General features: G+C 70.4%; 47 protein-coding genes and 3 pseudogenes. 23 read left to right on the top strand and 27 right to left on the bottom strand.

Going from position 1 to position 51877, the window contains the following annotated elements:
* Positions 1-197 precede the first annotated feature (197 nt).
* Complete coding sequence (locus tag HNQ79_RS29705) at positions 198-836, bottom strand: DUF2254 family protein (RefSeq protein WP_185036081.1); 639 nt, start codon at positions 834-836, stop codon at positions 198-200.
* 115 nt (positions 837-951) lie between these two features.
* Here HNQ79_RS29705 and HNQ79_RS29700 point away from each other — a divergent pair, with 115 nt between their 5' ends.
* Both HNQ79_RS29700 and HNQ79_RS29695 read left to right on the top strand, forming a co-directional pair.
* Complete coding sequence (locus HNQ79_RS29700; RefSeq protein WP_185036080.1) at positions 952-1176, top strand: hypothetical protein; 225 nt, start codon at positions 952-954, stop codon at positions 1174-1176.
* Between the two features lie 114 nt (positions 1177-1290).
* Positions 1291-1533 (top strand): hypothetical protein, encoded by a 243-nt coding sequence (locus HNQ79_RS29695; RefSeq protein WP_185036079.1) that lies wholly within the window; start codon positions 1291-1293, stop codon positions 1531-1533.
* Between the two features lie 801 nt (positions 1534-2334).
* Here the strand turns inward: HNQ79_RS29695 and HNQ79_RS34625 are convergent.
* Entirely contained in the window at positions 2335-5238 is a 2904-nt protein-coding gene (locus HNQ79_RS34625; RefSeq protein WP_185036078.1) for an nSTAND1 domain-containing NTPase, read from the bottom strand.
* A 288-nt stretch (positions 5239-5526) separates the two neighbouring features.
* On the opposite strand from HNQ79_RS34625, the gene HNQ79_RS29685 reads away from it, so the two are divergent.
* The 3 genes from HNQ79_RS29685 to HNQ79_RS29675 all read left to right on the top strand — a co-directional run bounded on the left by HNQ79_RS29685 (position 5527) and on the right by HNQ79_RS29675 (position 7511).
* A complete protein-coding gene (locus tag HNQ79_RS29685) occupies positions 5527-6417 on the top strand; it encodes a hypothetical protein (protein ID WP_185036077.1) in 891 nt (296 codons plus the stop codon).
* Positions 6418-6514: 97 nt separating this feature from the next.
* Positions 6515-6982 carry a hypothetical protein gene (locus tag HNQ79_RS29680; protein ID WP_185036076.1) on the top strand — a complete coding sequence of 156 codons (468 nt, stop codon included), beginning with the start codon at positions 6515-6517 and terminating at the stop codon, positions 6980-6982.
* A gap of 133 nt (positions 6983-7115) precedes the next feature.
* On the top strand, positions 7116-7511 hold the full coding sequence (locus HNQ79_RS29675; protein ID WP_185036075.1) for a hypothetical protein: 396 nt from the start codon (positions 7116-7118) through the stop codon (positions 7509-7511).
* Between the two features lie 4 nt (positions 7512-7515).
* On the opposite strand, the pseudogene HNQ79_RS34865 reads toward HNQ79_RS29675, so the two are convergent.
* Positions 7516-7605 (bottom strand): annotated as a pseudogene (locus HNQ79_RS34865) (IS5/IS1182 family transposase); the annotation flags it as partial.
* 439 nt (positions 7606-8044) lie between these two features.
* On the opposite strand from HNQ79_RS34865, the gene HNQ79_RS29670 reads away from it, so the two are divergent.
* Entirely contained in the window at positions 8045-8530 is a 486-nt protein-coding gene (locus HNQ79_RS29670) for a hypothetical protein (RefSeq protein ID WP_185036074.1), read from the top strand.
* Between the two features lie 355 nt (positions 8531-8885).
* Here the strand turns inward: HNQ79_RS29670 and HNQ79_RS29665 are convergent, their stop codons facing one another.
* Positions 8886-9281: a PIN domain-containing protein gene (locus tag HNQ79_RS29665; protein WP_311772317.1), complete on the bottom strand. Its 396-nt coding sequence runs from the start codon at positions 9279-9281 to the stop codon at positions 8886-8888.
* Positions 9278-9529 carry a hypothetical protein gene (locus HNQ79_RS29660; protein WP_185036073.1) on the bottom strand — a complete coding sequence of 84 codons (252 nt, stop codon included), beginning with the start codon at positions 9527-9529 and terminating at the stop codon, positions 9278-9280. Before HNQ79_RS29660 ends, HNQ79_RS29665 begins: the two co-directional genes overlap by 4 nt.
* 953 nt (positions 9530-10482) lie before the next feature.
* Between HNQ79_RS29660 and HNQ79_RS29655 the strand changes: the two genes are divergently transcribed.
* From HNQ79_RS29655 to HNQ79_RS29625, 7 genes are all read left to right on the top strand, one after another.
* Positions 10483-11532 (top strand): terpene synthase family protein, encoded by a 1050-nt coding sequence (locus HNQ79_RS29655; RefSeq protein ID WP_185036072.1) that lies wholly within the window; start codon positions 10483-10485, stop codon positions 11530-11532.
* A gap of 8 nt (positions 11533-11540) precedes the next feature.
* The gene (locus HNQ79_RS29650) at positions 11541-12947 is read left to right on the top strand and encodes a cytochrome P450 (RefSeq protein ID WP_185036071.1); all 1407 of its coding nucleotides are present in this window, start codon (positions 11541-11543) and stop codon (positions 12945-12947) included.
* A 426-nt stretch (positions 12948-13373) separates the two neighbouring features.
* Positions 13374-13658 carry a hypothetical protein gene (locus tag HNQ79_RS29645; protein ID WP_185036070.1) on the top strand — a complete coding sequence of 95 codons (285 nt, stop codon included), beginning with the start codon at positions 13374-13376 and terminating at the stop codon, positions 13656-13658.
* Positions 13659-14547: 889 nt separating this feature from the next.
* Positions 14548-15918 carry a nitrate/nitrite transporter gene (locus HNQ79_RS29640; protein WP_185036069.1) on the top strand — a complete coding sequence of 457 codons (1371 nt, stop codon included), beginning with the start codon at positions 14548-14550 and terminating at the stop codon, positions 15916-15918.
* On the top strand, positions 15911-18028 hold the full coding sequence (locus HNQ79_RS29635; protein ID WP_185036068.1) for a molybdopterin oxidoreductase family protein: 2118 nt from the start codon (positions 15911-15913) through the stop codon (positions 18026-18028). Before HNQ79_RS29640 ends, HNQ79_RS29635 begins: the two co-directional genes overlap by 8 nt.
* Positions 18025-19311 carry an FAD-dependent oxidoreductase gene (locus tag HNQ79_RS29630; RefSeq protein WP_185036067.1) on the top strand — a complete coding sequence of 429 codons (1287 nt, stop codon included), beginning with the start codon at positions 18025-18027 and terminating at the stop codon, positions 19309-19311. The genes HNQ79_RS29635 and HNQ79_RS29630 overlap by 4 nt, the downstream gene beginning before the upstream one ends.
* Positions 19308-20510, top strand: a complete 1203-nt coding sequence (locus tag HNQ79_RS29625) for an NAD(P)/FAD-dependent oxidoreductase (RefSeq protein ID WP_185036066.1) — start codon at positions 19308-19310, stop codon at positions 20508-20510. Before HNQ79_RS29630 ends, HNQ79_RS29625 begins: the two co-directional genes overlap by 4 nt.
* A 390-nt stretch (positions 20511-20900) precedes the next feature.
* On the opposite strand, the gene HNQ79_RS29620 is transcribed toward HNQ79_RS29625, so the two are convergent.
* The 3 genes from HNQ79_RS29620 to HNQ79_RS29610 all read right to left on the bottom strand — a co-directional run bounded on the left by HNQ79_RS29620 (position 20901) and on the right by HNQ79_RS29610 (position 22285).
* Entirely contained in the window at positions 20901-21236 is a 336-nt protein-coding gene (locus tag HNQ79_RS29620; RefSeq protein WP_185036065.1) for a maleylpyruvate isomerase family mycothiol-dependent enzyme, read from the bottom strand.
* A gap of 33 nt (positions 21237-21269) precedes the next feature.
* On the bottom strand, positions 21270-21524 hold the full coding sequence (locus tag HNQ79_RS29615) for a hypothetical protein (protein ID WP_185036064.1): 255 nt from the start codon (positions 21522-21524) through the stop codon (positions 21270-21272).
* A 65-nt stretch (positions 21525-21589) separates the two neighbouring features.
* On the bottom strand, positions 21590-22285 hold the full coding sequence (locus tag HNQ79_RS29610; protein ID WP_221508292.1) for a hypothetical protein: 696 nt from the start codon (positions 22283-22285) through the stop codon (positions 21590-21592).
* Between the two features lie 135 nt (positions 22286-22420).
* Here HNQ79_RS29610 and HNQ79_RS29605 point away from each other — a divergent pair.
* A pseudogene (locus HNQ79_RS29605) lies at positions 22421-22696 on the top strand (mycothiol transferase); the annotation flags it as partial.
* A gap of 234 nt (positions 22697-22930) precedes the next feature.
* Here HNQ79_RS29605 and HNQ79_RS29600 read toward each other — a convergent pair.
* From HNQ79_RS29600 to HNQ79_RS29590, 3 genes are read right to left on the bottom strand one after another with little or no spacing between them, the layout of a single operon-like run.
* A complete protein-coding gene (locus tag HNQ79_RS29600) occupies positions 22931-23386 on the bottom strand; it encodes a DUF4913 domain-containing protein (protein WP_185036063.1) in 456 nt (151 codons plus the stop codon).
* Between the two features lie 4 nt (positions 23387-23390).
* The gene (locus HNQ79_RS29595; protein ID WP_185036062.1) at positions 23391-27380 is read right to left on the bottom strand and encodes a S1 family peptidase; all 3990 of its coding nucleotides are present in this window, start codon (positions 27378-27380) and stop codon (positions 23391-23393) included.
* 15 nt (positions 27381-27395) lie between these two features.
* Positions 27396-27704, bottom strand: a complete 309-nt coding sequence (locus HNQ79_RS29590) for a trypco2 family protein (protein ID WP_185036061.1) — start codon at positions 27702-27704, stop codon at positions 27396-27398.
* Between the two features lie 472 nt (positions 27705-28176).
* Here HNQ79_RS29590 and HNQ79_RS34185 point away from each other — a divergent pair.
* Positions 28177-28401: pseudogene (locus tag HNQ79_RS34185) on the top strand (transposase family protein); the annotation flags it as partial.
* A gap of 75 nt (positions 28402-28476) precedes the next feature.
* Here the strand turns inward: HNQ79_RS34185 and HNQ79_RS29585 are convergent.
* A complete protein-coding gene (locus HNQ79_RS29585; protein ID WP_185036060.1) occupies positions 28477-28977 on the bottom strand; it encodes a MarR family winged helix-turn-helix transcriptional regulator in 501 nt (166 codons plus the stop codon).
* A 39-nt stretch (positions 28978-29016) separates the two neighbouring features.
* On the opposite strand from HNQ79_RS29585, the gene HNQ79_RS29580 reads away from it, so the two are divergent.
* Positions 29017-29643, top strand: a complete 627-nt coding sequence (locus HNQ79_RS29580) for a mycothiol-dependent nitroreductase Rv2466c family protein (RefSeq protein WP_185036059.1) — start codon at positions 29017-29019, stop codon at positions 29641-29643.
* Complete coding sequence (locus tag HNQ79_RS29575; RefSeq protein WP_311772316.1) at positions 29621-30877, top strand: MFS transporter; 1257 nt, start codon at positions 29621-29623, stop codon at positions 30875-30877. Before HNQ79_RS29580 ends, HNQ79_RS29575 begins: the two co-directional genes overlap by 23 nt.
* A 207-nt stretch (positions 30878-31084) precedes the next feature.
* On the opposite strand, the gene HNQ79_RS29570 is transcribed toward HNQ79_RS29575, so the two are convergent.
* A complete protein-coding gene (locus tag HNQ79_RS29570; protein WP_185036057.1) occupies positions 31085-31279 on the bottom strand; it encodes a hypothetical protein in 195 nt (64 codons plus the stop codon).
* A gap of 278 nt (positions 31280-31557) precedes the next feature.
* Here HNQ79_RS29570 and HNQ79_RS29565 point away from each other — a divergent pair, with 278 nt between their 5' ends.
* Positions 31558-32079 carry a hypothetical protein gene (locus tag HNQ79_RS29565; RefSeq protein ID WP_185036056.1) on the top strand — a complete coding sequence of 174 codons (522 nt, stop codon included), beginning with the start codon at positions 31558-31560 and terminating at the stop codon, positions 32077-32079.
* Between the two features lie 283 nt (positions 32080-32362).
* On the opposite strand, the gene HNQ79_RS29560 is transcribed toward HNQ79_RS29565, so the two are convergent.
* From HNQ79_RS29560 to HNQ79_RS29525, 8 genes are all read right to left on the bottom strand, one after another.
* Positions 32363-33337: a pseudouridine-5'-phosphate glycosidase gene (locus HNQ79_RS29560; protein ID WP_185036055.1), complete on the bottom strand. Its 975-nt coding sequence runs from the start codon at positions 33335-33337 to the stop codon at positions 32363-32365.
* Positions 33338-33348: 11 nt separating this feature from the next.
* The gene (locus tag HNQ79_RS29555) at positions 33349-33582 is read right to left on the bottom strand and encodes a tautomerase family protein (protein WP_185036054.1); all 234 of its coding nucleotides are present in this window, start codon (positions 33580-33582) and stop codon (positions 33349-33351) included.
* A 58-nt stretch (positions 33583-33640) separates the two neighbouring features.
* A complete protein-coding gene (locus HNQ79_RS29550) occupies positions 33641-37570 on the bottom strand; it encodes a non-ribosomal peptide synthetase family protein (RefSeq protein ID WP_376700003.1) in 3930 nt (1309 codons plus the stop codon).
* Positions 37567-38214, bottom strand: a complete 648-nt coding sequence (upp, locus tag HNQ79_RS29545; RefSeq protein ID WP_311772319.1) for a uracil phosphoribosyltransferase — start codon at positions 38212-38214, stop codon at positions 37567-37569. The genes HNQ79_RS29550 and upp overlap by 4 nt, the downstream gene beginning before the upstream one ends.
* A gap of 101 nt (positions 38215-38315) precedes the next feature.
* Positions 38316-39506: a questin oxidase family protein gene (locus HNQ79_RS29540; RefSeq protein WP_185036052.1), complete on the bottom strand. Its 1191-nt coding sequence runs from the start codon at positions 39504-39506 to the stop codon at positions 38316-38318.
* Positions 39488-39955, bottom strand: a complete 468-nt coding sequence (locus HNQ79_RS29535; protein ID WP_185036051.1) for a DMT family transporter — start codon at positions 39953-39955, stop codon at positions 39488-39490. The genes HNQ79_RS29540 and HNQ79_RS29535 overlap by 19 nt, the downstream gene beginning before the upstream one ends.
* 3 nt (positions 39956-39958) lie before the next feature.
* Positions 39959-40429: a DMT family transporter gene (locus tag HNQ79_RS29530; RefSeq protein WP_185036050.1), complete on the bottom strand. Its 471-nt coding sequence runs from the start codon at positions 40427-40429 to the stop codon at positions 39959-39961.
* On the bottom strand, positions 40426-41211 hold the full coding sequence (locus tag HNQ79_RS29525) for an HAD family hydrolase (protein WP_185036049.1): 786 nt from the start codon (positions 41209-41211) through the stop codon (positions 40426-40428). The genes HNQ79_RS29530 and HNQ79_RS29525 overlap by 4 nt, the downstream gene beginning before the upstream one ends.
* A 664-nt stretch (positions 41212-41875) precedes the next feature.
* On the opposite strand from HNQ79_RS29525, the gene HNQ79_RS34180 reads away from it, so the two are divergent.
* Positions 41876-42058: a hypothetical protein gene (locus tag HNQ79_RS34180; RefSeq protein ID WP_260421859.1), complete on the top strand. Its 183-nt coding sequence runs from the start codon at positions 41876-41878 to the stop codon at positions 42056-42058.
* 183 nt (positions 42059-42241) lie between these two features.
* Here HNQ79_RS34180 and HNQ79_RS29515 read toward each other — a convergent pair whose 3' ends face one another.
* From HNQ79_RS29515 to HNQ79_RS29505, 4 genes are all read right to left on the bottom strand, one after another.
* Positions 42242-42448: a heavy-metal-associated domain-containing protein gene (locus tag HNQ79_RS29515; RefSeq protein WP_311772318.1), complete on the bottom strand. Its 207-nt coding sequence runs from the start codon at positions 42446-42448 to the stop codon at positions 42242-42244.
* Between the two features lie 1122 nt (positions 42449-43570).
* The gene (locus tag HNQ79_RS34175; protein WP_260421858.1) at positions 43571-43717 is read right to left on the bottom strand and encodes a hypothetical protein; all 147 of its coding nucleotides are present in this window, start codon (positions 43715-43717) and stop codon (positions 43571-43573) included.
* A 344-nt stretch (positions 43718-44061) separates the two neighbouring features.
* Positions 44062-44361 carry a DUF6207 family protein gene (locus HNQ79_RS33315; RefSeq protein ID WP_221508291.1) on the bottom strand — a complete coding sequence of 100 codons (300 nt, stop codon included), beginning with the start codon at positions 44359-44361 and terminating at the stop codon, positions 44062-44064.
* Between the two features lie 12 nt (positions 44362-44373).
* Positions 44374-44751 (bottom strand): hypothetical protein, encoded by a 378-nt coding sequence (locus HNQ79_RS29505; protein WP_185036047.1) that lies wholly within the window; start codon positions 44749-44751, stop codon positions 44374-44376.
* A gap of 182 nt (positions 44752-44933) precedes the next feature.
* Between HNQ79_RS29505 and HNQ79_RS29500 the strand changes: the two genes are divergently transcribed.
* From HNQ79_RS29500 to HNQ79_RS29490, 3 genes are all read left to right on the top strand, one after another.
* Positions 44934-46181 carry a carboxylate-amine ligase gene (locus HNQ79_RS29500; RefSeq protein WP_185036046.1) on the top strand — a complete coding sequence of 416 codons (1248 nt, stop codon included), beginning with the start codon at positions 44934-44936 and terminating at the stop codon, positions 46179-46181.
* Between the two features lie 8 nt (positions 46182-46189).
* Positions 46190-46771, top strand: a complete 582-nt coding sequence (locus tag HNQ79_RS29495) for a pyruvoyl-dependent arginine decarboxylase (RefSeq protein ID WP_185036045.1) — start codon at positions 46190-46192, stop codon at positions 46769-46771.
* Positions 46772-46883: 112 nt separating this feature from the next.
* Positions 46884-48179, top strand: coding sequence for a metal-dependent hydrolase family protein (locus HNQ79_RS29490; protein WP_185036044.1), 1296 nt, complete (start codon positions 46884-46886; stop codon positions 48177-48179).
* Between the two features lie 373 nt (positions 48180-48552).
* On the opposite strand, the gene HNQ79_RS29485 is transcribed toward HNQ79_RS29490, so the two are convergent.
* Together HNQ79_RS29485 and HNQ79_RS29480 are read right to left on the bottom strand one after the other, a co-directional pair.
* On the bottom strand, positions 48553-48702 hold the full coding sequence (locus HNQ79_RS29485; RefSeq protein WP_185036043.1) for a hypothetical protein: 150 nt from the start codon (positions 48700-48702) through the stop codon (positions 48553-48555).
* 39 nt (positions 48703-48741) lie between these two features.
* On the bottom strand, positions 48742-49722 hold the full coding sequence (locus tag HNQ79_RS29480) for a TIGR03557 family F420-dependent LLM class oxidoreductase (protein ID WP_185036042.1): 981 nt from the start codon (positions 49720-49722) through the stop codon (positions 48742-48744).
* A gap of 716 nt (positions 49723-50438) precedes the next feature.
* Here HNQ79_RS29480 and HNQ79_RS29475 point away from each other — a divergent pair.
* Positions 50439-51131: an MIP/aquaporin family protein gene (locus HNQ79_RS29475; protein ID WP_185036041.1), complete on the top strand. Its 693-nt coding sequence runs from the start codon at positions 50439-50441 to the stop codon at positions 51129-51131.
* The last annotated feature ends 746 nt before the right edge of the window (positions 51132-51877 follow it).

Below are 51877 nucleotides of genomic sequence, written 5' to 3'. Positions count from 1 at the left end.
CGACGGCAGTTTCAGCGTCCTCAGCCGGTCCCAGACCGACTCCGGCAGCGCACTGAAGGACGTGGGCAAGCCACTTCGAGCACAGCCGGACAGTTGATGCGTTGCAACGGAGAGGTCCGCGTGCAGACTGAGCAGGTCTGCCCACGAGAGTGCTCACAGGCCATTCCGGCAGGGGCGGGAACATCGGACTGCCCCAGTCATTGGCCGCCGGACCCTCTCGGACAGCGACGCTTCCAGCCTGCATCTCGGCTGAGCGGACCAACACCTCTGTGCACAAGCCCGCAAGTGCCGACCACGCCCGTGGTCCATACAGCTAGTGCACTCGTAGCAACTGCCGCGGGCCGCACCGAGGTACCCACATGAACTGGTTCGCCTCCGTGGTGGGGGTCATTCTTGTCTTGGTGGCGTTGCGCGACGTGTTTCACACGCTGTGGCATCCCAGCGGACGCGGCAGTCTGAGCGCGCTGGTGCTGCAGGGGCTGTGGCGCTTGTCCCGGCGCGTCAGCAGGCCGGGTCTCTCCGCTGTCGTCGGGCCGATAGCCATGGTCGCGGTGATCCTGGGATGGACATCGATGGTCGTGGCCGGCTGGACGCTCATCTACTGGGCACACATGCCCGAAGGTTTCTCCTTCAGCCGTGACCAGGGAGCCGGCGATCGCCTCCAGCACCGAGCGCACGGCGTCCGCGTTGCCGCCGAACAGGTATTCCCGCAGCCACGACGGCATGTGGTGCCGGAGTCGTTGGTCCAGCCGTGGGAGTCCCACGCCCGCACCGACCGCGAGCGCGACCCCCAGCGTCGGCAGAGGCCACAACTGCGCCCGGAGCGCGTCACGCATCAACGGAGGAAAGACGGGTCAGCAACCCCGGCCGGGGGGCGAGGCGCCACCGAGGCGAAGAGAACGGGCAAGCGTGTGGGCATCAGCACGAGCCCACGCTACCGAATGAGTTCAAGTGTGCTGGCTCTGGTACGGGGAGGCGGTGTTCACCTGGAACGTGCCGCGCTACGGCTCGCACGCCAGCGAGGACGACCATGTCCAGCACTACTCGAACCCGGCGCTGTGCGGGTTCAGCTGGGCGAAGGGTGACCGGCCGCGCTGGGTGGAAGGGCCGCCGGACTGTCCCGAGTGCCGACGCGAGGTCCAACTCGGTGCCGAGCGTTTGCGCGGCACCTCGTGACTACCGTGCGGAGACGCGTTGCCGCCCGGCTGGCAGCCAGCGAATACGGCTACCCGGCCCGCGAGTTCCCGGCACAAACGGGCCCTCCAGCGTGCGTGGACAAGGAGTAGCGCGATGCCCGTGGAGATCACCCCCGACGATGCGTACGACGACGCGAGCGACACCCTGCGGGTCGGGCGGCACGACCTGGAGCGGCTGCTGCTGGAGTTCCGTGAGCTGATGCGGCACCAGGAGCCGCGCAGCTGGCGCCACATGGAGGACTACGAGAGGACTACGACCAGTCCTTCGAGCGCCTGGCCGACGCCGTCGACGCCGCGACCAAGGCCCCGGAGGGGTGCCCGCTGGGAAGGGTCCTGACCTCCGGATGCGCTGCACGACCACCGAGGACGTGTACGAGTGGCCGGAAGGCGCCCCCTACGAGGGCGGGACGACGGTCACGTGGAATGTGCCGGGCTACGGCTCTCACGCCACCGGTCCCGCAGAGGATGCGTCCATGTCGCTGTGCGGCTTCAGGTGGGCGGAGGGAGAGGGCCGGCGCGTGAGCGGTATGCCGGACTGCTGTGAGTGCCGACGTGAGGTCCAGCTCGGATCCGAACGCTCCTGCGGCCGCTGGTAACAACCAGGCGGCAACGCGTTGGAGTCCTGGTGGCCACTGGTGGATACGGCCGTGACCACGGTCGGAGACGCCCTGGCCCCGGCAGTTGCGATGCCGGGGCCAGGGCGTTGTCACGGGGTGGCTACCCGAGCCAGACGATGTTCAGGATGCCGTGGCTGCCTCGAACAGCGGACCCTGCCGCCCCGCTTCCGCCTGGAAGTCGTCCGCGCGCACCTGCAGCAGACCGAGCGTCACGGGCTCTGCCGCAAGCAGCCCTATGTCCGGGAGTTGAAGCCCGCCCCTGGTGTTCACCGGTTCCAGCTGGAATGCAGCGGCTGGCACCATCCCAGCCGCTGGACGAAGAACGTCACGGTGCCGGAAGCCGCCGGGCTCGTGCGGTCCTTCGTCGACGCAGCTCTCACCACGTAGGGAGGCGGGCCAAAGACGCGCACTGCCGGCATCGTTCATGTCGAGGGAGCAACGTACTGAGCCCGGCATCGGCCGGGACCACCACTTCGTCCACGAATTCCTGCCCATCGTCGCCCCGTGAACGCGCGTCGGCGTCAGGGGCCGCCCGGTGTGCCGCACGGAGCCCGGAAGGAGACGTCGGGGAAGTAGCGCTCCCACTGCGCCCGGGTGAGCGGGGCAGGATCTCTGGCGCACCCCAGCTCGACGGCGTGCCGGGGGTCAGTCGGCCAGAGGCGGGCGGTGCGCCCGGCGCCGCCGGTGAGCAGGAATCGTCCGTCGGGGGACAGCGCCACCGAGTTGAGCGCCCCGCCGTCGCCCAGCACCCCCGCCGAAGCCGGATGCCGGGGGTCGGCGACGTTCCACAGGCGAGCGAAACCGTCGTAACCTCCTGACGCCAGCAGCCGTCCGTCCCTGCTCAGTGCCGCCGCGATGACGACTTCGCGGTGCCCGGTGAGGGTGGACAGCACGGTGGGACGGGCGGGTTGGGAGACGTCCCAGATCCGTACGGTGCGGTCGTCACTGCTGGACACCAGGGTGCGGTCGCCGGGACCGAACGTCACCGAGGTGACGAAGTTCCGGTGCCCGGAGAGGACGGACAGCCTGACCGGTTCGCGCGGCCGTGCGACGTTCCACAGTTGTACGGTGCGGTCGTCGCCACCGGTGGCCAGCACGCGGCCGTCACGGCTGAACGCCACCGCTTTGACGTTCAGCCGGTGGCCGGAGAGCACGGCCCGCAGGGCGGGCGGGCGCGCGGTGAGGTCCCAGAGCCGGACGGTGTGGTCGTAGCTCCCGGTGGCCAGGGTCCGGCCGTCCGGGCTGAAGGCGACGGCGAAGACCACGTCGGTATGACCGGTCAGCGTGGCCGTGGGCTTCGGGCGGCGGCGGTCGGTCACGTCCCAGAGCCGCACGGTGCGGTCGAAGTGGCCCGCCGCCAGGGTGCGCCCGCCCGGTGCGAACGCCACGGACGTCACCGGGCCGGCGGGCCGCGTCGCTCCCGCCCTGACCGGTGGGCCGGTTGCGGGCGTGTCCCACAGCTCTACGTTGGTGTCGCCCCCCGCGGCCAACCCGCGCCCGTCCGCGGTGAAGGCGACGGAGGAGACGAGTTTCCCGCGGCCGGGAAGCGGTGTGCTCACCGCACCGAGAAGCCCGTCCCGGGCCTCGGCCGTGGGGGAGAGCTGGTAGGCGGCCATCATCAGCCGGGTGTGCAGGGCCGGTTGGCCGTCCCGCAGGGCGTTCGCCTCGTTGGCCACGTTCCGGGAGAGGATCTCGTTGCGCTGCTGGGTGATCTCCCGGTGGGCACGCAGTGCGTAGGCCGCCGCGCCGGAGGCGGTCAGCGCGGCGACCGCCAGGAGGGCGACGAGCCGCCGCAGGCGCCGGGACCGGCGGACGAGGGCGCGCTGGCGCAGGTCCTCGGCCGCCCGGCTGGCGTCCAGGAACGCCCGCTCGCGCGCCGTCAGCTCACCGCGGTACGCCGGCTTCTCGGCGAACTCCGCGACCATGGCCAGCCGTGTGCCGCGGTACAGCACGTCCGGGTCACGGTCCAGGGACTCCCAGAGCCCGGCCGCTTCGGTGAGCCCGCGGTGGCGGCGAAGCCGTTCGCGGTCCTCCGCCAGCCACCGGTGCAGCCGTGGCCAGCAGCGGATCAACGCCTCGTGGCTCACGTCTACGTGGCGGTCTTCCAGAGTGAGCAGCCGGGCGCGCGCCGCCTGTTCCAGCACGGCCGCGACGTCGGCGTCGCGGTCGAGTTCCTCGTACGGCAGACGGCGTCTGGTGTCCTCGGTCCCCTCGCCCAGGCTGGTCAGCCGCAGGAAGAGCTGCCTGGCCGACCGCTGCTGGGCCGGGGTGAGCGAGGAGTAGAAGGTCTCCGCGGTCCGGGCCAGCGCACCCTCCATCGCGCCCGCGGCCCGGTACCCGGCCAAGGTGAGGGCGTTGCCACGGCGGCGGCGCCACGTCTCCAGCAGGGCGTGCGAGAGCAGCGGCAGCGCCCCGTCCTTGCCGTGGCACTCGGCGACCAGCGCCGCCACCAGCGCGCCTTCGACGCTGAGCCCCGCGCGGGCGGCGGGCTGGACGATCGCCTGGCGCAACTGCTCACCGGTCATGGGGCCGAGGGCGACCTGCGACGTGGCGAGCGGGGCGAGGAGTCGCGCGTAGCGCGTGCAGTGAGCGTAGAAGTCGGCGCGCACCCCCAGCACCACACGGCAACGGCTGTTCGGCGCCTCCGTCGCGGTGACCAGCGCGGAGACGAAGGCGGCCCGCTCCCCCTCGGTCCGGCACAGGGTGAAGACCTCTTCGAACTGGTCCACCACCAGGACCACCTCGGCGTCCGGCGGCCTCCCGGCGAGCGTCTGCCGGACGAGGCGGTGCAGATTCGCCGGATCGGCCGCGAGGTCCGCGTACACCTCCCCGGCGGTGGACCCCGCCTCCGCGGCGAGTGCGATCGCGCACTCCTCCAGCGGGTGCGGGCCGGGCGTTATCAGCAGCACGGCCGATGTCGCGCCGCCGGCCGCCAGCCTGGGCAGCAGCCCGGCCCGCAGCAGCGAGGACTTGCCCGACCCGGAAGCCCCGAACACCGCGAGGAACCGCTGCCCGGCCAACCGGCGCACCAGGTCGTCCGTGAGGTCCTCACGCCCGAAGAAACGTTCCCCGTCCTCCTTCTGGAACGCGGCGAGCCCCGGATACGGGGCGGCCGAGCCCCCCTCGGCGCCGCACGCTTCCGGCTCCACCGCGTCCGCCGCGAGCCGGAGGGCGGACTCGTGCCACCGCCGCTCCCACTCGCCGACGTCGCCGCCGCAGGCGCGTACGTAGGCGAGCGCCACCGGCAACGAGGGCAGCACCCGGCCCGCGGCGGCACTGGAGAGGGTGGTGACGGAGTAGTGGGTGCGCTGCGCGAGCACCCGGTAGGTGGGACTGCCTGCTTTCTCCCGCAACTGCCGCAGGGCCGCCGCGAACGCCAGTTCCGGGGTGTCCCCGCTGTCCAGGGGGCGCTCCTTGCGCGCCACCGCCCTCACCCCCCGCCCCATGCGTCCGTCGGTTCCCAGGGATGCTGCCCGGCCCGGTGCCGCTCTGACCGCTACCGAGCCGATTCGGCTGTTTCCCGCCGGTGTTCATGTGCCCGGTGCGTCCGGGCGCCGCCGTCGCTGACGGCTGTGACCAGCGGGATCGCGGATCGCTTCGCCGTGCTGTGTTCGGAGTTGTTTGTCCGGCCAAGGCGCCCCGACGCCGAACAACCGGACCGGGTTAGACATCTTCCCGGCAGGACGGCGAGGACGGCACGGGAGGAGTCGGGGATGCGAGCGACGGCACGGGACGCGGTACGGGTGGCGGGCGTGGCAGCGGCCGCGTCCCTGATGCTCGGATGCGCGGCACAGGCGAAGGACACGACGCCGCGTCCGCCGCAGGCGGTCGTCCGGCCGGTGGGCCCGCAGCAGACGCTGGAGGCCGCCGAGGACCTGCTGGAACGCGACTGCATGCGGCGCAGCGGCTTCGGCTTCTGGGTGGCCCCGCCCCTCACCCCCGGCGCCCGGCGCGAATTCCCCTACGTCGTCGACGACGTGGCGTGGGCGAAGGAGCACGGCTACGGCTCCGACCGGCGTGCGGCGGTCAGGCGGACCGCCGACGCAGACCCGAACACCCGCTACCTGCGGTCGCTGGAGCCCCGGCGCCGTGCCGCCCTGGTGGCGGCCCTGAACGGCCCCCGCCCGACCGGACTCGCCGTGGACCTGCCGAACGGCGCGCGCGTCAGCCACAGCGACCAGGGCTGTACGGCGGAGGCCGAACGACGCCTCTACGGCGACCTGCCCGCCTGGTTCCGGGCCACGCGGACCACCCGGTTCCTCACGGGAGAACGCGTCGCGGCCGTCCAGCAGGACGCGCGCTACCGGTCGGCCCGGGACCGCTGGGCGGCGTGCATGCGGGCCGACGGACTTCCGTACGCCGATCCGCAGGAGAGCCGCGCCGCGGCCGACCCGGAACGCGGCGCCGACCGGGCCCAGGAGGCCCGCGTCGCGGTGGCGGAGGCGACCTGCGCGCTGTCCACGGACTTCTCCCGGATCGCCGCCGACCTCGACAGGTCCTACGAGACGGCCTCGCGACGGCGGCACCCGGAGGTCTACGCCGACCTGGCCCGGCTCACCAGGGCGGCGCTTCCCCGGGCCCGCGCCGTGATCGCCCGAGGCTGACCACCCAGACTTCCGCGGCGACATCCCGCCGCGGGGACGGCCGGTCCACCGGTCATCCGCACACAAGCGGCACCCGCCGCCAGACAAGGAGAATCCCATGATCCGCAAGCACCTCACCGCCGCCGGAGCGGTCGTCGCAGGCCTGACGCTGGCCCTGCTCCCGGCGGTCGCCTCCGGCGCCCCCGTGGGCCCCGACGGCCAGGAGACCGCCTCCGCCAGCCGCAGCGCCGCCGCGGCCGACGGTCTGCTGCACGCCTGGACCGACGCCTACGGCGGCGGCACCCCCTGCTTCTGGAGCGGGAACGCCAACACCTGGGGCCCGTGCCGCAACAAGGCCTCCGACATCTGGAACAACGGCCACGCCACCACCCTCGACGCGGTCGACCTCTACTGGGGCCTCAACGCCACCGGCGCGCACGCCTGCATCAGCCGGGGCGACTCGTGGAACAACCTCCCGTCGGGGAAGTGGAAGTTCACCTACGGCGCGGGCCAGGGCGGCTTCGGTCAGTCGATCAACGACAACATCTCCTCGCACCGCTGGGTCGACTACTGCAGTCAGGGCTGACCCGCCCCGCCCCCGGGGGCCCGCCTACCCACCGGCGGGCCCCCGGGTCCGCGTCCAGCTGGACCCGCAGGCCCGCGAACGGCACGTCGACCTGGGGCACCGCGCCCTCGGCTGGGACACCACGACACTGCTGGTGCCCGTACCCCGGGATGTGGAGCTGATCACGCAGCTGATCACCGGGCACGCGCGGTGGGTTCGCGACGACGTCCGGCGCCACAGCGAGGACCCCGACCTGCGCTGCGAGGTCCTGGACCAGCTTGCAGCTCTCGCCGACGACGTCGACCGCCACCTGGCCGTCGACGCCCCGGACCGGGGCACCCTCGAACACACCCAGAGCAGGGCCCGACTCCTCCTCTCCCTGTACGAGGGACTCGACCTTGCGCAGCGCGAGTTGACCGCCCGCGCACCCGTAACTGGCGTACGAGCGAAGTCCCGCACCCCAGACTGCGGGATGCGGGACTCTGGCTGCGAGCGACTACTGGTTGTTGATGATGTCCCCGAGGTCGCAGCACCGTCGGCACGAACATGAAAGGGCGTTCGCGCACCACCTTCACCAGCTTCACGAACCGGTCCATCCGCAGCCCGGTGAAGGTCTCCACCCACAAAGCCTCAGCCCGCAACACCCAGCGCCCACAGGGGAGATGCCCGCACGGAGGGCTTCTGCAACAACTGCTAGACCGCGCGGGCTTGGCCTCCCTTGCCTTCGAGGTGCCAGCAATGATGCGTTCCGGGTGAAAGCGGACCACGTCGTTGCTGAAGACGTCCGGTGCCACGGGCGGCACTTCGACCGAGATCAGCTCGGCGCGGCCGGGGATCTCCACGCCGCACCCCCATCCGCGGGCGACGACGTCGGGTTCGTCCTGCGGGGTCGTGCCGTCGACGACGAACGCGACCTGCGGATGGGCCCCGGCATTGCGGTACTTCCGGCTCAACGCGTTGTCGGGGCCGCCGATGTCGACGGTCCCGGTTGAGATCAAGGCCCCTGGAGGCGGCGCTACTTGGCGTACGGCGGGGCCAGCTGCTCGCTGTCGTGTGCGAGTAGCGCAGCCGTAGAATTACGCCATGACTGCCGATCCCCCGCTCACCCGAGAGTCGTTTCGGCGCCTCCACCCGATCAACACGCCCCATCCGGTGACTCAGCTGCCGGATCGTGTCTGGACTGACAAGGACTGGGCCCGGATCCAGCGCGGATATCGAGCCCGGGACATGGATGAGAAGTGGAATGTCTTCGCCGAAGGCGATGTCCTTTGCATGCACCGGAGTTGGACCGGTCACGCCGTCTACGAGGCGTCCTTCGCCCCCGTGATTGGCGGTGGGAGGAGGATCGCCTCTGCTGTGGTGGAGGCTGATGCGGAGCGCTATCGCAGAACGGGCGACGAGTACGACTGCCTGATGATGGAACTGATCATCAGCGCGATCATCCTTGGTGAGCCCGCCGCCGACCTCCGGGCCGGTCTCGTGGAGCTGACTGCCCGGGCTTCGAGGACGGGCGATCTTCCCGCGGCCGTGGTGCAGCACAGTGTTCTGGGCTTGCGCTCGGGATCGTAGGCGGCATACCCAAATCCCCACATCCGCGTGAGGAACAGGTGGCCCAGATCGCCCCTTCACGGTATGGGGAGGGTGCTCCGTTGCTCATGCGGGGGGCGCGGCCGCCGAGGTGGGTGTGCACCTGCGCCGAGGCGTGCAGCCCGACGACATGCCGCACGGTCCCGGGCCTCGGGCTCACCCAGCACGAGCCTCTCGGCCGTGTGCTCCGTGCAGGCGGCCACGCAACGCGTACGTGATCATTCATCTCTGCCAGCCCATCAACGGCCTCAGTGGTGATCAAGACGCACGGCCCCTCATGACTTCTCACGCAACGCAGCGACCGCGGGGTCGGGGGCGGCTGCCGAGAGGAGGGGGCTCAGGGCGAGACGTCGAGGATGCGGACTCCCGCTCCGTCCCAGTCCTTGGGTGCGGTGGTGACGACACGGGCTCCCTCGGGGCGTTCCGGGGCGGGCCGGGCCACGTGCCGGGTGTGGGACCAGCCCAGGGTGCGTGTCTGGCCGGAGGCGGCCAGCACGGCCGCAAGGTCGAGGGGGTGGAAGACGATCTGGTCGAGCATGGCGACGTGGCCGGCTACCCCGTTACGGGCCCGGTCGGCGTCCGCAAGGGCGCTCAGGGCCACATGAACACGCCAGGTGTCCGTGGCGGCGGACTGGTGCAGGAGCCGCGAGACCAGGACACTCCCCGAGCCCAGGGCAAGCAGTGCGCTCTTGTCCAGGACCACGTCCACCGTGGTCGGGGCAGTAGCGCTCACGGGGCGTCGCCGAGCCGACGGGCGAGCTCAGCGTCTGCCGCACGGTCCTGCTCAGGCGTGGGGGCGTAGCCCGACATCTCCTGTAGGACTGCCAGGGTGCGGGCCGTGCGCTCGGCACGCTCCGCGTCGGTCGGGGTGTGTGCAGCGAAATCACTGACCAGCTGGGCAATGGTGGTGCCCTTCTCCGCAGCGAGAGCGGCGAGCCTGTCCCGGACCGTGTCTTCGACCTTGATCGTTGTGTGCGCCATGAGGCCAGAATACATTAGGTATACCGCTGGGGTGAGAGATTCCTGGGGCCGGCCTGCAGCTCCCTCGGAGGACCGACTTCTTACCTCCTCGTGTTGTTGGTGCGTCGCCAACCTTGCGAGCTCCGTCGGCGACCTTCTGGCAGAGCGAGCGCGCCCTCCGCGGACAACCCGGACCGCGCCATCTCGAAACGGGAGCAACGCCTGCGCGCCAGCCTTCGTCTTCCAGCCCTGGCCGTAGGTGTGCTCCAGGTAGGCCCGGTACACGGTGCGGTCGTGCTCCATGCGCATCACCTGCGGGTACGAGGCACTCCCCCACCGCCGCATCCGGCGCCGGACTGGAGACAGTACGGGCCGGTGTGAATCGCGCGCCGCAGGCCTCCAGTTTCGCCTACGCACCGGGATGACCGCGCTGAGGCCGACTGCCTTACGGCGCACGGCTCGGGGGCACGCCGTCGGACGCGAGGAATAGTGCTCCGTGGTGCCGGGGAGGAGGGGGCGGGATATGAGGCGATCGGAATGGCGGCCGAAATTTGAACGTGTCAGGTCGAAATTTCTGGAGAGGGGGTGGACACATTCCTGACAGACGACATGATGACGAGGGGGAACCCTTGGGTATTCGATCTCGCTGACGCACAAAACTTATTCCATTCCAGCACTTGGTCGAAGTTGCCCTTCCCTTCAACGTCACCAGCGCCCACGTCGTCGACGTATGCACCAAACCGACCGACCCGCCCCTGATCCATGGGCGTGGGACCAGACGGGATCACCTCCGACGCTCTGCGTCAGACGTCCCGTCGGACAAGGTCACTCCACGACCTGGAGCTTATGCACGTCGGCTCCGTTGGACAGCAGTCCGCCCCACCAGAGAAATGGGCAGTCCGCCCCTTGCGTAGGAAACCGGGCACCGAGTGCTACAACACATTGCCTCTGACGTGAATGCCTGGAGGATCGAAATGACGGGCAAGAAGCTGAGCTACGACTTCCCCGATTTCTTCATGCCGCTTCCTGAACACGGTCTCAACCCCGCGTGGGACGGTCAGGGAACGCGTATGTACGCCTGGGCGAAGCAGCACGGGCTCCTCGCCGACCCTGCCATCAGCCGTCAGATGGCCCGAACCGAACCCGACTTCGCTACCGCTGTCTGCCTTACGAAGGCCGACCCCGATCGCTTTGAGGCCCTGTGCAAGTACGTGATCTGGGTCTGGGCCGTCGACGACGGCCTCGACGAACGCATCACCACACACGACATCGTGTTCGTCGCTGATGCCGTGGCCGAGCTGGCCCGGGCCATCGAAGGCAGCGGCCAGCCGGCCAGCCCCGTCGCCCGCGCGGGCCGTGACATCAACACTCGGGTCTGCGCCGGCCGCTCCTCGGAGTGGGTCGAGGCTTTCAGCGCTGAAGTGGACATGTGGCTCGCCACTTTCGTACGTGAGGTCGCTACCGTACGGCTTGGGCATTCCATGACTCTGGAGGAGTACCTACCGCACCGGCGCGCCACCTCTGTCCTCGGCTGGTTCATGCACCTGAGCGAGTACGCCGTGGACGCAGACCTCCCTCATGAAGTCCGCATGCTCCCGGCCATGACCGAAGCCCGGCACCGCGGAGCCGAATGGATCGGCATCTACAACGACGTCTACTCCGTCGACCGGGAGGACGCCATCGGATACCCCTTCAACGCGGTCCTTCTCCTCCAGCGCCAGCGCGGCTGCTCTCGCCAGGAAGCGGTAGAAGCCACCAACGGCATTCTCACCGACCTGATGCAGCGCTACCTCGCCGCCGTCGAACGGGTACCGGCCGAGCTCAGCCGCATCACCACTGACGAACGGCTCCACCAAGTAGTCGCCCAAGTGGTCGAGGCCTACACCACCCAGGTACGCGGCAACTACGACTACCATCGCAACCGCCCCCGATACGTCGACTCCCCTGCTTACCTCCCCGACGAGCAGCACGACGGCACTCGCCCCGCGTACAGCACCGATGCGCGCTTTGCCATCGGCGGGTGACGACGCCCATGACCACCCCCACCACTGGACAGCCGCAAAGTCGCGACTGGGCAGTGCACACCGCCCCCGGGGGCCTGCCGCTACTGGGCCATGTCCTGCCTCTGCGCCGCGACCCGCTGCGCTTCCTCGCAGCCCTTCCCGCCCACGGAGACCTGGTTGAGATACGACTGGGGCGCCACCCCGCCTACCTGGCCTGTCACCCCAGGCTTGTTCAACAGGTCCTGGCCGACGCGCGCACCTTCGACAAGGGCGGCCCCTTCTTCGAGAAGGTAAGACCACTGCTCGGTAACGGACTCGGCACCTCCGGGTGGCACGACCACCGCAGACAGCGCCGTCTCATGCAGCCGGCTTTCCAGCGTGAGCGCATCGCCACATACGGCACAGAGATGATCCAGGGCATCACCGCCGCCACGCGCGCGTGGAAGCCCGGCCAGACCGTTGATGTCTCCGCCGCCATGCAGGCCGTCACCGCACGCGTCACCACACGCGCCCTGTTCTCCACTGCCATTACCGACCAGGACGTCACCGATATTCAGCACTGCCTCACGGTCCTCTTCTCCGGTGTCTACCGCCGAATGACCGCACCACTTGGCCTCTGGGAGAACATCCCAACGTCCGGCAACAGGCAGTTCCGTTCGGCCCACCGCCGGCTGGGAGAGCTCATCGACCAGATCATCCAGCATCACCCCCGGACCAGCCCCGGCCGCAACGACCTCCTCACCGCCCTCATCACGGCCTACCACCGCACCAGCAACGATGGCGAAGTCGACCGTCTGACGGTCAGGGAACTCCACGACCAGGTCATGACCCTCCTCGTGGCCGGAGCCGAACCCACCGGACACGCACTCAGCTGGGCGCTCCACCTCATCTCTCACCACCCCGAGGTGGAAGCACGCCTGCACACCGAAGCTGCCCAAGCCCTCGGCGACCGTCCCGCCCGCATCACCGACCTGCCTCGGCTCGAATACACCCGCCGCGTCTTCACCGAAGTGCTGCGTCTGTACCCACCGGGCTGGATGTTCACCAGAACCACTACAACCGAGGCTGAACTGGCTGGCCGCCGCCTGCAACCTGGGACCACAGTCCTCTACAGCCCCTACGCACTCCACCGTGACCCACGCCTCTTCCCCGCCCCGGAAGTCTTCGATCCGGACCGCTGGCTTCCCGACCGTGCCCGCGATGTCCCACGTGGCGCCTTCATCCCCTTCGGCGCCGGAAACCGCAAATGCATCGGCGAACATTTCGGCATCACACAAGCACTCCTCGCCCTGAGTACCCTGTGCTCCCGTTGGCAACTACGACCCCTGCCCGGCACCGAAGTCCGCCCAAAGCCCGAGACCACCCTCGGCACCGGCCCTCTCCTTATGGTCACCCGCCTCTGGCAGAGAAATGGCGACCAATCGGGTGCGGTGTGACGGAGCGTATCCACGCGCATACCCCTTCGATCGCCAACAGGTCCGGGATGAACTGCCGCTGCAAGGGACCAGGAACCTGCTCATCCGCCTGACCACCCGAGCCTCAGGAAACTGAAGACGAACAGCCGAGGCGGGTACGGGAGCGTGAGAGCCGCACCGGCCTCTGAACGCGAAGACGGGGCGCCCTCGGGCTTCGCTGCCCATCAATGAAAGGCGAGCCCTGCGCCATCGTGCCGATCCCCGCCGTGGCCTGGCTGACAGCAACTACGCGACTCTCCAGTCCCAGTTGCGGCAGCCTGTCTGACGCACCAAGGCACGCGGGACCTGGCGGCGCTGCGCGGGACGGTCCGCCGCCCGTGAAGGCGGCGGACCGTCGAGGCGGCACCCGCGGGAGTCAGCGCTGTAGCGGGCACTTCAGCTCACGGTGTGGACACGACGATCAAGATTGACTCGAAGACGCGTGACCAGCTCGCGGCCCTCGCGGAGGCCCGCGGCACCACCATGCGGGCCCTGATCGAGGACTTCGCGGCCTCCTCCCTCACCCCCCACCAGCTCAGGGACCGCGCCGAGCGCACCCGGGCCTTCCTGGAGTCCGAGTTCGGCCACCGCCTCAGCGACGAAGACAACAGCACCCTGCGTGCACGGATGAGCGAGGCGCACGCTGCCCACCGTGACAGCCTGCGCAGCGCCGGCGTCAGCGACGCCGCGTGAATCTCGAGCACTACGTCCTGGACGCCGACTACGCGGCCTCCCACGCGATCGCCGAACTCCACCGCCGGGGCGTCCCTTCGGAACCGGCGCCGCCGTGCACGGCGCACGCCCCACCCTCGCCCGGCCCGACGGCGCACTCGTCGCCACCGTGAACCCCCAGGCTTACCCCGGGCTCGGCGTGCCCGTACTCGACCTCAACCGCTGACACCCCCATCTGCGACCGTCTCGCTGGCGCGCGGCTGCATTCCTTTCCAGCCGTGATGCCCAAGGCGTCGTCGCATACCACGCGCTGTGTGGCGCGTCTGGGGAGCGGACGCGCGTCGCAACCCGGTTCATCGGCCGTAACGCGCGCTGAGCCATGCCGCCTGGGCTGCTCTATGAGGCCAGCCCAAGGTGAAGCCGGCCTGGTATGCGCGTTCGTAGTCGATCGGACTTTTCGAAGTCGCACACGCTCTGTGGCCGACGGACTTTGTAGAAGTCGGTGATTCGAGTGGCGATCCTGATGCGGGCCTCGGCACGGGTACGGAAGCGGTGGCGGTGGCGGTGGACGTATTCGACGGTGCGTATGCTGCTGAGCGCCGCGCTCACCACGTTGTTGCAACAAGGCCCAACTCGACCTACGGATCGGGGACCCCACAGCTTGAGGCAGGGATGGCGAACTCTCGTAGGGGTGTGCAACTTGCGCTCGGTGTGGAAGATTATGCCCGCCGCCACCGCAGATCACCGCGCGGACGCTCGGGGCCCCGACCCTGTGCCATCGGGGTACCCCGATGGCCGGGCGGCCGCTGGCCGTTGTCCTCGCCGAGCTGTGTGATTCTGCGGACTGAACCGGTGCCGTCGTCGACCTCGTCGACCGTGCCTTGACCACCAGACAAGGAGCGGACGACTGATGAGCCGCAAGGCTTGCATAACCGAATGGCATCCGGAAGACGAGGTCTTCTGGGAGCGGACCGGCCGCCGGGTCGCGCGCCGCAACCTGTGGCTCTCGGTGCTGTCCGAGCACATCGGCTTCTCTGTATGGAGCATGTGGTCGGTGCTCGTGCTGTTCATGTCCCCGGAGATCGGCTTCGACTTCACCAAGGCGGAGAAGTTCCTCCTGGTGGTCACGCCTACCCTGGTCGGTGCCGTCCTGCGACTTCCGTACAGTAGTGCCGTGGCTCGCTTCGGCGGCCGCAACTGGACGGTGTTCGCCTCCGGCGTGCTGCTCGTCCCCTGCACCCTGTCCGCGTACTTCGTGCAGCGGCCCGGCACCCCACTGTGGGTTTTCCTGCTGATCGGCGCGCTCGCCGGGGTCGGTGGCGGCAACTTCGCCTCCTCGATGACCAACATCACCCGCTTCTACCCGCAGCGGCACCAGGGCTGGGCGCTGGGCCTCAACGCAGGTGGCGGCAATCTGGGCGTGGCCTTCGTCCAGCTGCTGGGGCTCCTGGTCATCGCCACCGCGGGCAGCGCCCACCCCTCATACGTCGCCGCCGTGTATCTCCCGCTGATCGCCTGCGTCACAGTGCTGGCCGCGGTGAAGATGGACAACCTGGCTACCGTGGACAGAGCACGCGGCGCACTGCGCGAGGCAGCCGCCCACCCGGACACTTGGTGGATCTCCCTGCTGTACGTCGGTACTTTCGGCTCCTTCATCGGCTATGGCTTCGCCTTCGGGCTGGTGCTCCAGAACCAGTTCGACTCCACTGCGCTGGAGGCTGCCTCCGCGATCTTCGTCGGTCCACTGCTCGGCTCGCTGTCGCGGCCCCTGGGCGGCTGGCTCGCCGACCGCTACGGCGGTGCCCGCGTCACCCTGTGGAACTTCCTCGGGATGAGTGTCGGTACCGCCGTCCTCCTCACGGCTTCCCTCCAAGGCTCGTTCGCGCTGTTCGTCGCCGCCTTCACGTTGCTGTTCGTGCTCACCGGACTGGGCAACGGCTCCACGTACAAAATGATCCCGGCCGTGCACGCCGCCGAGGCCGAGCGGGCCGTCGCCGACGGCCACGACACCGGGGCCGCCTACGCCCGTGCCCGGCGGCGCTCCGGCGCGGTCATCGGCATCGCCGGTGCCATCGGGGCCCTCGGCGGGGTCGCCATCAACCTGGCCTTCCGTATCGCGTACGGCAGTTGGGGTTCCGGAACCGTGGCCTTCGCGGTGTTCCTCGGCTACTACGGGCTGTGCATGCTGCTCGTGTGGGCCGTCTACCTGCGGCCGCGGCCCGAGCCCGTCCTCGCCGAAGTACCCCGGTCGGCCCGGCAGCGGAGCATCGTCCGTGTCTGAGGCAGCACTGGGCGATACCGCCACGCACTGCCCGTACTGCGCCCTCCAGTGCGGGACTCTGCTGACCGCGACCGGGCCGGAAGCGGCCGATGTTGCAGCGGCCAGCGTCCCGGCAGCGGTCCCGGCAGCCGACTTCCCGGCCGTGGCCGTTCGCCCCGACCCCGATTTCCCCGTCAACCTGGGCGGGCTGTGCCAGAAAGGCTGGACCGCACCCGAGCTACTCGGCGTGGCGGACCGGCTGCGCGTCCCCCTCGTGCACGGCCGCCCGGCGAGCTGGGACGAGGCGCTGGACGTGGTCGCCGCCGGGCTGCGCCGCGTACAGGAGCGGCACGGCAAGGACGCCACCGCCGTCTTCGGCAGCGGCTCGCTGACCAACGAAAAGGCGTACCTGCTGGGCAAGTTCGCCCGGGTCGCCCTCGGCACCAGCCAGATCGACTACAACGGCCGCTTCTGCATGTCCTCGGCTGCCGCCGCCAGCAACGCGGCCTTCGGGATCGACCGCGGCCTGCCCTTCCCTGTCACCGACCTCGGCTCCGCCGACGTCGTGCTCATCGCGGGCGGCAACCCGGCCGAGACCATGCCACCGCTCATGCGGCACCTGGAACACCCCCGGCTGATCGTCATCGACCCGCGCCGCACCCGGACCGCCGCGCAGGCCGCCCTGCACCTCCAGCCCGCCCCCGGCACCGACCTCGCGCTCGCCTTGGGCCTGCTGCACGTCGTCGTCGCGGAGGGCCTCACCGACGCCGCGTACATCGGGCAGCGCACCCACGGTTTCGAAGCCGCCTGGAGCCGGGCCCTGTCCTGGTGGCCCGAGCACACCGAACGCGTCACCGGCGTGCCCGCCGTGCTGCTGCGAGAGGCAGCCCGGATGCTCGCCGGCGCGGACCGCGCGTACATCCTGACCGGCCGCGGTGCAGAGCAGCACAGCAAGGGGACGGACACCGTGGCCGCCTTCGTCAACCTCGCCCTCGCCCTGGGCCTGCCCGGCCGTGTGGGGAGCGGCTTCGGCTGCCTCACCGGGCAGGGCAACGGCCAGGGCGGCCGCGAACTCGGCCAGAAGGCCGACCAGCTGCCTGGCTACCGCAGCATTGCGGACCCCGCCGCGCGCGCCCACGTCGCCGCGGTCTGGGGCGTCGACCCGGCCTCGCTGCCCGGCCCGGGCCGCAGTGCCGTCGAACTGCTCGGCGCGCTCGGCCGCGACGTCCATGCCCTGCTCGTCTTCGGGTCGAACCCGGTGGTCTCGGCCCCCGACGCGGGCCGGGTTCGGGAACGGCTGTCCGCTCTGGAGCTGCTGGTCGTCTCGGACTTCGTACCGTCGGAGACGGCGGCTCTAGCGGACGTCGTGCTGCCGGTGGCCCAGTGGGCCGAGGAGGAGGGCACCATGACCAGCCTGGAGGGCAGAGTGCTGCGGCGGCGCCGCGCATTGACCCCGCCGCCGGGAGTCCGCACCGACCTGGAGGTGCTGTCCGCGCTGGCCGGCAGGCTCGGATTCGACGAGGCCGCCTTCCCCGCGTCGCCGCCAGCCGTCTTCGAGGAGCTGCGCGCCGCCACCCGCGGCGGCCGCGCCGACTACTCCGGGATCAGCTACGCGCGCCTGGAGACGGGCGAGGCACTGTACTGGCCCTGTCCCGAGGGCTCACCGGGCACCCCGCGGCTCTTCCTGGACCGCTTCGCCCACCCGGACGGCCGGGCTGTCTTCGCGCCGGTGGACCACCGCGACGCCGCCGAACTTCCCAGCGACCTCTACCCGTTGCTCGCAACGACCGGCCGGGTGCTGGCCCAGTACCAGTCCGGCGCACAGACCCGCCGGATACCTGCCCTGGTCAAGGCCTCCGGTGCCGAGTGCTTCGTCGAGGTCCACCCCGATACGGCGGAGCGTGCCGGGCTCGCGGACGGCGACCGCGCCTGGGTCCGCTCGGTCCGCGGCAACACGCAGGCCGTGGTCCGTTACGAGGGCTCCCTGCGCCCGGACACCGTGTTCCTCCCCTTCCACTTCGCGGCCGAAGGCAGCGCCAATCTGCTGACCAACCCGGCCCTGGACCCCGTCTCGCGGATGCCTGAATTCAAGGTGTGCGCGGTACGGCTGGAGGCGGTGGGTACCCGATGACGCGCACCGTGATCGTGGGCAACGGCCGTTCGGGACGGGCGTACGCCGCCCGGCTCGCGGAGCGGGGCGACAGCGGACCGCTGGACCTGCTGGGCGCCGAGCCCGGACCGGTCCTCCCCCGGGCCTTGTTGTCGTCCGTACTCTCCGGCGAACTCCCGCCACACCTGCTGCGGTCGCCGCCGCTACCACCCCCCGTGACCGAGTATGCCGGAGTCCCTGTGACCAGCGTGGACCGCCGTCGGCGCGTGGTGGTCCGGGCCGACGGGCGGGAGTTCCCGTACGACCGTTTGGTGCTGGCCACCGGCTCGGTGCCGAGCCTGCCGTCGATAGCGGGCCCGGCCGGGGCGCGGTCCGAAGGGGTCGCCGTTCTACGGTCGGCCGCCGACGTGGCGCGGATACCGCCCGGCACCGCCGTGGTGCTGGGCGGTGGCCCGCTCGCCGTCGAGGCCGCCTTCGCGCTGCGCCGGGCGGGCCGCACCGAGGTGGCGCTCGTCCACCGCGGGCCGTGGCTCCTCGACCGGCACCTGCCAGAGCGGGCGGGCCGGGCCCTGGCGGGCCGGCTGTCCGCCGCCGGTGTCGAAGTCCACCTGGAACAGCGGGCGGAGTCCTACCACCGGGCCAAACTCGCCCTCGCCGACGGACGGGTGCTGTCCGCCGACGCCCTCCTGCCGTGCACCGGCACCCTCCCGGAGAGCCGGCTGGCCCGCGAGGCCGGGCTCCCCGTGCGCACCGGCGTCCTCACTGACCCCGCGGGCCGCACCACCGACTCCGCCATCCACGCGATCGGCTCGTGTGTCGAGCCGCTGCGCCCCCGCCCAGGCGGTTCCCTGCTGCGGCTGCGGGCCGACGGCGAGGGACTGCTCTCCTTCGGCAGCCTGGCGGACGCCGAGGAGAGCGTGGTCCTCACCGACCCGGCCCGCCACCGTTACGCCGCACTCGCGTTGCGCGCAGGCCGGGTGGCCGGGGCCGCGATCATCGGCTTCCCGCACGCCGTGGCCGCCGTTACCGGGCTCCACGACAGCGGCGCCCCCGCACCCCGCGACCTGCTGCCCCTGCTGCTCGGCAGCCCGGCAGTGCTTCCGACCGTCGCAGACCCGCTGGACGCGGTGCTGTGCCATTGCAACAACGTTACCGGCCACCGGGTGGCCGCCGCCTGGCGTCAGGGCGCCCAAGACCTGCCTGCCCTTGTCCGCGCCACCCGCGCGACCACCGGCTGCGGCGGATGCGCGGACGAGGTGCGCGCCCTGTACGCCGTGCTCAAGGCCGAACGGAGCGATACATGACCCGGAACCTGGTCGTCGTGGGACACGGCATGGTCGGCCACCACCTGGTGGCCGAGGTTCGCGCCCGCGACAAGGACGGGGCCTGGCGGATCACCGCGCACGGAGAGGAAGGACGACCCGCGTACGACCGGGTCGCCCTGTCTTCGTATGCGCACGGCTGCGACCCGGCGGCCACCCTCACCCTGCCCCGAGAAGCCCTTGCGGGCGCGGACATCCATCTGGGCGCCACCGTCACGGCCGTCGACTGTGCCCGGCGGACGGTACGGTGCGCCGACGGACGGGAGTTCCCCTACGACGCCCTGGTCCTTGCCACCGGCTCCCGCCCCTTCATACCGCCCGTCCCCGGGCACGACCTGCCCGGCTGTCACGTCTACCGCACGATTGAGGACGTCGATGCCATCCGGGCCGCCGCCCGGCCCGGCCGCCCAGCCGTCGTCATCGGCGGGGGCCTGCTCGGCCTGGAGGCCGCCAGCGCCCTGCACGCGCTCGGCATGCGCACCGAGGTCGTCGAGCGGTCCCCGTGGCTGATGGCCCTCCATGTCGACGCGGGTGGCGGGGCCGTGCTGAGCCGCCGGATCGCCGCCCTCGGCATCGGCGTGCACTGCGACGCCGCCGTCGAGTCCGTGGACGCCGGCGCCGACGGTGCGGTCAGCGCCGTCACTCTGACGGGCCCCGGGCCACTCCCTGCGGACCTTGTGGTGTTCGCCGCCGGGGTCCGGCCCCGCGATGAACTGGCCTCCGCGGCCGGCCTGGCCCTGGCGGAAGGCGGCGGGATCCTCACCGACCGGCAGTGCCGCACCTCGGCCCCCGCCGTTTGGGCCGTCGGCGATTGCGCGGCCGTCGAGGGCCGCTGCCACGGCATGGTGGCCCCGGGTCGCAGGATGGCCGACGCGGTCGCCGCCCAGCTGACTGGCGATCCCGCCGCCGCGTTCCCGGGCGCCGATGGCGCCGCCCGGCTGAAGCTGCTGGGCGTGGAGGTGGCCGGCTTCGGCGACGTCCACGGTCGGACGCCGGGCGCGCTGGAGTTCGTACGCCATGACCACCGCACGGACGCGTACGCGAAGCTGACCCTGGCCGCGGATGCACGCACCGTGCTCGGCGCAGTCCTGTCCGGCGATACGCACGCCTACCCCGCCCTGCACGCCCTGCACGGCCGCCCGCTGACTGCCTCGGCGGACCGGCTGCTGCATGCCCCCTGAACCGAAGCCAGCGCCTGGTCACGGACAATGGCGCGCCCGTGCAGGACCGGGCTGAGGGCGGTGGCCGAGGCGCCGAGGAACCAGGCCAGGCGTCCGTGGGCGTGGGCCCTGGTGCTGCGAGGCATCCACAGCTGCCGGCATGGGTCTCGCACCGGGCATGATGAGCGGCATGGTCACTGAGGGGAACACGGGCTTCACGCTGCCGCGGGGTGCGACAGGCTTCTTCGTACCGAAGGACGGCCCCCTTCCGAAGACCGGCCTGCGGGCGCTCCGGGCCGCTTTGTACGCCGCTGCCCGAGGAATCGGAGGCCAAGTGGGCGAGATCGAGGGCCAGGAGTATCCCCTGTCCTTCCATACCGCGTCGGTCCGTCGATCGCACTGGTGAGAGCGTCATCCCGTGTCACGCCCATCACCCCTGGATTGCCGTCGCTCAAGAACGCCGAAACTGGTACGCAGCATGCCCGGTCGGCCGAACGCGGCCAGCGCAGCCTCGGAGGCGGTACGGAACGCCTCGATGTGATCCTCGCCCAGGTGGTCGGCGGTCGCATCGGTGCGGGGAGTTCCCTCGGCCAAGCCTGCCCACACAAGGTTCTTCCAGACCAGGTGGTTGAGCAGGGCACGCACATCCCAGTCGGCACACGGCGTCGCCCGGTCGAACTGGCCCGGGTCCACGGAAGAGACCAAGGTGTTCACGGTGCGCAGGACTTCGCGGCAGGCGTTCAGCACGCCTGCCGGTTCCCACACCTCGGCGCCGGTGTCCTACATTTCGCCGAGTTCCGCGGCGCGTGCTCCGGGCTCGGTATTGGTGCTCAGCGCGGTCATCAGCCACTCTCCGGCCGCTGCCATGCTGGGCCGGACCGGCCAGCCGTTGATGAGGCACAGCAGTTGCCAGTACCGCTCGACGTGTACGTCGGAGGCGATCTCAAGCTGTTCCCGCAGTGCGCTCCTGGCCTGCGCGCCGTCCGTATGCGGTGCACGGGGCAGCGAAGCCTGCGTGGGAATCCAGGCGGCCACGGTCTCGGCGACGATAGCGTCGGCTGCTGGTTGTCCCGCACGGGGTCCCCGTCGCCCGTACCTTCCTAGATCGTGCCGCTCCACGCCCGGCGGTTCTCCCGTCGGCGCACATGGCCGCGCCAGCCCGCGAGCAGCGTCATGCCCGTCCATGCGGCGACTCCCGTGACGAGGCCGCCGAGCCTGCCTTCGGGGTCGACGTCCGCGGCGTCCTCCAGCGGGACGGCGCCTTCCGGGTCGCGGAGGATGTCGATGCGGTCGCCCACCCGGTAACTGGGGTTGCTCCCCCGGTACTCGAGGGTCTCGTCGAGTTCACCGCCCCGCCCGACCAGTGTGAACCGGTGGTTCTTGCTCGCCGTTCCCGCCGCGCTGTCCGCGGTGATCGTGACGGTCTCCCGGACGCCACGTCGGTCGAGCGCCGCCTCGGGGGCGTACTGGACGGACCCGACGAGAACGAAGAGCGCGGGGACCACGGAGAGAACGGCGAGCCACCACGCCCTGTGGAGCAGCCGCAGCACGATCACGAAGACCAGGCAGCCGAGCACGCCCGCCGCGATCGGGATGAAGTCCATGCCCAGCGTGACGTAGGCGAGTCCGGTGTTGGCGGCGGCGATCCCCCAGGCAACCAGCAGCACCCAGAGCGTGGCGAGTACGGACGCCCCGGCACTCCTTCCCGTGCGCTGCCCACCTGCGGCAGACACTCCGGCCCCGGCCGCGTCCCCGACGCCGTCCGCCTCGGGCGCGTTCACCCTCTGATCGCTCATCCGCGCAGCATACGAGGCGGCCGGAACGCCGTGCACACGTAGCCCGGGGCTGTCAGTGGCGTGTGCCAAGGTGCCGTACATGACGACCGCACCCGACGGAGCCCGGTCCCACCCGCGCACGCCGACGAACACACCATGCTGACGGCCTGGCTGGACTTCCACCGATCCACTTTGGCGCTGAAGTGCGCGGGCCTCGACGACACGCAGGCGCGCAGGACGGCCGTAATGACCTCGTCCATGACGATGAACGGGCTGGTCCAGCACCGGGCGGAGATCGAGCGGAACTGGTTCAGCCGCGTGTTCGCCGGCGAAGACGTGGCGCTGCTGTTCGGGGACCACGGCAGGTTCGGATTCACCCTCGACCCGGACCGGACCCTCGAAGAGGCGCTGGCCACCTGGCGCACGGAGGTGGAACGCAGCCGTGAGCTGATCGCCGGCGCTCCGCTCGACGCCCGCGGCCGGCTGTCGGAGGAGAACGCACCCTCGTTGGCACGATTACCGTCGACGAGCCGGGAATGCCCTGGCAGCGTGGACGGTTCCCCCAGAACCTGCCTTCAGACAGTCCAGGCCCCGGTTCGACGAAAGCAACGAGAGCGCGCCTGGTTCCGTTGGGACGAGGCCCCAGCAACAAGTTGCAGCTCGAGCTCAGCCAAGGGCGAACGGGTCGTTGCTGCCCAACTGCCCTCTCTGGTCCGTGAACAGCCCTTCCGGTGGGATGTTGACCGGCAGCGGCTCCTGTCTTTCGTGGCCGTCGAGGCAGCGGCCGAACGGGCCTGTGACCGGGTCCATCAGGGCCCGCAGGTTCGGGTCCGCGTGATGGAGCCACCAGTTCGACATGCCCAGGGCAGGGTCGAAGCGCAAGTTTTCCCAGGCCCGCCAGATCGAGTCCAGCCGGGACAGCGCCTGGGCATGAGCGAACCAATCCGGACACCAGACCCGCCCGGAGCCGGGAGCGGGGCGGGGAATGAAGTAAATGAGGCGGTCGGTGACGAATTCATGGACGTTCGCGTAGAAGAGCTCTGCCGGGCGGGCGGCGTTCTCCTCGTCGCGCCGGATGTCGTCGAGCGACTCGTCCCGCTCCTCTGCACGTGGTTCCGTCATGGCGTCATGCTCCTCTGCGCACTTGTGCCTCGAACGCCTCGTCGTGGCGGCCGATGCGGTCCAGCACCCTGGCGAGCAGAGTGACGGCCGAATTCAGGCCGGCGTGGGCCCCGGCCTGATGCGGGTCCTGATCGGCCAGCTCCCGAAAGATGCGGGCGGCCCGCCGGGCCGGTTCCACCGCCCGGACGGCCCGGCTCCAATCGTGCCGGCCGCACAGGCTCACCGCGTGGGCCAACTGGTGGAGGAGCATGGCGTTCTGCGCCGGTGACCGGCCAGGACGATCGGTCAGCTCCCGGCACGGCTTCTCGGCCGCGCATACGGTGCGCCAGGCCGCCTCAGTGTGCCCGGCCATCGCCTGCGCCTCGGCCAGCCGCAGCAGGTCGTAGCAGAGGGGCTGCTCCTGGCCCTCGGGGTCCGCGACGAGCAGCTCGCGCCGAAGGCGTACCGCGTGTTCCGCGACCGGTACGCAGTCGCGGAAGCGGCTCGTTCTCAGCAACGCCCTTGTCAGTTCCGCGCAGGTGTCGGCGAGGCCCGCCTCGTACCGCGCATCCCGGGCAGCCAGCTCCACACGCAGCTCGTACGCCTCCCGCAGCGCGGGAACCGCCCGATCGGCCGTCACCGAGGACCTCGCGTAGCTGGTGCCGAGGTCATGCAGGCAGATGGCCAGCCACTCGCGCCCCTCTTCGCTGCCGCGGGACATTCGGCGGTGGTGCGGCAGGGCCTGGCGCAGCAGGATGCGCTCCGCGATGGGACGGCCGTGCTTCCAGTACAGGTAGGAACCGTCGTGGAGGCTGGTGGCATATCCCTCCGCGTAGAGGCTCGGGGCGTACTCGCTGAGGCGTCGCCGGATGGCAAGCGCCTGGCCGAGGGGAGCGGCCGCCTCGGTCGGGCGGCCGAGGGCGTCGTAGGCGCGCGCGAGATCCAGAGCGGTTCCCGACTGTGCGTTCAGGTTGCTCGCGTCGAGCGGCAGTGGGGCGTTCGCGTAGATCTCGAGGGCCTCTTCGAAGCCCTCGGCCGCCGCCGCGTCGTCGCCGGTGCGCTCGTGGAAGGTGGCGAGCACGCTGACCGAATGGGCCAGGCCGGGCACCGCGACGCCGTGCGGGTCGCGCGCCAGGGTCCTGCGGTGCTCGATGGCCTCCTGGATGCACTCCCGCGCCGCCGCGTCGTCCCCTTCCTGGGACAGTCCCAGGGCGAGGTTGTGCAGGGTCTGCGCCAGGGTGGAGCGGTGGACCGCGGGAAGTTCCCCGGCCAGCGGGCGCAGCAGTCCGATCGCTTCCCGTTCCAGCGCCATGGCCTCGCCACGGGGCCGCGAGGCGGTGCCGTAGTCGACGGCGAGGCCCATCAGAGCGCGCGCGAGATCGGCGGTGTACGCGTCGGGGTTCTCTTCCGCCAGCCGGCGAGAGGCCTGCACCGCCTCCTCGCCCAGCGCCAGTGCCTCCGGATGCCGCCGCAGGCGCCAGAGGTTCGTGCCCCGCTCCGTCAGTGCCCTGACGAGCAGCAGCGGGTCCAGTTCGGGGTGCCGGCGCCGGGACACCAGTGCGCGGGCGCGCCGGACCGCCTCCTCGGTGTGGTCGTCGGACCGGGCGGTCTGGTCGAAGGGCATCGCGCCCGGGTCGAGCTGCCAGACCGCCTGTGACTGGTTGATGAGTGCCCGCACGAGTCCGCGCTCGCGCTTCTCCCCCTCCTCACCGTCCTCCTGGGCAAGCGCGCGGAACAGGTTCAACGCCCGGTCGCCGGCGTCGTACGCCTCCATGAGACGCCCGGTCATGCGGCAGGCGTGCGACAGCACCAGCAGCGAGTCGGCCCACTCCGTGCGGTGCGTCAGCGACCCGCCGTCCGCCAGCCCCTCGCGGAGCGCTGCGGCCGCGGCGGCGGCCTCCCGGGCGCCCTGCCATTCGCCGACCGCCCGGTGCCGCTCGGCCAGGTTGTGCAGCGCCCAGGCACGGTCGCGTCGTGCCTGGGGGGTGTCTCCAGTGGCGTGACACAGACGGCTCAGTTCGCGGGCGACATCGAGTGCGTGGTCGCGCAGCACGTGCGACTGCTCCGGCAGTGCGTCCGAGTGTGCCCGCAGCACGGTGGCGGTCAGCGGCGCATAGGCGGGGACGGACCGCAGCGCCTCTCGCAGCAGCTCCATGACGGTGTGTGCCGTGGCCGCACGGCCCTGGTTGGTGTGGGCCACCGCGGACCGGGCCAGCACGGTGAGGGTCTGCACCCGCTGGTGGTCCGGGGCCCGGCCGAACAGTCTCCGGAGCAGCCCCCTGTCGGCGACGATCTGCTGCGAGGCGTGGTACTCCGCCAGCCGGTCCGGTTCCAGCCGGCCCCAATGACGGCCCTCGGGCGGCGGATACAGGTCGCGCAGCCAGGCGGTGATGTCCGTGAGATGTCCCGGCGGTTCGCCGGGCAGCAGCCGTTCGATGGTCGCCCGGGCCTCGTGCTCGTCGTGTGCGGGACACAGCACGGCCGCCGCCACCGCCGGTTCGAGGAGTTTCGTCCCCCGGGGTCCCATGCCCCACCCGTCGGCGGTTTCCTGCCAGTACGTCCTCTCGTGGTCCAGGAGTTCGTCCTCGAGGGTTCTGCCGTCCCGCTGGGTCGGCCGGACATGGCGCAGCAGCGCGGCCAGCGCCTCCATCTGCACCATCAGTGCTGTCTGCACGCCGGGGCCTGCCACGGGACGGGCGGCCACGACGGCGTCGGCGAGAGCGGGCCAGTCGACGTCCGGGCCGCCGACCACCGCCGCCAGGTGGCGGGAGATGTCGCGGACCGCCGTCCGGAACGCCTCCTGCTGGTCGGTGGCGCCGGGGCTGAGCGCGTGCAGTCTGGTCTCGGGCAGGGCGCCGGTCGCCCGGGTCTGCCAAGAGCCGAGCGACCGGGCGAGCAGCAGCAGGCGTACCGGATGCCGGGCCTCCCTGGTCTGCTCCCGCAGCTTCCTGACCAGTTCGGGCCGGGTCTCGGCGTAGTCGACGACCAGCAGCAACGGGTACTGGACCGTGCGCAGCGCGTGCAGGTCGCGGGGCTCGTGGGAGACCTGTCCGACCACCCAGCCCCGGTCCCGCATCCGCGCCATCAGCTGCCGGGCCAGACGGGTCTTGCCCTGCCCGCCCGGAGCGGTGAGCACCCGGACAGCGAGGGGACCGTACGGATCCGTCAGGCACCACTCCTCAAGGTCGGCGAGTGTGTCCTGCCTGCCGTGGAACGAGACGACCTCGGCGTCGGCCCGCAGCAGCATGATGGGGGACAGCACATTCCGTCTGGGCGGCGCCGGCTCCAACAGGCCTACGAACTCGGCCGCTTCGAGCCGCGGGTCGACGCCGGTCGCCGCGCGGACGACCGCACGGAAGTCGGCACAGGCCAGCAGGTCATCGCTGCGGGTGTAGCTCAGCCGCGTGCCCTGACGGGGCAGGCGGTCCGCGCGCACCACTCCCAGCAGCAGCTTCTCGCCGAACAGGAAGACGGCCGCGCCCGACATTCCGGACCAGGGGGTGGTGCTCGCGGCCTTCTCGGCGCCGAGCCCTGAGACGTCGGTCTGCAACAGCCCGATGTCGTCGAGGATCTCGAACTTCGCGCCTCCGTGCGGCCTGACCCGGCCGACCAGCGCCGTCTGGTTCCGGCGGCTCGTGGTTCGCTCCTGCCGGGGGAATCCGGTGGCGGTGGCCCGCATCTCGGTGCCGCCCGTCACACACCGGCCCCAGCGTTGCGGGTGGCGGTACGGGGCACCGCGCAGCGTTGTTGGCGTCGGCCAGTCCCGGGCGGTTCGGGGGATCTCCAGCAGGGCGGCGTCCACGATCTCGTCGTGCCGTCGCCACCGCACCCGAGCGGGGAACGCTCCGGTGTCGTCCGGAAGGGACACCGTGATGTCGGCGGGCTCGTCGGGTGGCAGCAGGTGCGCGGAGGTCAGGACGAGCCGGGGTGCGATCAGGTATCCGCTGCCGAAGGTCTTCTCCGAGGGGGAGCCCAAAGTTTCGCTGCGGACCTGGACGACCTGCTGCTGCTCCATGAACGCGTCCCCGGACTATTCGACGTCGCCCACGGCCACGTCTCCGCCACCGCGCCGCTCCGGATTCAGGCGCAGAGTCACGCGCTGGGTGGACCGTGCCGAGCGTTCCCCCCGGGCGTCGGCCTCCACGACGCCGAACCGGAGCTTTCCGCCGCCGTTCTTCGCCCGGACCAGTTCGATCTCGAACTCCGCCGTGATCTCACCCAGCACGAAGCGCAAGGAGGAGTCCTGACCGCGGTGCTGTGCCTCCGACAACTGGGATCGCAACACCTCGATGGCGTCAGCCAGATCCAGCCAGCCCTCGTCACACTCGTCGCGTGCCATGCCCCACCCCATCATTGCGTCCGTGATCCGTGATCCGTAGCCATGTTAGCGACCCTCTGCCGGGATCGGCCGTCGACGACCAACACGTCCAAGGGAGTTGAGCGCCACAGCCCGTGTTGGCTCGTTCACAGGGTCGCGCCGTACTCGCCCGTTCCGCCAACCGCGGCGCCGGTAGGCTCGCCTACGGTACGGCCGTGCCGTCCAGCTTCCTCACGCGCAGCCGCTGTGCGGCCGGGTCACGGCCGCGACGGAGACGACCCGCATCCTGAGAGGGTGCGCCGGGCGTCGTCTTCGAGGGCGACGACGTGGGCAAGTGGCGGTGGCGGCAGCAGGAGCCGGGCACGTGGGCGCAGCTGTCGACCGATCAACGAGAGCGGCTGCCGAAGCGGGGCATCGAGGGGGTTGAGGCTCCCCGTCCCGTCGCTTGCTGATCTCGCGCATTCCGGATGGCCGCCGTCCGACTGGGCGCGCGTCATGCGGCCAGGCCATCACCCCACCATGGAAGGGAAACAAGATCAGCCCACCCGAGGTCCTCGCAGCCCGCCTACGGGCACGCCACCGGCATTCCTCCAAGCGCATCACCGTCGAACACGCCCTTGCCGACCATAAACGAGGGAAGCAACTGACCCTCTGGCCCCACCGGCGCGAGACCCTGCCCGCCACTTACCGAGCCATCGCCAACCCCGTCTCCGACCGCCGACCGCACCGCCACCGGCTGACAACAGACACCGCCAGGAGAAACACGCATCAGCCGCTATCACTCGCCAACTCGTTAGTCATCCCTTGCGGCCAGTGTCGAAGCGAGTCGTTCGAGTAGGTCAGCAAGCTGAGTCTGCTCGTCCGCGCCGAGCCCGGAGAGGAGCAGTCGCTGGTTCTCCAGGTGGACGGCGATAAGTTTGTCGGTCAGTTCGACGCCCTCGGCGGTGAGGGTGATGAGGCGTCCGCGCGAGTCGCTCTCGGCGACGGATCTGCTGACCAGGCGGCGGGCTGACAGTCGGTCGACCCGCTTGCTGATGGCGCCGGTGGTGACCAGGACGGTGCGGCTGAGCTCGCCTGCGGACAGTGCGTAGGGCTCCCCTGAACGTCGGAGCGCCGCCAGCACATCGAAGTCTCCGCTGCCCAGGCCTGCGGCCCGGAAGGGCGGGCGCAGCCGTTGGTCCAGTGTGTCTGTGAGGCGGAGGAGCCTGCCGATGACGAGCATCGGTGCCGCGTCCAGGTCGGGGCGCTCGTGATTCCACTGTTCGACGATGGCGGTGACGGCGTCAGTCTGCATGTCTTCATTATATCTTCCACGGATGATAAGTTACCTTCCATGGAAGGTAAATCTGCTCCTTGGGCCGCCACGCCGGTCGTCCTCTACTTCGATGCCACATGCCCCTTCGCCTGGGTAGCCTCCCAGTGGCTGCTCGAGGTCGAACGACTTCAGCCGATCGACCTGCGCTTCCGGATCATGAGCCTGTCCGTTCTCAACGAGCACCGCGAACTCGAGCCCTGGTACCGCGAGTTCAACGACCGGGCCTGGGGCCCGGCCCGGGTGTGCGCAGCCGCCGAAGCCCTCCACGGCAACGCCGTCCTGCGCGGGCTCTACGCCGCACTCGGCCGCCGCATCCACGTGGAGCGCAACAAGGACTACGACCCGGTCATCGCCGCGTCCCTCGCAGAGCTGGGACTGCCCGCGTCCCTGGCCAAGGCCGCGCACAGCGACGCATTCGACGCTGCCTTGCGCGCCAGTCACCAGGGCGGGCAGGAGGCGGTCGGCGAAGAGGCCGGCACCCCCGTCGTCACCGTGGACGGCGTCGGCTTCTTCGGCCCTGTCCTCACCTCCATACCCAAAGGCGAGGAGGCAATCCGGCTGTTCCAGGCCATTCGGACCCTGGCCGGGATGGGAGCATTCGCCGAGCTGAAGCGGGGACGCGGTGCACTGCTCGACGTCCGCTGAACCCGGCGTTTGCACCCGCCGCCGGCTCATCGCCGCAAGCCTGGTCAGCTCGATCGGCGACGGCATATACGTGCCGCTGACGATGCTGTTCATCCACTCGCTCACCGGCCTGTCGCTGACATCGATCGGCGCGGGCCTGACCATCGCCGGGCTCTGCGCTCTGGCGTTCATGCCGGTGGCAGGCGTCCTCATCGACCGGTTCAGCGGCCGCCGGGTGCTCATCGGCGTGCTCGCGTTGCGGGCGGCCGGGTTCGCCGCCTACCCGTTCGCTGACTCCTATCCCGCATTCCTGATGGTCGCCCTGGTCGTCGCGGTGGGGATGTGGGCCTCCTCGCCCAGCTTGCACGCTCTCATCGGGGAGATCGCCGAAGGCGCCGAGCGCGACCGGCTGCTGGCATGGGACCGCAGCCTGCGCAACGCTGGCATGGGATTCGGCAGCCTGGCGGCGGCGGGCATGCTGGCGTGGAACGGTAGCGCCGGCTTCATCAGCGCCGCCATGGTCCTGGCCGCGGTCTTCGCCATCGCCGCGGTGCTGGTGGCCCGGCTTCCGAGCGTCCCCGGCGGGGCAAGGGGGCCGCAGGGGGCCCGGGACGGATACCGGCAGGTACTCACCGACCGGCCTTACCTGCTCATCACGGCAGCCAACTTCCTGATTGCCTTCGGGTACACCACCCAGGCCATCGCCCTACCCATCTTCCTCACCCGCGACGTCGGCCTCCCCGACGCCGTGGCCGGGACCGTATTCGCGCTCAACACCATTCTGGTCGCCGCGCTCGGTGTCCCGGTCGCCCACCTGACCCTGCGCGGCAGACGCACCCGCACGGCCGCGTCCGGCGCAGTCATCTTCGCGCTGTCCTTCGCCGCCTTCGCGGTCCTTCCCCAACTGACCAGCGGGACCGGCACCATCGTCGCCGTCCTGGCGGTCGCGGTCCTCTACACCGTCGGTGAACTCGTCCACTCCGCACCGTCGCAGAGCCTGTCGATCCAGGCCGCCCCCGATCACCTGCGGGGACGGTACCTGTCGGCCTATCAGCTGTCCTGGTCCGTCTGCCGCACCATCGCGCCCATGCTGCTGGGATTCCTGCTCGACGCCGGACAATGGCACCTGTGGACGGTCCTGGCGCTACTGGTCCTGACCGGCGCCGCGATCCTGCTGTGCGCCGAACGCGTGCTGCCGGCACACGTCGTCAGCAGCACTCGGAAAGCCCCGCCGTCACTCCTCAGGAGGCCATGACCTGATGACCGAAAACCTGCGCAACATGGACCGGTCTCTTCCGGTCTTCCCCGACGACTGCCAGGGCCGTGCACCCCGAGTTCTTCGGGGACGGCCCTCACTCACCTCCGGACTGCCGCCTGTACATGCCGACTCACACACCGGTCATCGGCAAACGCAGCACGCTTTACAGGCGGTTCATCACCTGGACCGTGCAGGAGAACCTCTTCAGTGAGGTTCCCAGTTGCCGTCGGTGCCCGCAGCCTCTGCCGCGGAGGCGTCCGGTGCCCCCTGGATACAACCGCCAGCACACTGCGGTGCCAGTTCTCTGGCTTGGGCGCCGGCGGTGAAGCCGATGAGGAGCGCCACGGCGGCGCCGCCCGCGGCCAGCAGGCGGGCGGCCGGCCGGAGAAGTGACTTCATGTTCGTTCCTGGAAATCCTCGCGCCCCGGGGCAGGGACACCGTCGGACGCATGTCTCTACTGAAGGCGATGTTTTGTTGCGGCGGTGTATGCGCTTCCTCATATGCTCGCGATGCGGTCCCCCTAGTGTGACCGCGAACGTTCACCGGGTTGGTCGCGAGGTTCTCGATCAGCCCTCCTCAGGTCCTCCCTCGGCGGGCGCTCCCTCCTCCGCAGGGCGGATACGGTCCGCCGTACCGGACGAAGCGCGGCCGCCCTGTCCAGGGCCAGCATGTAGTCATGACGACAGCGACCGCACCTCTCTCCGCCTCCGCACCTGCGCCTGTCTGGGCTCGCCGCGCCGCCCACGCCATCGCCCTGTGCGCCGTCCCGTCCGGCCTGTGGCGCATCGCCATGGCATCCGGTGTCTATGTGGGCTACAGCGACCGGGTGCTGCGCGACGTCTTCGGCATCCCAGGCTGGGGCATCGGATACGTCGTCGGCCTCTCCGTCCTTGCCGAGCTGGCCGCCCTGTTTCCGCTGCTCCTCGTCAGTGACCGGTGGCGGCCGCTGCACCCCAGGATCCTCACCCCGCTGGCCTGGACCGCCTCGGGTGTCCTGGTTCTGGTGGCCCTGTGGCAACTTGTGGTCGCTTTCACCGTCGAGAGCCAGACGTACATGTCGAGCGATACGACACAGACCGTCTGGGGGTTCGCTTTCGCCCCGCTGTTCGCCATCCCGGCCCTGATGACCGCGGTGACCTGGTCGTACACAAAGCGGCACCGGGCACGGGGGCAGGCATACCCCCTGCCACGTCCTTGACATCGGCTACCCCTGTCCCACCACTCCCGGCCCGACAGGCGTGGCCGATGGCTGAGCTGCCCGGTGATCGTTTCCGGCCACCGGGTTGAGCGGTCAGGCTGTGAGTGGGCGTCCGCCCCAGCGGATGCCCTTCCTCGCTGCGGATGCGGGCACGCTCTCGGCGTTGTGCGCGAGCACGTCAGTAGTCCGCTCGTAAGCGATTGACTGCAAGGTTGGGCAGGACCAGCAGGACGCGCAGGGGGTGGGCGGCGCGGGGCGGGATCGGGACGGAGGGGTAGGTACGTTACTGGGCGGCTGCTTCCCGGCGCAGCCTCGCGTGAGCTGCCGCGAGCCGTCCCCCGGTCTCGGCCGTGCTGATCAGAACCGCCATGTTCGCCTGCGAGGTCCGCCCTCCGGTCGTCCTGTCGATCGCCCGCATCAGGTACTTGGTGAGTGCGTTGCCGCGGATACCGTCCCGCTCGGCGTCCGCAAGCGCTTCTCGTAGGGCTGCCTCGGCGACCTCGCTGTCCACCGCGTCCTCCGGGCGCGGCGGTGTGGTGATGACGACGGAGCTGTTGCTGCCGGTCGCCCAGTGGTTCTCGATCACACGTGCGATGACCTCCTCGTCGTCGATCCGGTGCGGGCTTCGGATGCCGCTCGACGCGCAGTAGAACGCCGGGAAGTCGTCCGAGCGGTACGACAGGAGCGGCACGCACTGGGTCTCCAGGTACTCCATCGTCAGCCCCAGGTCGAGGATGTTCTTCGCGCCGGCGCAGACCACCGCCACCTTGCTACGGGTGAACTGCACAAGGTCGGAGGAAATGTCCATCGTCGCCTGGGCGCCCCGGTGCACGCCGCCGATTCCCGCGGAGGCGAAAAACGGGAGTCCCGCCAACTCGGCTGCGACCAGCGAGGAGGCCACCGTGGTGGCGCCCTTCCCGCCCCGGGCGAGAACCACCGGAAGGTCACGACTGCTCACCTTGGGAATGCCGGGCGTGGACGCGAAACGCTCGATGTCGTCCTCGCTCAGCCCGATGAGGAGGCGCCCTTCGTCCACGCCGATGGTCGCGGGGACGGCGCCGCCTGTGCGGACGGCGGCCTCGACCTTGCGGGCCGTGGCGGCGTTGTCGGGGTAGGGGAGGCCATGGGTGATGACGTTGGATTCCAGGGCCACCACCGGGTCACCCGCGTGGAGGGCTTCGGCGACCTCGTCGGAATAGACCAGCGGGATGGGGGTGTGCGGGACGGAGCGGGGCGGGAGGGAGGAAGATCGCGTCATCTGAGTTCTCGTCATTCCTGTGCGTAGTCCGGGTACTTGAGGAGCGTCGCGCGTCGGCCCTGGATCTCGGGTGCGTAGACGGAGGTCCGCCACTCCTTCGGATCGACGGCTTCCGTGGAGATGGACACGGCCCCGGGGGGCGTGCCGAAGTGCTCCGCGATCAGCGTGGTGAGCGCATGGGCGAGCTCGCGTTCCTGCGCTGGGGTGAAGTTTTTCGGAAAGTGCTTGATGGTGAGGTGGGGCATGGGGAGGCCCTTCGTCGATCTGTGCAGTCTGTGGGCCTGTTGCACACGTCGAGCCCGTTCATCTTGTCGAGCCTGTGGAGTGCGCCAGGCCTGTGAAGTCCGTCGAACCTGCGAGGGAGGAACGGATGGCCCGTGCCAGCTCGGCGACCCCCGGCTCCTTGAGCACTCCGTAATGGTCCCCGGCAAGGTCGACCACCGCCGGAGGCTCCGCGGCGTAGCCGGAGCTGGCATCGATGAAGGAGTAGTCGTCGCCACGGGCTCGAAAGACGGTCACCGGGGCTAGCAGCCGGCGCTCGGCCAGTTCGCGGAAGCTGTACTCGAACTCGTAGGTGCTGCCGACCAGTTGGGTGACCCTGCGGATCGTCTCCGGATCCAACTCGGGGACCGCTGTCCGCACGCAGGCGGTGAAGCTCTCCTCGTCGCGCGTCCTGCTCAGGCAGTGTTCCAGTTCGGGTCCGCTGATGGTGCCGGTGAAGACGGAGAAGAGGATGGTGACGTACCCCGGGTCGGTGAACGACGCGGTACGGCCGTGCGCCGTCGCCCCGGCCGGGCGGACCCTGGGATTGCCCGGGCAGATCAGCAAGAGCTGCGCCACCTCCTCGCCCGCCTGCTCCAGCTGCCAGGCGGCCTCGAAGGCGACCCGGGCGCCGAAGGAGTAACCCCACAGGGTGTACGGGCCGTGCGGCTGGGCCCGGCGGATCTCCGCGAGGTCGGCGGTGGCCATCTCCCGGACCGTGGCGTACGGGTCCTCCCCCGGGTTGAGACCGTGGGCCTGCACACCGTAGAAGGCGCGGCCCTGTGCCGCCTCGCGGGCGAGGTGGCGCAGGTTCATCGGGTAGCCGCCGAGCCCCGGCCAGCAGAACACCGGGCTGCTCGCGTCACCCTGGTTCAGTGGCACCAGCCGGCCAACCAGGGCATCGGCGTCACCGTCGATGCGTGCCGCGAGCTCCGACAGACGCGGGCACTCGAAGATCACCTGAAACGGCAGCCGGGTGCCGTACCTGCGGTTGACCGCGTTGACGAGCGCGACCGCGGAGAGTGAGTTGCCGCCGGAGGCGAAGAACTCGTCGTGCGCCGAGACCCGTTCGTACTTCAGCACCTTCCGCCACTCCTCGGCGAGCCGGCGCTCTGTCGGGGTGGAGGGCGCGGAGTACGGCCTGTCCGGAGCGGGTGCGCGCACCTTCTCCGAGGCCGCCAGCGCCCGCGTGTCGATCTTGCCGTTGGCGGAAAGCGGCAGCGCGTCCAGGACGAGGACCCGGCTCGGGAGCATGTACTCCGGCAGCAGTTGTCCGAGTTCCTCCTTGATGAGCTCGGTGGGCCCCTTCATGTGGACGGTGTCCTCGTACATGCCTTCACTGTGGATCTGCTCCTCGCTGACCCGGCCGCCGACGAAAAAGTACGAGGCGTCGGCGGGGGCATGTCCGGCGTCGGCGAGGATCGTGTCCAGGCGCGTGGCCGTAGGCAGCGGGTGGCCGGACCTGGAGCTGTAGCCGGAGGACATCAGACCGATGCCGAGGTCGTTGCGCTGGAGGCGGTGGAGTGCCGCACCGAGCTCCACGTAGGCGAGCCAGGGCGCACCGCCCCGGCTCACCGCGCTGATGCCGAAGGAGGCCCGGTCGTACACCCGCTGGTTGATGGCGATGACGTGCTTGCGCAGGACGAGCTCTCCGCAGACCCGCTCCAGCGAACCGCCGCGGCGGTAGCGGTACTGCCCGGCGGCGAGTCCTGTCACTCCTCCCGGGTGGACCTGGAGGTAGAACTCCACGGAGTCGCCCCGGGCGGCATCACGGAGGACGTCGTCGCCCGGGGCGCTGTCGGCGGAGGCGGCGTCGCGGTGCGGGACAAGCGCGAACGTCCCCACGTAGTGGTCGTCGTCCGCGACGTCCAGGAGGGCCTTGGTGGCCGGGGCGTGGGCGAAGGGCCGAATGTCGATGCCGTACTCGGGAAGGACTTCCCTGAGCACGCCGAGCATGTGCCCGGCCTCGAACTCGACGACCTCGTCGATGTTGTTGCGGTACACCGGCTCGATGGCGCTCCTGCGTCCGCAGAAGTGCACCAGCGGGGCGGCGTCGGGGACGAGGGCGCTGTCGCCCACCCGCACCAGGGTGTGCGTGAGGGGGTGGTGGTAGTAGACCCCGGCGGCGAGGCCCGCGATCGCACCCCCGGTCTCCAGGTAGAGCTGGGTGGCGTACAGGGCGCCCGGCGACGCGTACACGTATTTCGGCAGCAGCCGTCCCGCGCTGTGGAACTGACCGAACCAGCGCAGCACTTCGCCGAGCCCGGCCAGGTCGAGCGTCTTGCTGCCGTCGCCGGTGACGGTGGCCGGCGCGAGCAGTTTCAGGAGGTCGTCCCTGCCGACCGGGCCGCCTTCGTAGAAGCGGTACGTCTTGCGGGCGAAGGCCGCCGCGCGCTGGCGCCCGGCGGCCCCGGAGCCCGCGAGCGGCACCACGGGACGCCCGGCCAGCTCGTCGGCGCGGCGCAGGCCGGCATCCGCGAGCTGCGCCTTGACCTGGTGTTTTCCTGATTTGGAGCGGTGGTGGCCGGCGTCATGCCCCTGGTCCATCAGGGCGGCTTCCTTCGGATCGAGCTCCACGCAGGCCACCATCTGCTGGTGTCCGGTGCGCGCGTCGTCGACCACGACCGCGGCAGCCCTGCGGACCCAGGAGTGCTGCTCGATGGCGGTGGCCACTTCCTCCAGCTCGATACGGTGACCGCGCAGCTTGACCTGGTTGTCGGCGCGGCCCGCGAACTGGATGGTGCCGTCCGGATTCCAGTGGGCGAGGTCCCCGGTGCGGTACAGGCGCTGCGTCGGGTTGAACGGGCTCGGGACGAACCGCGCGCGGGTCTGCTCGGCTTTGTGCAGATATCCCCGGGCCAGCTGGGTGCCGCCGATGTACAGCTCGCCGGTCTCGCCGATGCCTGTCGGTGCAAGGTTCTCGTCAAGGATGAAGCAGGGGGTGTTGTCGACGGGCGTGCCGATGGGCAGGGTGCCCGCGCCCTCGGGTATCGCCTCGGGGTCGACCACGTGGGCGGTGGCGTTGATGGTCGTCTCGGTGGGCCCGTACAGGTTGACGAGCGAAGCGCCGGGGAGTTCGGCGAAGAAGGCCCGGGCGAGCTGCCTGGTCAGCGCCTCCCCGCCGGAGAACAGCCGGGTGAGGGTGGTGCACCGGCGCAGGCCCTCGGTGTCGATGAGCGCCTGCAGCAGGGTGGGAACGCACTGGAGGGTGGTGACCTCGTGGGCGATGACAGCGCACAGCAGGGCCTGGGGGTCCCGGTGGCTGCCGGGCGCGGCGGTGACGGTCCGGCCGCCGAGCGCGGGGGCGAGGATCTCCCATTGGGCGGCGTCGAAACTCATCGGCGTCTTCTGTAAGACCGTCGTGCCCTCGCCGAGGTGGCCGTGGGTGTGCATCCAGCGCAGCTGGGAGACGACGGCCCGGTGCTCGACCATGACGCCCTTGGGTCTGCCCGTACTGCCCGACGTGTAGATGACGTAGGCGAGCGAATCGGGCCCCCAGCAGGCGGACGGCAGTTCGTCCGTGGGGACGGCGTCCGCGAGCGACAGAACCCGGATACCGGGCGGGGCGAGCCGCGCGAGGTCACCGGCGAGGTGCTCCTGAGTCACCACGACGCGGGTGCGGCTGTCCTCCATCATGTACCGCAGCCGGTCGTCCGGGTACTCGGGGGAGAGCGGAAGGTAGGCGCCTCCCGCGAAGAGGATGCCCCACACCCCGGTGAGAAGGTCGGGGGAGGGCTCGGCGTAGAGGCCCACGACGTCGTCGGGGCCGATGCCGAGCCCGGCCAGCCGGGCGGCGAGCCCGCCGGCGCCGCGCACCAGTTCCCGGAATGTCAGGCTCCGGGCGGGCCCGGTGACGGCGACCGCATCGGGCCGGCAACGGGCGCGGTCGATGAGGAGGTCCGGCAGTCCGGCGTGGACACCGGCCCGTGCGGGGGCGCCCGCCCACGCCATTTCCTGGCAGACAGTGCTCATCGCACCGCCCCGGCGTCCGGGGTGCCGAAGTAGCGGTCCCCGAAGTCCCCGATGCCCGGGATCATGAACGCGTGCTCGTTGAGCCGCTCCTCGATGGAGGAGGTGACGATCTGGACGAGGGGGTGTATTGCGTGGACGGCCCGGATGCCTTCGGGGGCGGCGAGGAAGTCGACGAGGACGATGTTCTCCTCCAGTACACCCGCTTGCAGCAGCACACCGATGGCCGCGTTGGCGGACCCTCCGGTGGCGAGCATCGGTTCCAGGAGCAGCACATGGCGCTCGGCTATGTCCGAGGGGAGGTGGGAGTAGAACAGCCGGGGCAGTTTCGTCTGCTTGTCGCGCTGGATGAGCACCTTGCCGATGCGTATGGAGGGGTGGAGCTCGCGCAGCTCCGCCTCCATGCTCTCCCCGGCCCTGATGACGGGGACCGCGCACAGCTTCGATGTGAACCTCAGGCCCGGGTAGCTCTCGCCGACCGGAGTGCGAACCTGGTGCTCCTCGAACGGGAGCTGGTCCAGGGCGTGCTCCAGGAGGAGGCGGATGATCCTGCGTGCGTACCGGACAAAGTCCTCGCGACGGGCGTCACGGTCGCGTACGACGGTGTGCAGAGCACGCAGCTGACGGGTCTGAGGCAGCAGGTGCACCCGGTCGCGGCCGGGCTCGGCGGGTAATGCGGAAGGTAATGCGGCGGCCGGAGTCGATATGACGGACATCTGAGGGGTTTCTCCTGTCACCATGCGGCTTTTCAGTCGGCGGGGGGCGCATCGAAGGTGGGTGGGAGTTCGGGAGTGGTGGTGAACTGGGCGGCTGCGACCCGGTAGAGGGACCGGTGGTCGCCGCGCTGCCACACCTGGCGCAGCGCGTGGACGAGCTTGGGATTGTGCTCTTCCTCCTCCAGCACCGCGCGGGCGACGGTCTGTCGCCAGTCCTGCTCCAGATACGCGTCCGGCGCGGTGTCGCGGGCGTCGGCGAACAGCTCGTGCAGGGCGGCGAGTTTGTCGCGCTCGGGGAAGTCGCCGCCGGAGAAGACGATGCCGAGCAGTCCGGTCCAGAAGCACCGGACGGCGAACTGCCGCTGCTCGTCGGGGAGGACGGCGCAGAGGTGCTCGACGGCATACAGCGAGGTGATGAGGTGGAGCAGGATGAAGTCACCGGGACGCGCCAGATAGAGCAGCGTCGCCGCGTAGTACAGCTCCTCCCACCCGACGGGGGCGGCCTCGTCGGCCGCCCACGCCTCGGCGGGGCGGATCAGCGCAGGGCCCGCGTCCAGGGTGCGGGCGATGCGGAACTGCAGTCCGGAACGCAGGAGTTCGGGGTGGATACGGCCGTTGTCGACCGGGCTCGTGTCGGCGATCAGTTCGGCGACTGACTGCTTCAGCTCCGCACGCCGCTCGTCCCAGGCGCCCGCGACACGCAACAGCGAGTCGATCGGTGTGGCCTCCTCGTACCGGTCCACGATCCGCTCGGGGTGACAGTCGACATAGGTGAAAGCCATGTAGGCCAGCCCCTCGATCGCCATCCAGCGGCTGCCGTACTCCAGTGCCCAGCCGAGGTGGATGGTGGCGTGGGTGAAGGCCCCGGCCCAGCCGGGCAGGAGCACGGGCACATACCGTCGGACCACCTCGTCCAGCCCGAGTTCCTGAACGCGCCCTTCGAAGAAGGCGGTGTACGACCAGAAGCTGGAGCGCTGTCCCAGGTGGGCGCGCCAGTTCTCCTCGGTGATGGTGACCTGGTCGGGCTTGGGCGGTTCCAGGCCGAAGCCGTACGTGGTGAGCTTCGCGTAGTTCTCGTAGTACGCCTTGATCCGGGGCGCGGGCACGCCGAGCCCGGCGAGCGCGACGACCGCGTGCTTGGAGTGGTTGGTGAGGTGTCCGTTGAACTCGATGTGGTACGTGCGGTCGTCGAGGAGTTGGTCGATCAGTTCTCGGTCAGACATTGGGGGGCATCCTTGTCCCGGCGGGTGCGGAAATGGGCTTTGATCCGGGGCAGGAGCAGGCCCAGGAGGACGAGCGCGACACCCAGGAGGCGCAGCGCCGAAGGCAGTGACCGCTGCTGCACGCAGTCGATGGCGACGGCGGAGAGCACCTGGCCGCTGATGACCAGCAGCGAGGCGTTCATCGCGCCGAGCCGGGGGAAGACGTGGCTGTTGACGGCGACGAAGAGTGCGCCGACCACCCCTCCCAGATAGGCGGTGAGAGGCACGGCTCCCAGATCGGGCCAGCGGAAGAACGCGAACAGGACCACGGTGAGGAAGGCGAAGCCCACCACGTGATTCCACACCGATGCCCTGAAGGGGCCCACGCGCGTGGAGAGCTGGCCGTTGACAGCCCGGCTGGTGGCGATGAGGACACCGTTGAGGAGCGCGAGAAGAACATAGAAGATCACAGATCAGGCTCCTACGACGATCAGCACGCTGCCGGCGAGCACGCATCCGGCGACCGTCAGGTCCATGCGGGTGATGGGCCGTCGGGGGGTGCGCAGCAGGCCCCAGCGGTCGGAGACGACGCCGAAGAGGATCTGCCCGGTGAGCATCAGGGCGACCGTCCCGGCCAGCTCCAGAACACTGTTGACACTGATCGCGGAGAGCATTACCACGACCGCGCCGGCGATGCCGCCGAAGTAGAACCAGAGCGGCGCCCTGCCCGGCACCGCCCCGCCGGCCAGCCGCCCGGTGCGGCGCAGCGGGCGGACGAACAGGGCCACCAGCACGAGCGCCACCACCGCGCCGAGACCGTGCGCCGCCCACGAGGCGTACACGGGGCCGGTGTGGTGGGCCAGGTCACCGTTGAACTGGGTCATCAGCGTGAGCAGCACGCCGCCGCTGACGGCCAGCAGCCAGTCGGCGGCGCGCCCGGTCATGTCGCGGCCCCCTCGGGTGCCAGGGGGAGTGCAGCCTCGGGTGCCGGTGGGCGTGCCGTCTCGGGTGCCGGTGGGCGTGCCGCCTCGGGTGCCGGTGGCAGCAAGGACTCGGACGCCGGGAGCAGTACGGCCTCAAGGTGGGTGACCACCTCGTCGAAGGTGTGGGCGGTCCAGGTGGGTGCGGCGGTGGCGAGCTCTTCGGGGCTGTGGATCCCGTAGGTGACGGCGACGGACCTGAGCCCCGCGGCGTTCGCCATGAGCAGGTCGTGCGTGGTGTCGCCGACCATGACGGCCCGGTCGGCCGGGATGTCGAGGGTGCGCAGGATCAGCAGGCCCGATTCCGGGTGCGGTTTGTGGTTGCTGACGTCGTCGGCGCCGACCACCTGGGCGAAGAGTTCGCGCAGCCCGGCTGCACGCAGCAACGCGTCGGCGCTGGCGTGGAATTTGTTGGTCGCGACGGCGAGCGCGACGCCCTGCGCGTGCAGCCTCCGCAGGCCCGGCTCGACGCCCGGGTACAGGAGTTCGGAGGCGCGGGGTAGGATCAGTTCCCGGAAGTGGAGTTGGTACTGCTCGATGCCGCGCCGAACGTACGGGTCTTCGGGATCGACACCCAACAGGCTGCCGAAGGCCCGCTCCAGGGGGATACCGATGGTCGCGCGGATGGCGGCGGAGTCGGGTACAGGCTCGCCCAGCGAGGCGAAGGCCGCGCTGAAGGTCTCGACGATGGCTCGGGGCGTGTCCACTAACGTGCCGTCGAGGTCGAACACGGCCAGGTGGCGCATGGGGGGTCCTTTCGGCGTTACGGGTGGAGCGACAGCGGCCCGCGTGACGGCAGTGGGCCACCTTCACTCCGTGACCGACCGCAGTCGGCCTTCGCTGACGCGTGCACTGCGGACATCACGGGACGGCGGTGCCCCGTCCACGACCGGGGCCCCGGCCCGCGGACTTGTACAGCGGTTCTGAACCAGCCGGCAGATCCGAGGACATGGCGTCGCTTCAGGTGGCTGATCCTCATTGCCGCCCCGGTACGTGTCAAGGCAGGCAATCAGCCCTGAAGACCGGCGGGACGGCAGGCCCAGGCCGCTGTTTGGCTTGTTGTCGAAGGATGCTCGCATCACTTCTCATTCTTCGGCCGAGAGTGACACCACGACTGTTCCCGGTTGTACGCCGGTGGGACAAGGCGTCAACATCTGGGGACCGTCCCGATTGCGCCGGACCGGCCCCCGGAACGAACTTTCTTTTCCATGCACCCGGTTGGCTGATTCATGGCGGCGCGGGTGAGAGACAGAACACGTCGGATCCTGGTTCGCTCGGGACGACGCGGACCCGCAACCGGCTTGTGCACCTCGTCCCTCACCGACGGCCTCGGGCGCACGGAGCGCTCCCTGGTTGACGAGCGCTCACCCGTCGTGAGTCGCGTACGACGCCTCCGCTCGGCCGACCTCGGTGACGGATCCGCCCGGCACCACCACCCGGCTGAAGTGGACGGTCGAGGGCCAGCCGTCGCGGCGTACCGCCCCCGACGGCACCGTGCAGTCCTGCGCCTACGCCGGCGAGGGCAACTGCCCCACCCGCGCCGACACGATGGGCGGCGCAACCCGGTTCACCTACCCGACTTCGACCTGCTGACGTCCCGCACCGGCCCGGACGCAGTCCGCCACGAGCTCTCCCACGACGCCAAACTCCGGCTCACCCGGGTGACCAAACAGCAGGGTCCGACATGGAACTATGCCTCGTTCGGACGGAACTACGGGGTGGTGGCCGGTGCCCGGGCTGCGAAGGGCCCCGGCGGCCGGTGGACTGTCGCGCGGGTCAGGCGCGGCCGGTGAGCTCGTAGCCGGCGTCGTCGACCGCTGCCGCGATCGCTGCCTCGTCGGACGGGCTGTTGGTGGTGACGGTGACCAGGCCGGCGGTCACGTCGACGTCGGCGGCCAGGACCTCGTCCAGCTCGCCGACCGCCTTCGTGATGGCGGTCCTGCTGTGCCCGCAGGTCATGCCGGAGACGCGGTAGACGGTGATAGGGGCGTCCGTGACAGCGGTCGCCGTCTCGCCGGTGCTCCCTTGGACGGGTCGGGCGTCTGGGAATGCGCGAACACCCGCTTTGATGAGCGGCTTGCGGTACGTGAGTACCCCTTGCTGGCAGCGTCAGTGGCGGGCGGCAGCACTCGATGAACCCGGCATGACCGTGGGCACCGCCTGGTTGCGGGGTTACCCAGCATGCGTCGCAGGCGCGGCATCGGCATCCTTCAGCCGTTGCCGGCTCATCGGTGACGCCTTCCCAAGGCTCGGCCGCGGCTATGGGATGTCCACGTGGCCATTTCATGGCGGGACCCCTCAGCGGTGGAGCGCGGGCACTTTGCCTGGCATCAAGCCATCTCTGGCACCGTCCGGCTGGCTTTGACCGGCCGTCGGTCCGACGCACCGTCCTCGGCCCGTCAGTACGCGAAGCGGTCCTGCGTCGCCACCTCCGTACTCCGGAACTCCGTCCCCATCATCGCCCTGCCCCCGTGCCTGGCATCAACACTGTGGGTCTCGGGCGCTGTTGACCGGGGGAAGTGGGGTGCCTGGCTCGCGGGGCGGCGTGCCTGGGATCTTTCTCCGCATGAGTGCACCTCCCGAGGGAGCACCCCTCTACCCAGTTCGGACCGGGCCGGACGACGCCGCGTTCTGCCGGCGTATGAGCGAGGCGACAGCTCTTGGCTGCGAACTGCATGCAGGCCCGGCCGTCACTATGACGGCGACAGGGTGATCCTCGCCCCAGCCGTGGTATGGCTGGCGCAAGCCGGCCCCCGCAAAGCGCCTGACGACCTGGTGGCGGGTGCGGTCGGCGGGTGGGTAGTGCTGGGTGGTGGGCAGCACGGAGCCCGGCTGAGGACTGGTCAGCCGGGCACGTTTCGAACCTGTGGTCAGACGGTGCGGATCAGGGCCAGCACGGGCTGGTTGCCCTCAACGTTCCGGTGGCCTGACCGAGGGGTTCAGCAGAGGAGGGTGGATTGTCCGGCTGCGCCGGTGGCGGCCTCGCCACGGGCACGGGATCCGGGTCATTCCGAGACGGCTCCGGGCGCCTCCTCGCACGCGCCGCACGAGGGGAGGGCACGGGCGTGCATGCGCACGGCCATGCCCCTGGACGTCCGCTCGAAGTCAGAGGAGACGGCCGAGAAAGCCGAGGAGCCCGCCGGGACCGAGGATCCCCAACAATCCGCCGTCGGCGGGTACGGCTGCTGCGGTGGTGGTGGTGAGCATCAGGAGCGCTCCGGTCCCGGCGGCAACGGCAGCGATACGGCGCATGGGCGGGCCTTTCACGGGTGGCGAATGAGTCGCTTCATGTATTGCCCAGTACTGCGTGGAAATCAGCCGTTTTCACCCGTACGCGAACGCCGACACCCCCGTCCACGCCCCGGATGGCGGTGGTGGGGCCAGGCCTTCCGGACGGCTTCGGCGACTCCTGGCTCTGGCAACCCGTCCCCGCGGAAGGCCGCCGCACCGACGGGATCGCGAAAGGCACAGTCGGCCCCGCCACCCTCGCGGCGCGACTTCCCCGGACCGCAAGGGCCGTGGTCTGCCGCCCAGTTTCGGTAGCGAGGTCGCGTCGTAGGCCCGTCCTGCCCCGGGGGCGGCTGCCGGATGTCGACCTACACCCGGGCCTGCACCCCGTGCTGCCCCGGGACCCGCCGGGCCCGCACCGTGGTGGTGGCCGCCCACCGCTCCCCCAGGACACGGCACACCTCATGAAGAGTGTCCTCATCCAGGGCGTGGACGGTCAGTACGGCAAGACCCGGCTCGGGCAGGTGGGCACTCAGGGCATCGTCGGTGCGTTCCCTGACCGCAAGGACGCGGCCGCCCCGCCGCCGGTTACCGGTACGCCCGGGGTTCACCCGGTCGGGAACGCTCCCCCGGACCCCGGGATCAGCCGGTCCCGGGCAGCGGCGCATGCTGCTCCGCATTCAGCCCCCGCAGCGCGTCGGACCACGGCAGCACCTCACCTCACATCCGGCACCTTGTCGCCAGGACACACCAGACGGTGCAGGAGGCTTCGGCCTGCGCCGTGGCGGCCTCCGCCACGACCGCCGTACCTCCGCCGTCGCGGCGATGCGCATCCGACGCACCTCCGCCGCCGCGGCACGCTCCTGCTGCCCCAGCTCGTGCTCCCCCTTTGCGGCGGCCTCCGCCTCCTGGCGGGCCTGCTCGGCGGCCTTGCGGGCTTTGCGGGCGGCCTTCTGCTTCTCCGGCAGCGCGAGCGCGTCCTCCACGGCCAACCCGAACTTCGCCATCTCGAACGGGAACAGCTCCTGCGCGCCGCCGGCCGCGCCAGGAGTCCACACCGTCGCCCTCGTTCGTGCGGTCGCTCGCAGATTCTTTCCATGATTCCGCCACGGAGGCGGTGGGAAGAGTTGAAAGGGGTGCTTGTCGAAAGCATCCGGAACAGACCCGGGCCAGGTCCTTTCTCGCCGCATCGCGCGCCACCGGCTTCCGCCGAAGGCGTCGCCCCGAAGTCAGGATCCGCATGTCTGACAGCGCCGACGACTTACCCAAGCACCCCGCCGCCCCGTCCCCCGGTCCCGCAACGGAGCTGACACTGGGCGTGGAGGAGGAGTTCTTCCTCGCCGACCAACGCACCCGGCATGCCGTCAGACGCGCCGCGGTCGTCGTCGACGATGCCAAAATTGCCTGCGGTCCGGCCCACGTGGAGTCGGAGATGGCGCAGGCCCAGGTCGAATGCGTGGGCAGGGTGTGCCGCGACCGTCACGAGGTGCTTGCCGAGGTGCGGCGGCTGAGACGGGGGGCCGCGGAGTCCGCGGCCGCCCACGGTTGTCTGCTCGTGGCCGGGGGAACCTCGATCCTGGGCGATCCGGGGCCCACACCCTTGCTCGACAAGCCGCGCTACGCGTCCATCGGTGAGCGGTTCGGGCTCTTGGTGGAGCAGCAGTGCGTGAATGCCTGCCACGTCCATGTGGGGATCCCCGACCGTGAGGAGGCGGTCCAGGTGACCAACTGGCTGCGGCTGTGGACGCCGGTGCTGCTGGCGTTGTCGGCGAACTCGCCGTTCTGGCTGGGAACGGACAGCGCGTATGCGAGCTGGCGGACGTCTCTGTGGGGAAGGTGGCCGACATCGGGTCCCCCGCCCTACCTGCGCTCGGCAGACCATTACGAGCAGGTGGTGGACCGGCTCGTGGAGAGCGGTGCGGCGCTCGATCCGGCGATGCTGTACTGGCATGTCCGTCCCTCCCGGCATGTACCGACCGTCGAGGTGCGAGTTGCGGACGTGATGCCCGACGCGGCCGGCACGGCGGCGTTCGCGCTGCTGGTGCGGGCGATGACCGCGGCCGCGCTGAGCAGGGTGCGGCGGGGGCAGGGCGCGCCCGCGGTCGAGGACGCGGTGCTGCGGGCCGCGTGCTGGCAGGCCTCCCGGAGCGGGGCGCGCGGCAACCTCTTGACGACTACCGGCCAGGCGGGTTCCGCGACATTCTCCCGGCCCGTGTGGGCCCAGCTGGCCGCCGCGCGCGGTGAGCTGGGCGACGCCCTCGACCGGTTCGGCGACCGCCCCACCGTGCTCAGCTGGCTCGCCTCCGTGCGCCGCCACGGCACCGGAGCCGACCGCCAGCGCGCCGCCAGGGCGGGCCCAGGAGGGTTCGCAGCGGCCGTGGACGTAATGGCGGTCTCTCCCCCACCGGCCCGCGTCCTGCTCACCCATGAAGCTCCTGCTCCTCCCCCCACCTCGACGGACTTCGTCGACGACACGAAGGAACGGTGACCTCTCCCATGGCACAGAACACTCTGTCCGGACCAGCGCTGCTGCCCACCCACATGTACTTCACCACCGGAACCGGGGTCCACGCCCGCGAGCTCCAGGCCCATGACCTGATGTACATGGACGCCGGTCTGGGCCGGGTCAACCGGGTCCAGGTCTCCAGCCGCGTCCCCCCCGGCTGCACCCTCCTCCCCCCCGAACAGGGCGGCGAACTCCTCCAGGACGGGCAGATCCTCTTCGCCATCCAGGCCCTGGCCCGCACCGACGAACCCGGCGCCCAGATCGCGACCGCCGTCGGCGTCGCCATTCCTGAGGACGGCTCGGTGGGCTGCGTCGCCGAAGTCCACGAAGACGACTCCCAGGGCAAAACCGCCCAGCAGGCGGCCGACAAGGCCGTCCAGATGGCCCTGACCGCCATGGCCCTGGAATGGGGCGACGCGCACTTCGACGCCCTGGCCGTCTACTCGCCCTCCACGCGGGACTACACGATCGGCGGCCGTACGGTCCACACGCACAGCGCGGCCGCCGAGGCGACCGGCCCGGCCAACGGCGACTACGTCAAGATCGTCGCCTGTCTCGTCTTCCTCTTCTGAACGCCCGCTCCCGCAGTGCAGCGGTCCGCGCCTCCCGTCGCCCTGCCGCCCCGCGGGCCCCCGCAGGATCCTCCCCGCCCCCGTCCCCCAGCTGAGGCAGGTGTCCTTCTCCATGCCCATCCGCGACTCCTCCGATGTCCTGCTCTGCCCCGACCAGCTCTGGGACGGCGAGAGCGACCGCGCGCAGACCGGTCTGCAGGTCCGCACCCAGGGCGACGAGATCGTCGAGGTCGGCGCCGATCTGCGGATCGGCAGTGCCACCCGCGTCGTCCCGCTGCCGGGGCTGACCCTTCTGCCCGGCTTCATCGACTGCCACGTCCACCTCATCGACGACGACCTCGACACCGAACCGGCCGGATACCAACTGCTCAACGCCGTCCCCCTGCTGCGGACCTTCCTCGACCACGGGTTCACCACCGTGCGAGACCTGGGATCGGCCGACGGCGCCCTCAACCTCGCTCTGCAGAAGGGCGTCGAGGAGGGGCTGATCCCGGGACCGCGGATGTTCGTGGCCCCCAACCTGCTCTCCGCACGCGGCGGCCACGGCGACAAGACACCCGCCCTCGCCCAGCGCTACGGGCTGGAAGTGGGCACCCTCGCCGACGGCGCCGACAACCTGCGCCGGCGGGTACGCGAACAGGCACGTTCGGGCGCCGACTGGATCAAGTTCGCCGCCGGAGGCGGATTCTCCTCCCCTGCCGACACCCCGCTCCATGTCGGCTACACGCAGCAGGAGATGAACGCGCTCGTCGCCACCGCCGCAGACCGCGGCCTGCCGTGCGCCGCCCACGCCTTCGCCGACGAAGCCGTCCAGCGAGCCGTCCGCGCCGGCGTGCGCAGCATCGAGCACGCTTGCCTCGCCGGGGCCGAGACCCTCGCCCTGCTCGTCGAAGCCGACACCTACCTGGTACCGACCCAGTACGCCCAGTTCTACTACCTCGACCGCCTGGACGACGACGCGTTCTGGCAGGACAAGTCCCCCGACCTCCGCGACGCCTACCGCCGCCACGCCCCCGACCTGCGCGCCCGTGCCACCCTGCCCGCCGCCAGTGGCGTCACCATCGCCTTCGGCACCGACGTCGGCATGTTCCCCCACGCACAGGGCTGGCGCGAGTTCACCACCCTCGTCGCCCACGGACTCACCCCCCTGAGAGCTTTGCAGGCCGCCACCAGCACCGCCGCCGGACTCCTCCAGCAGTCCCGCCTGGGCCACATCGCCCCCGGCAAAGCAGCCGACCTCGTGGCCACCGCCGGCAACCCACTCACCGACATCGAAGCCACCGGGCGCGTCCAGTTCGTCATGACCCGCGGACACCTCCACCGCACACCCGCCGAGCTGTCCTCCGGACGGCTGAGCATCCCCACGCCCTCCCGGACCGGCGGCACGCCCCTCGCGGACGTCCCTTAGAAGACCTGGGCTGTCCACCGCCGCGACCACACCGGCTGCCGTTCGTCCTGAGGTGCGAGGAAGCGGGGCCCTAGAGCCGACCTGGGCGCCTGCACGCACATGCGCCGCCATCAACGCGTCGGCCTCCTTGGGGAACACAACGGGGGGAGCAATCGCAGGCCGGGCGCAGCCACACGGCCTTCTCTGCTCCTGCCGCCGCCTTTCCTCCTCTACTTCCTTGCCTCGCATACTTCCTTGCCTCGCAGCTACGGAACGCGGCGCCGCGGCCGGGCCCTCGGCCTGGCCGCCACCGGCGCGGGCAACCGTGACGGCCCACCCAGGAAACCGGCGGGCCGTCTCGAGAGGCCGGAGCTGCTGGCCGACAGCCCCTTCTTCAGCCGATGGCCAGGTAGAGACTCCGGCTGGCCTGGGCGAATTCGGGGGTGTTGCAGAAGGTGGGGCTCCAGTTGGTGGTGCTCACCCGGCTGACGCGTTTGCCTTCCAGCAGCCCGGCGCCGCAGGTCCCAGCTGCGGACGCCCGCATGCTGGTTGAAGCCCACGCGCTCAACGTGGCACGGCGGGTTCAGGCCTGCTTGCCATTCGGCTTCAGCTGCCGCATGGGCCCGTCGAGCTCGCGCTGGTAGAAGTCGATGAAACCGTCCGGATCGGGGCCGGCGTTCTGCATGACCAGATGGTCGAAGCCCGCGTCGGCAAACTTCTGCGCCACCTCAAGATACCGGGAGGGCTCGGGCCCGCAGGCGAACTTCTCCAGCATGTCCTCCTTGCGGACGGTTGTGCTCGCGGCGTCGAAGTTGACCGGGTTGGGCAGCTCACTCATGACCTTCCAACCGGTCATGGCCCATCGCGACGACTCCAGGGCGGCCTTCGCCGCGGTGTCCTCGTCGGGCGCCCACGCCATGGGGACCTCCGCGTAGCGCGGACCGGTGCCGCCGGCGTCACGGTAGTGCTGGACGATCTCCGGCTTGTCCTCGTTGGCAAACAGGCCGTCACCCAGCTCCGCGGCGAGACGCGCCGACGCCTTGCCGCTGCCTGCCACCGCGATCAGAGGGAGTTCCTCGGGGAGGTCGAACACCCGGGCATCCTCCAGACGCAGGTACTTGCCCTCGTAGGACTGGTACCCGCCGCTCCACAGCAGCCGGATGATCTCCAGCGCCTCTCGCAACATCTCGTGCCGGGTACGGACGGTGTCCGGGAAGCCGTGGCCCACGACGTGCTCGTTGAGTCGTTCGCCCGAGCCGAGGCCAAGGACGAAACGGCCCTCTGACATCAGGGCGAGAGTGGCGGCCGCCTGAGCGATGATCGCCGGGTGATAGCGCACGGTGGGGCAGGTCACCCCGGTCGCCAGTCCGATCCGTGACGTCTTGGCCGCGATACCCCCCAGCACTGTCCAGGCGAACGGCGAATGCCCCTGACTGTCAAGCCACGGATGATAGTGATCGCTGATCTCGACGAAGTCGAAACCCGCCTCCTCCGCGAGGACGGCCTGCCGCACCAGCTCCGCCGGGCCGAACGACTCGGCGGTCAGCTTGTAACCGATCTGCATGTTGCTCCTCATCTCCTCGTGTCAGACGTCGCACACGTCCGGACCACGTACCCGCCGAAGACGGCACATAACGCCCACCTGCGAGTTCACCGGCACTCACGCCCGGGCACCCGGCCGCGCGCACAGGCGCGCAGTCCTGCGCTGCCCCCCATTGTTTTCACCCGGCCCCCTCCACCGCACCCCGAGACCAACGGGCGCGGCGGCGGGGTACCGGTATCGGCGGCCTGCCGAGCGATCGAGGTGGGCCGTGGTGACACGGCGTACGGTGACCAAGCCTGGCCATCGCCCTGGCGCAGCGGTCCCGAACCGCGGCATCGGCGTCGTCACGTGACAGTTCCGGGTTCGTTGGAACCCTCGGAGGGGCTCGCCCTGCACGCTTCGCGACAGTAGGGAAACGCTGGATGTCCAAGGACGGGCTTCGTCCGCATCAGGTGGAGGCGATCAGCGGGAGGCGCTCGGTGGAGTGGCAGTCCAGCCGCACCGTCGCCGAACTCCTGCCGTGCGTGAGCGCCGGCGTCAGGTGGCAGGCGGATGCCCTCCGGCCGACGTCACCCTTCCGTAAGGCGCACCCCCCTGGGCCCGGTGCCTTGGTGGTGACTACGTTTCCGATGCGATCGCGTTCTTGCACTCAGGCCCCTGCGTGCCCTTGCACACGTTTGGCCGGGACGCGACGTGTCTGCAAGTCAGACCCGAAGCCCGTGTTATGAGGAGCCATAGTGCGCAGGTATGCGGTCGAATTCGTCGGCACCTTCTTCCTCGTCCTCACGGTGGGCACGGCAGTGCTCTCCGAGGCGCCGTTAGCCCCGTTGGCCGTCGGAGCGATCCTGACGGTCATGGTCTACGCCAGAGGCCACGTCTCCGGCGCGCACTACAACCCCGCGGTCACCCTAGCCGTACTCCTTCGCGGCCGGATCAGTGGAGCGACCGCGGCAGGGTACGTCTGCGCCCAGTCGCTGGCCGCGCTGGCAGTCGGACCGCTCGCCCGGTGGGCCGTGTCGGCCGAGGCCGTACGCCCCTTGTCGTTCTCCGGCCGCGAACTGGCAACCGCGCTGGTGGTCGAAGCGCTTTTCGCCTTCGCACTGGCCTATGTCGTCCTGAACGTGGCAACCAGCTCCAGCCACCCCGACAACTCGTTCTACGGTCTCGCCATCGGCTTGACCGTACTGGCGGGCGCGGTCACGGTGGGCGGGATATCAGGAGCCGTGTTCAACCCTGCTGTGGCGCTCGGCGGAGCCATGGCGGGCCTGTTCGACTGGTCCGCTCTCTGGATCTATCTGCTCGCCAATCTTCTCGGCGGGGCGGCGGCAGGTATGGGCTTTCGCGCTCTCCACCCCCACGACGTGGCCCCTCTCGATACGGCCGACGAGAGCGCGGCTTCCCGGGCGCTCGCCGTGCAGCCGGGGCACTGACGGTGGCCTTCTGTCCGGCGGGAGAGCCTGCGGACGCCGCAGAGCAGCTCCGTCCCGCCGTCTCCGCGGCGGAGGAGGTGGCGGATGCCTGCTGGAAGCTGGCCGGCATCGCCGTGACACAGCAGTCCGGGGCTGACGCAACTCACGACATCGCGGGACGGCTGCTCGGCGCGGTCGACGCACTGGGTGTGGCCATGCGCACTATCGCAACGCACCAGCCGGACGACGGAACTCATCGCAGCAGGGGCGCAGATCGTTGGCAGGCGGCTGACCGAGCGCTGGCGGTCGTGTTCGCGGAGCTGTATCACTCCGTGCCCGACGACCACCCCGCCAGAGGATGGTTCACACGGTACGCCGTGCCAGAGGCGCCACCCCGGAACTGACGGCCGCAGGGCACGCGAGCATCCGCCCACGTGCCCTGCGCTGCGGGGCCCCTGTGGGTTTGGGCAAGCTGATCGGGCGGGTTGGGGCTCGTCGAAAGTGCCGGTGCGGAGCATCGCGAAGAGGGCATCGGCTCGTCGTCTCGCGAGGCGGGAGTCGGGTGAGGCCATCGACGTGGGGGGTGGGGATCTGACATCAACGGTTTGTCGGGTGCCAGCTTGAGGCAGGATGAATCCGTCGGGCGGGGAGGTTCCGGCGGCCGGGCCAGGTCCCTCATGGACCGGGTAACGAGACGAGGCCCTCAGCGATCCGCCCGACTGGCTCAGGACCCTCTGTCACGTCGCCCTGGGCCTCGGACAGTAGAA

This window comes from Streptomyces candidus, assembly GCF_014207445.1.
In the GTDB taxonomy this organism is placed as follows: Bacteria; Actinomycetota; Actinomycetes; order Streptomycetales; family Streptomycetaceae; genus Streptomyces; species Streptomyces candidus.
The sequence above is the reverse complement of the archived record's forward strand: the minus strand, read 5'-3'. Positions and strand labels throughout refer to the sequence as shown.

Bases quoted from the DNA above. Each gene is read 5' to 3' on its own strand.
- HNQ79_RS29590 (WP_185036061.1), bottom strand. From the start codon at position 27,704: ATGGCACGCGACGAGTGTGACGAGGGCTGGCTGGATCTGGCTGACGCC.
- HNQ79_RS29500 (WP_185036046.1), top strand. From the start codon at position 44,934: ATGTCTGACAGCGCCGACGACTTACCCAAGCACCCCGCCGCCCCGTCC.
- HNQ79_RS29490 (WP_185036044.1), top strand. From the start codon at position 46,884: ATGCCCATCCGCGACTCCTCCGATGTCCTGCTCTGCCCCGACCAGCTC.
- HNQ79_RS29570 (WP_185036057.1), bottom strand. From the start codon at position 31,279: ATGAAGTCACTTCTCCGGCCGGCCGCCCGCCTGCTGGCCGCGGGCGGC.
- HNQ79_RS29640 (WP_185036069.1), top strand. From the start codon at position 14,548: ATGAGCCGCAAGGCTTGCATAACCGAATGGCATCCGGAAGACGAGGTC.
- HNQ79_RS29695 (WP_185036079.1), top strand. From the start codon at position 1,291: ATGCCCGTGGAGATCACCCCCGACGATGCGTACGACGACGCGAGCGAC.
- HNQ79_RS29685 (WP_185036077.1), top strand. From the start codon at position 5,527: ATGCGAGCGACGGCACGGGACGCGGTACGGGTGGCGGGCGTGGCAGCG.
- HNQ79_RS29525 (WP_185036049.1), bottom strand. From the start codon at position 41,211: ATGCGCCACCTGGCCGTGTTCGACCTCGACGGCACGTTAGTGGACACG.
- HNQ79_RS29595 (WP_185036062.1), bottom strand. From the start codon at position 27,380: ATGGAGCAGCAGCAGGTCGTCCAGGTCCGCAGCGAAACTTTGGGCTCC.
- HNQ79_RS29650 (WP_185036071.1), top strand. From the start codon at position 11,541: ATGACCACCCCCACCACTGGACAGCCGCAAAGTCGCGACTGGGCAGTG.
- HNQ79_RS29580 (WP_185036059.1), top strand. From the start codon at position 29,017: ATGGAAGGTAAATCTGCTCCTTGGGCCGCCACGCCGGTCGTCCTCTAC.
- HNQ79_RS29530 (WP_185036050.1), bottom strand. From the start codon at position 40,429: ATGACCGGGCGCGCCGCCGACTGGCTGCTGGCCGTCAGCGGCGGCGTG.
- HNQ79_RS29485 (WP_185036043.1), bottom strand. From the start codon at position 48,702: ATGCGGGCGTCCGCAGCTGGGACCTGCGGCGCCGGGCTGCTGGAAGGC.
- HNQ79_RS29680 (WP_185036076.1), top strand. From the start codon at position 6,515: ATGATCCGCAAGCACCTCACCGCCGCCGGAGCGGTCGTCGCAGGCCTG.
- HNQ79_RS29610 (WP_221508292.1), bottom strand. From the start codon at position 22,285: ATGAGCGATCAGAGGGTGAACGCGCCCGAGGCGGACGGCGTCGGGGAC.
- HNQ79_RS29540 (WP_185036052.1), bottom strand. From the start codon at position 39,506: ATGTCTGACCGAGAACTGATCGACCAACTCCTCGACGACCGCACGTAC.
- HNQ79_RS34175 (WP_260421858.1), bottom strand. From the start codon at position 43,717: ATGCGCCGTATCGCTGCCGTTGCCGCCGGGACCGGAGCGCTCCTGATG.
- HNQ79_RS33315 (WP_221508291.1), bottom strand. From the start codon at position 44,361: ATGCGCCGCTGCCCGGGACCGGCTGATCCCGGGGTCCGGGGGAGCGTT.
- HNQ79_RS29600 (WP_185036063.1), bottom strand. From the start codon at position 23,386: ATGACGGAACCACGTGCAGAGGAGCGGGACGAGTCGCTCGACGACATC.
- HNQ79_RS29655 (WP_185036072.1), top strand. From the start codon at position 10,483: ATGACGGGCAAGAAGCTGAGCTACGACTTCCCCGATTTCTTCATGCCG.
- HNQ79_RS29560 (WP_185036055.1), bottom strand. From the start codon at position 33,337: ATGACGCGATCTTCCTCCCTCCCGCCCCGCTCCGTCCCGCACACCCCC.
- HNQ79_RS29565 (WP_185036056.1), top strand. From the start codon at position 31,558: ATGACGACAGCGACCGCACCTCTCTCCGCCTCCGCACCTGCGCCTGTC.
- HNQ79_RS29550 (WP_376700003.1), bottom strand. From the start codon at position 37,570: ATGAGCACTGTCTGCCAGGAAATGGCGTGGGCGGGCGCCCCCGCACGG.
- HNQ79_RS29660 (WP_185036073.1), bottom strand. From the start codon at position 9,529: ATGGCGCACACAACGATCAAGGTCGAAGACACGGTCCGGGACAGGCTC.
- HNQ79_RS29670 (WP_185036074.1), top strand. From the start codon at position 8,045: ATGACTGCCGATCCCCCGCTCACCCGAGAGTCGTTTCGGCGCCTCCAC.
- HNQ79_RS29480 (WP_185036042.1), bottom strand. From the start codon at position 49,722: ATGCAGATCGGTTACAAGCTGACCGCCGAGTCGTTCGGCCCGGCGGAG.
- HNQ79_RS29625 (WP_185036066.1), top strand. From the start codon at position 19,308: ATGACCCGGAACCTGGTCGTCGTGGGACACGGCATGGTCGGCCACCAC.
- HNQ79_RS29585 (WP_185036060.1), bottom strand. From the start codon at position 28,977: ATGCAGACTGACGCCGTCACCGCCATCGTCGAACAGTGGAATCACGAG.
- HNQ79_RS29495 (WP_185036045.1), top strand. From the start codon at position 46,190: ATGGCACAGAACACTCTGTCCGGACCAGCGCTGCTGCCCACCCACATG.
- HNQ79_RS29705 (WP_185036081.1), bottom strand. From the start codon at position 836: ATGCGTGACGCGCTCCGGGCGCAGTTGTGGCCTCTGCCGACGCTGGGG.
- HNQ79_RS29555 (WP_185036054.1), bottom strand. From the start codon at position 33,582: ATGCCCCACCTCACCATCAAGCACTTTCCGAAAAACTTCACCCCAGCG.
- HNQ79_RS29630 (WP_185036067.1), top strand. From the start codon at position 18,025: ATGACGCGCACCGTGATCGTGGGCAACGGCCGTTCGGGACGGGCGTAC.